We start from the raw sequence: 57671 nt of genomic DNA, 5'->3' as shown, positions 1-57671 counted from the left end.
GGGCGGCACGGGCCTGGGCCTGACCATTGCGCGCAATATCGCCGAGCAGCATGGCGCCACGGTCTTGCTGGCCAATCATGTCGACGGTGGACTGGAAGTCACCCTGATCGTGCCAGAGTATTACGCTGGAAAGTGAGCATTTCCGTGCGACAATATTGTGCTTTATGCCCCCTGGCAACTATATTCAACCTGCAGCCCTGCGCTGCAACAGCGTGACAGAACAATGAAAAAGACTAGCCTGGCAATCCTCGTGGGGGCGGCCCTGTGTATCGGTGGCGGCATCTGGTATTTCAATCATCAGTCCGGCGTGGCGGCCGGTGGCCAGGATGGCAAAGGGGGCAAGGGCGGGCAGGGGCCAACGACGGTGAGCGTGGTCGCGCCGTTGCGCCAGGATGTGCCGATGGTACTGCAAGCCAATGGCAGCGTGATGCCGATCAGCAGCGTCGACCTGCATCCGCAGACGACCAGTACGATTACCAAGGTGCACATCCGCGAAGGACAGTTCGTCAAACAGGGCGATCTGATGTTCACGCTGGACGCCCGCAGCGAGCACGCGAACGTCGACAAGGCGCAGGCGCAAGTCTTGCGCGACCGCGCCTCGGTGCTGGACCTTGAACGCCAGCTCAAGCGCAACCAGGATTTGCTGAGCAAGAACTTCATCGCCCAGGGCGCCGTGGACACCCTGCAAAGCCAGCTCGATGCGGCACGCGCCTTGCTGGCCGCCGACCAGGCCGCCTTGCGCGCCGCCCAGGTTGATTCCAGCTACACCGTCCTGCGCGCGCCACAGGGGGGCCGCGTGGGCGCCATCAGTGTGTACGCGGGCAGCCTGGTGCAGCCGACCACTTCGCTCACCAGCATCACCCAGCTCGACCCGATCGATGTGGTCTTCACCTTGCCGGAAAGCAGTCTGTCGGGCTTGCTGGCGGCGCAGAAGGCGGGCGAGGTGGCGGTCAAGGCGCTGCTGGCCGATGCCGGCGGCAAGCAGCTCGATGGCAAACTGAACTTTATCGACAATGCCGTCGATCCCGCTACGGGCGTGATCAAGATCAAGGCCCGTTTCAATAATGCTGGCACCGACCTGTGGCCTGGTCAGTATGTGAATACGCAACTGACGGTGCGCACGCTCAAGAATGCGCTGGTCATCCCGCAAAACGCCATCATCACCAATACCACGGGCATCTTCGTGTATTCGATGGAGCCCGATAACACGGCCAAGGTGCGCAAGATTGCCCGCGTGTATGCGTTCGGCCCGAATGCGGTCGTCAGCGGATTGAACGGCGATGAAAAAGTCATCGTCGATGGCAAGCAAAACCTGCGTCCGGGCGGCAAGGTGCGCCTGGCGGAAAAACACAAGGCCGCCGATGGCGCCGTCGCACCGCAAGGCAAGCCAGCATGAACCTGTCTGAACTGAGCATTCGCCGCCCCGTCATGGTGGTGCTGTTGTCCCTGAGCATCATCCTGGCCGGCGTGCTGGCGTATGGCCACATTCCCGTGGCGGCCTTGCCGAGCTATAACACGCCCGTCATCAACGTCAGCGCCGATCTGGCCGGCGCCAGCCCCGATACCATGGCCTCCTCCGTGGCCTTGCCGCTGGAAAAACAGTTTTCCACCATCGCCGGCCTGAGCCTGATTACTTCCACGAGTACCTTGGGCAATACGTCGCTGACCCTGGAGTTTGACGCCAGCATCAATGTCAACGAGGCCGCCGTCGACGTGCAGGCGGCCCTGCTGCGCGCGCAGCGCCAGTTGCCGACGGAAATGACGGACTTGCCGTCCTACCGCAAAGTCAATCCGGCCGATGCGCCCGTGCTGTTCATCCAGATGACGTCGCCATCGCTGAACTTGTCGGATCTGAATGATTATGCGGAAAACCTGATTGCGCCCAGCCTGTCGACCCTGCCTGGCGTGGCCCAGGTCAGCGTGAATGGCCAGAAACGCTTCGCCGTGCGCGTGCGTGCCCGTGCCGACCTGATGAATGCGCGCAACCTGACCATGGACGAGCTGGCCACCGCACTGCGCGCGTCGAACACGAATTCGCCGCTGGGCATCCTCGATGGCCCCAGCCAGACGCTGACCATCCAGGGCAACCCGCAGATGATGAAGGCGGCCGATTTTGCCGAACTCATTGTCGCCACGCGCAATGGCCAACCCGTGCGCCTGAAGGAAGTGGCCGAGGTGGAAGACAGTTTCCAGTCGACCAAGACGGCCGGCAGTTTCAACGGCGAGCGCTCGATCACCTTGCTGGTGCAGCGTCAACCGAACGCCAACACCGTGCAAGTGGTTGATGCCGTGCGCAAGCTCTTGCCAGGATTCAAGGCGCAGTTGCCCGCGTCGATCCAGATCAGCCTGGTCAACGACCGTTCCGTCTCAATCCGCGAAGCCATTCACGACGTCAACCTGACCCTGGCCCTGACGGTGATTCTGGTGGTGCTGGTGATCTTTTTGTTCCTGCACCGCGCGGCCGCCACCTTCATTCCTGCCGTTACCATGCCGATTTCCCTGCTCGGCGCGCTGGCCCTGCTGTACTGGCTAGGCTACAGCCTCGACAACATCTCCTTGCTGGGCATTACCTTGGCCGTGGGCCTGGTGGTCGACGATGCCATCGTGGTGTTGGAGAACATCGTGCGCCATATCGAGATGGGCAAGAAGCCGATCCAGGCGGCGCTGGTGGGCGCCAGGGAAATGGGATTTACCATCATCTCGATTTCCGTCTCGCTGGTGGCCGTGTTCATTCCCATTTTCTTCATGCCGGGCGTGATCGGCTTGCTGTTCCACGAGTTTGCCGTCGTCGTCTCGCTGTCCATCCTGGTGTCGGCCATCGTGTCGCTGACCCTGGTGCCGATGTTGGCCAGCCGCTTCCTGCCGGCCGATACCCGCGAACACAATGACAGCGACCCCACGCATGGCGAAAAGTCCTTCATCGGCCGCCACTTCGAGGCGGGTTTCACGACATTGCGCAATGGTTACGTGCATCTGCTCGATAAGGCCCTGGCGCACCGCAATGTGGTGCTCTTCGTTGCCGTATGTACCTTTGCGCTGACGGTGTTGCTGTACGCCACCATTCCGAAAGGTTTCTTCCCCGAGGAAGACCTGGGCCAGATCCAGGTGAACACGGAGGCGTCGGAAGACATTTCTTCGGCGGCACTGCAAGACTTGCAAGCCCGCGTGGCGGCCGTGCTCAAGGCGGACCCCAGCGTGCAGGATGTGACCTCGTTCGTCGGCGGTGGCAATACGGGCCGCATGTTCATGGTCTTGAAGCCGCGCAGCGAACGGCCGAAAATGCCCGTGGTACTGGAAAACCTGCGCCGCGCGACGAGCGCCGTGCCCGGCATGGCCGTGTATTTCCGGCCCGTGCAAAACTTGCAGCTGGGCGGACGCCAGAGCAAGAGCCGTTACCAGTACACCTTGCAAAGCGTCAGTCCCGACGCCTTGAATGACTGGGCGGAAAAGTTTATTGTCGGCATGCGTGCCGATCCCGCTTTCCGCGACGTCACCAGCGATTCTCAGATCAAGGGCTTGCAAGCGTCCCTCAGGATCGACCGCGACAAGGCCAATCTGCTGGGCGTGCAAATGTCCGACATCCGCACGGCCCTGTACAGCGCCTTTGGCGAGCGGCAAGTGTCGACCATTTATTCGTCGGCAGCAAGCTATTACGTGATCCTGGAAGCGGCCACGGCCGACCGCCAGTATGACGATGCGCTCACGCGCGTGTCGGTGCGCAGCAAAACAGGCGAACTGGTCAAGCTGTCGAGTATTGCCTACGTGGAGCGCACGATCGGCCCCACTTCCGTGAATCACCAGGGACAGTTGCAGGCCGTCACCATCGCCTTCAACCTGGCGCCGGACGTGCCGCTGGGCATCGCCACGGGCAAGATCGATGCGATGGCCAAGGACATGAGCTTGCCGGCTTCCATCATCACGCGCTATGGCGGCGACGCGGCCGTGTTCCAGGATTCGCAGTCCAGCCAGATTATCCTCATCATCGCCGCGCTGGCCGTGATCTATGTATTGCTCGGTGTCCTGTACGAAAGCTATATCCACCCGCTGACCATCCTGGCCGGCTTGCCGTCGGCGGCCGTGGGCGCCTTGCTGACCTTGCGCCTGTTTGGCATGGACCTGACCATGATCGCCATCATCGGTATTTTGATGCTGATCGGTATCGTCAAGAAAAACGCCATCATGATGATCGACTTTGCCCTGCATGCGCAGCGCAACGAGGGCATGAGCCCGCCTGAAGCCATCCGTCAGGCTTGCATCCTGCGTTTCCGCCCCATCATGATGACGTCGGCGGCGGCCCTGATGGGCGCCTTGCCCATCGCCCTGGGCCTGGGCGCCGGCGCCGAGCTGCGCCAGCCGCTGGGCCTGGCCGTGGTCGGTGGGTTATTGTTTTCACAAGTCATTACCCTGTTCATTACCCCCGTCATCTATTTGTTCCTGGACAAGTACAGCGGCACGGGGCCGGTGACGGACGAGCAACTGGTCGCACTCGATAACAAAGCTTGAGTGCCTGCGTGACTCGTGACCCGTAGCCGGCGTCCCTTTCCTGCGTGAATGGGGCGCCGGTTTTGTATGGGCAGCGATACATACGGTAACAACCGTTAAGGGGCGGCTCGGGTACTCTGGTGAGCGCTGCAAGGAATGCCGCTATCCTGTACGCTTCGGGTTGGAAATGCCGAGGAAGTGTTCCCAAAAGCAAGGGACTCTGGCACTATGGCTGCCCTGTAAGATTACTTTTGTCGCTACACAGAAAGCACGATTCATTTTGCATGACACGACCCATTTGATGGCTGCCGATTCCGACGTTTGTCCCACTTGCGGACAAGTGATCCAGCCACCACCGGCCTACGGGTCCAGGACCAGCACCATGCGCAAGGTGGCGCTGGGCGTGTCCGTCTTGTTGCATGTGTTGCTGGCGGCGTATGCCCTGTTGCGCAGCGACACGATCGAAAAAATCCCACCGCCGAAGAAGGAAAGTGCGATGGTCTACATCGCGCCGCTGAAGGACAAGCCGCAACCGAAGCCGCAGCCGAAACCCACGCCGAAACCGAAGGACACGAAAGTGGCCAAGGTGAAACCGCCGCCGGCGCCGAGCAAGCGCGTGGTGACCAAGGACGTGCCGCGCGACAAGCCGAAACTGGAAACGTTCACGCCGCCGCTGGTGTCGAAAGTGCCGTTGCCGCCGCCGCCGGCCGAAGATATGAGTTCGATGATCGAGCAGCGCCGCAAGCAGCGCCAGGCGCAAAATCCTGCGCCGCCGGCTGAGGAAAGTGAAAATGACCGCGCCATGCGCGTGGCCAAGGCGAATATCGCCGGCGCGCAGGGACGCAATTCAGGCAGCGACCGCGAGGATTCGGGTGGCGTGTTTTCCATCGTCAACCAGACCTCTTTCAGTGCCGAAGTCAAGTTCAAGGGCTGGAATGGCAACTTCAAGCGCAATTGGCTGAAACAGGAAAAAGTCGAACTGGGCAATGAACCTGATATCGAATCGGCCATCATCAAGAAGATGATCCAGCTGATCCGTGCCGAAAAGCCGGGCGATTTCGTCTGGGAATCGCGGCGCCTGGGGCGCAACGTCAACCTCAGCGCCCGCGTGGAAGACACGGCCGAGCTGAGCGCCTTCCTGCGCCAGGAATTCTTTTCGGAAAAGCGGCCAGGGCCGGGCCGGCGCTAAACGCTCAGCGCAATAAAAAAAGGCTGCACCGTGTGAACGGGCAGCCTTTTTGTCATGTGGCGCTGATGATGATCAGGCCGGTTTGTCCGATTCGGTTCCCGGTGCCGCTTCCACGTCGTCTTCCATCTCGATGAGTTCGACCATTTCGGCCGCGCCGTCTTCGCTGATGCCAGCCAGTTCCATGATCTTGTCATTGGCTTCGTCGATGCCGACGCGCTTGAGGGCCGAGAACAGTTGCACGGTGAACGGAAAGCCGACGCCGTCTTCATCGACATAGCTGTCGAGCTTGGCTTTCGCCTGGCGCAGCGCGTTGACCGATTCATTGCGGTTCAGCTTATCGACTTTCGTCAGGATGCAGTGGATCGGCTTGCCCGTGGGGGCGAACCATTCCAGCATCTGGACGTCCAGGTCGGTGAAAGGACGGCGCGAATCCATGATAAGAACCAGGCCCGCCAACTGCTCGCGGCGCTGCACGTAGTCGCCCAGCAAACGTTGCCAGTGCAGTTTGGCCGAGCCCGAAACTTCCGCGTAGCCGTATCCGGGCAAGTCGACCAGCAGGCATTCGATCTCTTCGACGATGGTGGCATCCTTGCGGTGCTGCGCCACATGGGCGCCGCCGATGGAGAAGTAGTTGATGTGCTGGGTACGGCCAGGTGTCTTGGAGGCGAACGCCAAGCCTTTCTGATTACACAAGATGTTGATGGCGGTCGATTTACCGGCATTGGAGCGGCCGGCAAAAGCGATTTCCGGCACCGTGGTATCGGGCAGGTCACGCAATTGGTTGACGGTCGTAAAGAAGCGGGCTTGCCAGAGTTTTGACATGGGAGTAGTAAAGCAACAAAATGGAGCGATAAGGGAGCGATAACGCCAAGAAGCTATTGTACAATAAGGGATTGTTAATTGTTGCCGGCGTAGCAGCGATGCGGCTTGCGGCCCTGAAAATAAATCAAAAATCGCAGGAGCGCGGCAATGTCCACCACTAATTTCTCACTGTCTCAGGGTGCCTGAATGAATCGTGCGTTTTCACCGTTTGTCCAATCCATGCTGCTCGCTTTGCTGGCTGTATCGGCAACTGCTTTCGCGGTCGAAGCACCGAAACCGGCCGTCAAGGCCGACGCTGCCAAGGGCGCTACCCTGTACGCCGATGGCGATGCGGCGCGCGGCTTGCCTGCCTGCGTGTCTTGCCATGGTGCGGCCGGCAATTCGACCATCACGGTCAACCCGAAGCTGGCCGGCCAGCACGAAAGCTATATTTACAAGCAATTGGTCGACTTCACCACGCCGGAGCGCAACCAGCCTGTCATGACGACGTACGCGAAGATGCTCAGCGACGCCGACAAGAAGAATATCGCAGCCTACCTGGGTGCGCAGCTGTCCAAGCCGGGTGCCGCGAAAAACAAGGATACGATTGACCTGGGCAAGAAAATCTACCGTGGTGGCATTGCTTCCAAGCAAATCGCCGCCTGCGCCAGCTGTCATGGCGCGACGGGCAATGGCATGCCCGTCCAGTATCCGCGCATCGCCGGTCAGCACCAGGATTACACGGTGGCCCAACTGGCCATGTTCCGCAGCACCAAGGCCGACGCCCGCAAGAACAGCGCGCAAATGCACACCATCGCCGCCCGCATGTCGGATGACGAAATCGCCGCCGTGGCCGACTATATCGCCGGCCTGAAGTAAGTTTTCATATTGGCAAGAAATTGCCAGGCGCACCAGCGCGCATGAACAAGGGCGGCCATCTCAAACAGGCTGCCCTTTTTTATGGCAGGGGCCAAACAGGAGTATGCTGCCGCTTTGCCCGCAGACATACTGTGTGCTCCTTGCCACTTTCCTCAAGATTGCATATCCAGTATGAGTATCAACGTATGAGCACAGGCACGACCGGAATCGAGTTAAAGACCCAACGCCGCAGCCTGGCTGAATTCGTCGAGCTGGTCTCGTCGATGCGCTTTGCCATCAGCCTGCTGACCCTGATCGCCGTCGCCTCCATTATCGGCACCGTGCTCAAGCAGAACGAGCCCATGCCCAATTATGTGAATCAGTTCGGTCCATTCTGGTTCGCCGTCTTCGACAAGCTGAGCCTGTATTCCGTGTATTCGGCCTGGTGGTTCCTGGTGATCATGGCTTTCCTGGTTGCCTCGACCTCGCTGTGCATCGTGCGCAATGCGCCGAAGATGCTCAAGGACATGCGCAGCTGGCGCGACAATGTGCGCGAGCAATCCTTGCGCAATTTCCATCACAAGATGGAATGGCAGGTGCCGCTGCCGCGCGCCGTGCTGGCACAGCAGATGGTGATGCGCCTGAAAGACAGCGGCTATGCGACCAAGGTGGTCGAGAAGGACAACGCCACCCTGGTGGCGGCCAAGCGCGGCGCGGCCAATAAATGGGGCTATATCTTTGCCCACGGCGCCATCGTCATCATTTGCGTGGGCGGCTTGCTCGACTCCGAAATGCCGATCCGCGTACAGCAATGGTTCTTTGGCAAGACACCGTTTTCCGGCAGCGGGGTGATCGCCGACATTCCAGCCCAGCACCGTTTGAGCCTGTCGAATCCTACTTTTCGCGGCAACACCATGATCCCGGAAGGCTCGTCAAGCAATACGGCCATCATTCCCCAGGCCGATGGCGTGCTGATCCAGGATCTGCCCATCACCATCCTGCTGAAAAAATTCCACATCGATTTCTACAGCACGGGCATGCCGAAGCTGTTCGCCAGCGATGTCGTCATCACCGATCATGTCACGGGCGAAAGTTTTCCTGCCACTATCAAAGTCAACCAGCCGTTGCTGTACAAGGGCCTGGCCCTGTACCAGTCCAGCTTTGAGGATGGTGGCAGCAAGCTCAAGTTGACGGGTTTTCCCATGGTGGGCAAGACGACGAAACGCTTCGATATCGGCGGCGAAGTCGGCGGCAGTACGCCGCTCGAGCGCAGCGATGGCAATTCATACACGGTGGAATGGTCGGCTTTCCGTCCGTTTAACGTGGAAAACCTCAGCGCCGGCCAGGATGTGCGCGCCGTCAGCAAGGCGGAAAGTTTCAACGATAAATTTGCCGTCGGCCTGGACAAGCGCCTCGGTTCGGCCGCGAAGAACGCGAACAACAAGGATCTGAAGAACGTCGGTCCTTCGGTGCAATACAAATTGCGCGACAAGACGGGCCAGGCGCGCGAATACCAGAACTACATGCAGCCTGTCACCGTGGACGGCACGACGGTGTTCCTGGCCGGCATGCGCATCAACCCCAGCGATGCCTTTAGCTTCCTGCGCATTCCCGCCGATGACAATTACAGCGTAAACGAGTGGATGCGTTTGCGGGCCGCGCTGCAAGATCCCGCGCTGCGCCAACAAGCTGCCGCGCGCTATGCGGCCCGCGCCATGCCGCAACCGGGCGCGGAAGCCCTGCGCGGCCAGTTGCAGGAATCGGCGGCGAAAAGCCTGGGTATCTTTGCCGGCAATGGGCAAGAGGGCGGTTTCCTGGCCATTTCGCGTTTCCTGGAGAAAATTCCTGCGGCCGAGCAAGAAAAAGCGGCCGATATCTTCATGAAGATCTTGAATGGCAGCCTGTGGGATTTGTGGCAGGCGGCGCGCGCCCAGGACGGCTTGAAAGCCATCGAGGCCGATGACAAGCACGGCCGCTTCCTGCAGCTGGCCACGAATGCGCTGTCCGACAGCTTCTTCTATGGCGCGCCCGTGTATCTGCAGCTCGACGAGTTCACGGAAATCAAGGCGTCCGTGCTGCAAGTGACGCGTTCGCCGGGCAAGAGCGTGGTGTACCTCGGTTGCCTCTTCCTCGTGATCGGCGTGTTTTCCATGTTTTACATCCGCGAGCGCCGCCTGTGGGTGTGGATCAAGGATGGCGAGGGGGCCAGTGTAGCGTTGATGGCCATGAGCACGCAACGCAAGACCCTGGATTTTGAAAAAGAATTTGAGACTTTGAAGGCAAAGCTGCCGCAATCGGCGTAAGCTGCGCTGTGTCTGGGACGCTTGCGCGTCGCCGGAAATGGAGAAAATATGGAATTGGCAAACAAGCAAATATATACGCAGGAACCAGGCTTTTTCAAGCGCCTGAGCCTGATCGATTGGCTGTATGGCGCCGGCTTGCTGGCCGCCTCCCTGTTTGGCCTGATGCGCTTTGGCGCCTTCATGGATATCTATGAAAAAGCCATCTTGCTGGCAGCGGCGCCCACGTTCGCGTGGCTGGGCTGGTACTGGAAGCCCGTGCGCTGGCTGATCCCCCTGGCGGCCGTGCTGTCGCTGTCCGCCATCGAGCTCTACGCCGGCCACCTTGAGATGGCGAACCAGAAATTCTTTCTGAAATATATTTTGTCGAGCCAATCCGCCATCCTGTGGATGGGCACCCTGTTCGTGCTGTCGACCCTGTTCTACTGGATCGGCCTGGTGGCGCGCTCGGAATTCGGCTCCTCCGTCGGCTCCCTGCTGTGCTGGGCCGGCGTGGTACTGGGCCTGACGGGCATGCTGGTGCGTTGGTACGAGTCTTACCTGATCGGTGCCGACGTGGGCCATATTCCCGTGTCGAACCTGTATGAAGTGTTTATCCTGTTTTCCTTGATCACGGCCATGTTCTACCTGTACTACGAGCAGCATTATGCGACGCGCCAGCTGGGCGCCTTTGTCATGCTGGTCATTTCGGCGGCCGTGGTGTTCCTGATGTGGTACACGGTCACGCGCGATGCGGCAGAAATCCAGCCGCTGGTGCCGGCCCTGCAAAGTTGGTGGATGAAGATCCACGTGCCGGCTAACTTCATCGGCTACGGCACCTTCGCCCTGTCGGCCATGGTGGCGGCGGCATATCTGCTCAAATCGAGCGGCTACCTGGTCGACCGCCTGCCGTCGCTGGAAGTGCTCGACGACGTCATGTACAAGGCGATTTCCGTGGGCTTCGCTTTCTTTACGGTAGCGACCATCCTGGGCGCCCTGTGGGCGGCCGAAGCGTGGGGCGGCTACTGGTCGTGGGACCCGAAAGAAACCTGGGCGCTGATCGTCTGGCTCAACTATGCAGCTTGGCTGCACATGCGCCTGATGACGGGCTTGCGCGGCCGCGTCGCTTCGTGGTGGGCGCTGGTGGGCTTGCTGGTGACGACGTTCGCGTTTTTAGGCGTGAATATGTTCCTTTCCGGTTTGCATTCTTACGGCAAACTTTAATGACAGAAGCGTCATGAACGGCCTGGGAAAACTGGTGTAAGGTACAAATAATCACCTTTTTCCCGGAGCCGCCATGTTGATCAAGCGCAGTCCCAACGGCATTGAATTGCCGTATTCTTCCGAAATCACGCCGCGCGCCGTGTTTGAATCGCGCCGCAGCTTCATCAAGCAAGTGGCGCTGGGCTCGATGTCCAGTGCGGCCTTGCTGGAAATGGCCAGCCGCGAAGCCTTCGCGCAAGGCACGAATCCCAAACTGGCCGCCAAGCTCAATCCCGCCTATTCGGCGCTGGAAAAGCAGACGGCGTACAAGGACGCCACCAGCTACAACAATTTCTACGAATTCGGCACGGACAAGAGCGATCCGGCGCAAAACGCGGGTACCTTGCGCACGCGGCCGTGGACGGTCAGCATCGAAGGTGAAGTCAAGAAGCCCATGACGCTGGACCTCGATGCGCTGTTGAAACTGGCGCCGCTGGAAGAGCGCGTCTACCGGCTGCGCTGCGTGGAAGGCTGGTCGATGGTCATCCCGTGGGTTGGTTATTCCTTCTCGGAAATCATCAAGAGGGTCGAGCCGACGGGCAATGCCAAGTATGTGGAATTCATCACCCTGGCCGACAAGAAGCAAATGCCGGGCGTGGGTAGCCGCGTGCTGCAGTGGCCCTATACGGAAGGCTTGCGCATCGATGAAGCGAACCATCCGCTGGCGCTGCTGACCCTGGGCATGTATGGCGAAGCCTTGCCGAACCAGAACGGCGCGCCCGTGCGCATGGTGTTGCCGTGGAAATATGGTTTCAAGTCCGCCAAATCCATCGTCAAGATTCGCTTCGTCAAGGAACAGCCGCGCACGTCCTGGAACCTGTCGGCGCCGTCCGAATACGGTTTTTACTCGAATGTGAACCCGAACGTCGATCATCCGCGCTGGTCGCAGGCTTCCGAGCGGCGCATCGGCGAAGACGGTTTCCTCACGCGCAAGCGCAAGACCCTGATGTTCAACGGCTACAACGATGTCGCTTCCTTGTACGCGGGCATGGATCTGAAGAAGTTCTTTTAAGGAAAGACCATGGCCCTCAACCCCACGCCGAGACAATTGTCGCTATTCAAAAGCCTGCTTTTTCTGCTGGCGCTGCTGCCGTTTGCACGCATGGTCTGGCTGACGTACACGGGGCAACTGGTGGAGCCGCTGGAATTCATCACGCGTGGCACGGGCGACTGGACCCTGTATTTTCTCTGCATCAGCCTGGCTGTGACGCCCTTGCGGCGCTTCACGCAATGGAATTGGCTGATCAAGCTGCGGCGCATGCTGGGCCTGTTCGCGTTTTTCTACGCGGCACTGCACTTCACCACCTTCCTGTGGTTCGATCACTTTTTTGATGTGCGGGAAATGTGGAAGGATGTGCTCAAGCGCCCGTTCATCACGGTGGGCTTCATCGCCTTCGTCTTGCTGATTCCGCTGGCCGTGACGAGCACGAACGGCATGGTGAAACGCCTGGGCGGCAAGCGCTGGCAGTGGCTGCACCGCTTGATCTACGTCATCGCGCCACTGGGTATCCTGCACTTCTGGTGGATGAAGGCGGGCAAGCACAATTTCGCGCAACCGATCCTGTTTGGCAGTATCGTCGCGCTACTGTTGTTAATTCGCGTATATTTCGCCTGGAGCAAGCGTGTAAAAAGCGCCAGGGCGGCGCATGCCGCCACCCCGGTGCGTTCGCTTTAGGTCGCCGGCACGATCACCGGCGGCGGTGGCACGGGCGCCGGTTCGACAGGGCCTTTGGCTGGCGCGCCCTTGGCCGCCGGCGGCTTGGGCAGGTACAGGGGACCGGGCTGGCCGCAGCCGGCCAGGATGCTAGAAACCACAATGGCGGTACCGATATAAAACGCTGAGGATGACTTCACGATTAGAATCACGGTTTGATTAAGATCTTTGGAGTGTAGCATGAGCGAATCGGAATTCCTGGCCCTGGCCGAAGCCACCCTGACCCAGATCGCGGCGGCGCTGGACCGGCTGAACGATGAAGACGTGCTCGACGTCGAATGCAGCCGTAGCGGCAATGTACTGGAAATCGAATTCATCGATAACGGCACGAAAATCATCGTCAACAGCCAGGCCCCCATGCGTGAAATGTGGGTGGCGGCCCGTTCCGGCGGTTTCCACTACAAGCGCGTGGGCGATGAGTGGGTCAACACGCGCGACGGCTCGGAACTGTTTGCCGCCCTGTCGGCCATGGCCAGCGAGCAGGCGGGCGCGCCGGTGGTCCTGAAATAACGTTTCGCCAAGGAATAAAAAAGGCAGCCTCTTCAGGCTGCCTTTTTTACATCAAGCGAACTTAAAACAGTTCATTCTTGACCGCTTCCTTGGCTTTTTCTTCCTCCGGCGTGCCGCGCGCCGCGCCTTCCAGGCTGCCCACCCCGGTGCCCGGCGGATTTTCCGCATAGTAGTATTCGTCGCCCACGCGTATCAAGCCTTCCGGTACGGCGCGTTCCTCGACGGGAATGCTTTTCAGGGCTTTCGCCATGTAGCTGATCCAGATCGGCAGGGCCAGCCCGCCGCCCGTTTCCCGGTTGCCCAGGTTGCGCGGCTGGTCGTAGCCGATCCAGGCGATGCCCACCAGCTTGGCCTGGTAGCCGGCGAACCACGCATCGATGGAATCGTTGGTGGTGCCCGTCTTCCCGGCCAGGTCAGGGCGCTTCAAGGCCATGGCCTTGTTCGCCGTGCCGAAGCGCACGACGTCGTTGAGCATGCTGTTCATCATGAAGGCATTGCGCTCGTCGATGACGCGGTTGGCTTCCTCGCCCGCCAGATCCGGCTTGGCTTGCGACAGGATATTGCCGTCGCTATCGGTCACCTTGGCGATGAGGTAAGGGTTGATCTTGTAGCCGCCGTTGGCGAAGACGGCATACGCGCCCGCCATCTGTAGCGGCGTCACGTTGCCGGCGCCCAGGGCCAGGGTCAGATATGGCGGGTTCTTGTCCGCGTCAAAGCCGAAGCGCGTCGCGTATTCCTGGCCATACTTGGCGCCGATCTTGTGCAGGATACGTATGGAAATCATGTTCTTCGATTTCATCAAGCCCTTGCGCATGGTCATCGGGCCATCGTATTTGCTGTCGTAGTTCTTCGGTTCCCACGCCTGGCCGCCCGTCTGGCCCGCGTCGAACGAGATCGGCGCATCGTTGATGATGGTGGCTGGCGACAAGCCTCGTTCCAGCGAAGCGGAATAGATGAAGGGCTTGAAGGCCGAGCCGGGCTGGCGCCACGCCTGCGTGACGTGGTTGAATTTGTTGCGGTTGTAATCGAAGCCGCCCACCATGGCGCGGATGGCACCGTCGGTGGTGCTGGCCGACACAAACGCCGATTGCACTTCCGGCATTTGCGTCAAGACCCAGCTGTTGTTTTCTTGCATGACGCGGATCACGGCGCCACGCTTGATGCGGCGGTTCGGCGCCGCTTTTTCCGACAGCCAGGCTGCGCCAAATGTCAGGCCCGGGCCGGTAATGGTGATTTCCTCGCCTGCCGACGTGACTGCCTGCAACGATTTTGGCGACGCTTGCAGCACCATGGCGGCGATGATGTCGTCGCTGTCCGGGTGGTCGGCCAGCTCCGTTTCGATCGCATCATCCGCCTCAGCCTTGGTTTTCGGAATCTCGATGTAGGCTTCCGGGCCGCGGTAGCCGTGGCGTTTCTCGTAATCCATCACGCCCTTGCGCAAGGCAATGTAGGCGGCGTCCTGGTCGGCCTTGGTGATGGTGGTGTAGACGTTCAGGCCGCGCGTGTAAGTATCTTCCTTGAATTGCTCGTAGACCAGCTGGCGCGCCATTTCCGAGACATATTCCGCGTGCACGCCAAAGGCGCTGCTGTCAGTTTTTACTTTCAGCTCTTCATTCTTGGCTTCCGTGTATTGCTCAGGCGTGATGTAGCCCAGTTGCGCCATGCGCTGCAGGATGTATTGCTGGCGCATGCGCGCGCGCTTCGGATTGACGACGGGATTGTAGGCCGACGGCGCTTTTGGCAAGCCGGCCAGCATGGCCGCTTCGGCCACGGTGAGGTCCTGTATATTCTTGCCGAAATAGATTTGCGCGGCCGAGGCGAAGCCGTAGGCGCGCTGACCCAGATAAATCTGGTTCATATACACTTCGAGGATCTGGTCCTTGCTGAGGTTTTTCTCGATCTTCCACGCCAGCAAGACTTCATACGCCTTGCGTTTTAGCGTCTGTTCGCTGGACAGGAAGAAGTTGCGCGCCACCTGCTGCGTGATGGTCGAGGCGCCTTGCTTGGCGCCGCCCGTCAGGTTGTGCAGGGCCGCGCGGGTGATGCCCAGATAGTCGACCCCGCCATGTTCATAGAAGCGGTCATCTTCGATGGCCAGCACGGCTTTCTTCATGACATCGGGAATATCCTTGATATGCACCATGTTGCGCCGTTCTTCACCGAACTCGCCGATCAACACACTGTCGGACGTGAACACGCGCAGCGGCATTTTCGGCTTGTAATCGGTCAAGGTATCGAGCGCCGGCAGGTTCGGATAGGCCATGGCCAGGCCAAAAACTACCAGCAAGATGCCGACGATGCCCAGGCCCAGCAGCGATACCAGGGCCATCAACAGAAAACGTTTGGGTTTGCTGCCCTTGGTGGGCGGCTTCGAGCCAGCGGAGCCAGCGGAGTTTGAAGATGTCATGCGTCGTATGTCTTTCGGTTAATTATGCCGGTCAATTATAAGCGAGCTTGCCGGGCGGGCAGCGCGCCGTGGCGCTTGCCGGGGGGAGTGTCGACACTTGTCGATACTCTATATAAGCGTGTATTGGCCCGCTGGCAACCAGGATTTGGTAACAATTATTCTGCGCCAGATCATAGCCTGGCCAGATAGGCGCGCCGCGCCGCAGACACCAGTGTGAAATCCATTTACAAGCCAGCGCTGCCAGGACTAGGCTTTCGGATGGCAGCAACCCCTCCCACGGTCACGTTTCTCTATGAAAAACATGTCTATCCGCAGTTTTCTTGGCATCGGCTTGCTGGGCGTCGACATGGCGGACGATGCCGTGCGCGTGGTCGAGTTGAGACGCCGGCGGGGAAAACTGTCGTGCCGGCATTGCGGCAGCGCCGCGCTGGCTGAAGGAGTGATGCTTGAAGGCAATGTTGAAGATGTGCAGGGTCTGACCACCGCCGTGCGCCTGGCATGCCGCAACAGTGGCAGCGCCTGCACCCGCGTGGCATTGGCCATGCCGGCCACGGCCTTGATCGCTCATGTGATCCGTCTGCAGGCGGGCTTGCCCGAGGAGCAACTGGAAATCCTGGTGGAACTGGAGGCGGCGCAATACATGCCGTTTGCGCTGGAAGACGCCAGCCTGGATTTTTACCAGCTCGGGCCGGCGCCACCGCTTGCCGGCCAGACGCAGCGGGAGATCGAAGTGCTGCTCGTGGCGGCGCGCCGCGCCAGCGTGCAGCGTCGCCTCGATGCGGCTACGGCGGCTGGCTTGACGCCCGTTGTCATGGATAGCGAGGCGCTGGCACGCCAGGCGGCTGTTGCACAAGGGGGATGGCAAGCCTTGCCGGACAGCGGACTGGCATTTCAGCTGGCCTGGGGGCTGGCTTTGCACCGCTACGCCCGATGAAGAGCGTGGCGCAAGTGCCATGCATCAACCTCTTGCCGCATCGCCAGGCGGCGCGGCGCAGGCGTATTCAGATGCTGCTGTGGCAACTGGCCGGTGGGGCGCTGCTGGGCTTGCTGCTGGTGCTGGCGGCGGGCGCTTGGCTGCAGCAGCAGCTCGATGCGCAGTTGCGCCGCCAGGAGGGCTGGCGCAACGCCACGCAGCAAGTAAATGCCATCCTTGACACCGGCAGGCGGGTGCAGAGCGAGACGGCGGCGCTGGTGCTGCGCCAGCAGGCCATTGCCGATTTGCAAGAACAACGCAATGCCTGGGTGCGCATGCTGGACGCGCTGGCGCGGGCGATGCCGACCGGTGTGGCCTTGCACAGTGTGCGCCAGGAATCGGCGATGCTGCGCTTGCAAGGGCATGCCATTTCGCAGGAACAGGTCGCAGCATTGCTGCAGGCGCTGGAGCAAGCGGCGCCCTGGTCCCGGCCGGAATTGGTGGAAGTGCGGCTGGAAGTGCGCGGTGCGGGCGACGGCGCGGTGGAGTGGACGATACGGCTGGCTTTGGCAAGCGCTGGACGCCTGTCCAGTAAACCTAGCCCTGGAGGTTGATCATGCTGAGCTTGAAGACCGCGTCGCTGTGGCCGCTACCGGTGCGCCTCGCTTGCGCCGCCCTGTCTGGCATGCTGGTGGCCGCTCTGCTGCACGCCGCCTGGCTGGATGGCATGATGTCTGCCGTGCAGGTGGCGCAAAGGGAAGAAGGCCGCTTGCGTGCCGCGTATCTGTCGGCGCAGGCCAGGGCGAGCCTGTTGCCGCAGTGGCGTGCGCAGCAGCGCCAGGCTGGCGCCGAGCTGGCTCTCCTGGAACAGCAGTTGCCCGACCAGCAAGCGATGGCGGTGCTGTTGACGGACATCAACGCCGCAGGCCATTCGCGCGGTTTGCAATTTTCGCTATTCAAGCCGGGGGCGCCCCGGCCGCAAGCGCCATATGTCGCCTTGCCGATCGCCATACAGTTGCGTGGCGGCTATCACGCCATGGGTGCGCTGCTGGCAGACCTGGCGCGCTTGCCGCGCATCGTCACGGTGCATGAGCTGGCCTTGACCCTCGGCAAGGATCGCCTGCTGACGCTCGATGCCGTGCTGCAGGCGTATCGCTTGCCCGACGCGGGGGAACGGGCGGCGCAAGCGGCATTGTTGCCCAAGGCCGGCACGCCTGCAGTCGCGCCCGTATGGCATCCGCTTGCCGTAGTCGCGCCGTATCCCTACGAAGCCGCCGCCTTGGTCGATCCTTTTGATGCATTGCCGCCCGCCGGCGCGCCGGCTCAACATGGCAGCGTGGCGGGGCCCGACCCGCGGCGTGTGCGCGAAGCGCTGGAAAGCGTGGCGCTGCCGGCCATCAGCATGGTCGGTAGCGTGCAACAGGCCGGGAGCCTGAGCGCGCTGCTGCTGGCGGGCCAGCGCGTGTACCGGGTGGCGGTGGGCCAGTATCTGGGGCCGGACCACGGCCTGGTCACGCGCATCAGCGAACAGGCGCTGCAGTACAAGGAGTTGCTGCCGCACGCGGGCGGCGGGTGGCGCGAACGGCACGCCAGCCTGTCCCTGCAAAAAACCGGTGACGCCAAGGCCGGCATGCCGGAGGTCACGCCATGAAGCCGTATATGTGGATGTGTTCGATGTGCTCGATATACTGGACCTTGCTGCATGGCGTCGCCATGGCCGGGGACGAGGCGGTGGTGCAGGTGACGGCGCCGCGCCTGTATGCCGGTGAGAAAATCTCCGTCGATTTCCAGAACGTGGGCGTGCGCGCGGCCCTGCATATCCTGGCCGATGCATCGGGGCAAAACATCATCGCCAGCGACAGCGTGGTGGGCAACCTGACCCTGCGCCTGCGCGACTTGCCGTGGGACCAGGCGCTCGACGTGCTGCTGCAGGCGAAGGGCCTGGACATGCGGCGCAATGGCAACGTGCTGTGGATCGCGCCGCGCGAGGAAATGCTGGCGCGCGAAAAACTCGAACTGGAGCAGCGCGCGCAGATCGCGGAACTCGAACCCTTGCAGTCGGCCATCTTCCAGCTCAACTACCAGAAGGCGGAAGCGTTCCGCAGCGTCTTCGGCCTGGACGCGGGCGAGGGCCGCAGCCGCTTGCTGTCGCGGCGTGGCAGCGTGCTGATCGAGCCGCGCACGAATCAGGTGTTCGTGACCGACGTGCCGGCGCGGCTAGAGCAGATCCGCCAGTTGATCGCCAAGACGGATATTCCAACGCGGCAAGTGATGATCGAGGCGCGCATCGTCGAAGCGAACGACAGTTTCAGCCGCAACCTGGGCGCGCGCCTGGGTTTCACGGACCAGCGGCAGGCAGCGGGCCAGGTACCCGGCTTTTCCCTGGGCGGCAGCGGACGCCGCGCGGCCATCGGCGGCAGCTACCAGGGGGTGGGCGAGGCGACGGGGCAAACGGTGGCCGGCGCCGGCGCCTTTGTGCCAAACACGCAATTCGTCAACTTGCCGGCCGCCAGCATCAATGGCTTGCCGCCGGCCAGCTTCGCCCTGAGCCTGTTTTCGGCGGCCGCCAACCGCTTCCTGAACCTGGAACTGTCCGCGCTGGAAGCGGACGGCAAGGGCAAGATCATATCCAGCCCCCGCGTGGTGACGGCCGACAAGGTGCTGGCGCTGATCGAGCAGGGCATCGAGCTGCCGTACCAGGTGGCCACCAGCAGCGGCGCCACGTCGATTACATTTCGCAAGGCGAACCTGCGCCTGGAGGTCACGCCGCAGATCACGCCGGACGGCAATGTGGTGCTGGAAGTGGACGTCAACAAGGATAGCGTGGGGCAGGAAACGCGTTCCGGGTTTGCCATCGACACCAAGCACGTGCGTACGCAAGTGATGGTGGAAGACGGCGGCACGGTGGTACTGGGCGGCATTTATCAGCAGTCCGAACGGGGCACGGATAGCAAGGTGCCGATTCTTGGCGACATCCCCTTGCTGGGGATTTTTTTCCGCAGCACGGGCCGCAGTCAAGAAAAAACCGAACTAATGGTGTTTATTACGCCGAAAATAGTGGCAGATCGGCCAGCAACACGTTAATGTCACATCTTTACGTTTAAGTAACAATGCAAACGAAAGCGAACTGATGGCGACTATGCGGAATTTTTCTTTAGGCAATACTTCTTGGAGTAGGGCATTGAATTGGCTGGCTCTGCTGGTCATGAGCACTGTACTGGCCGCTTGCGGCGGCGGTGGCGGTGATCCGACCATCGATGGCGGCAGCAGTGGCGGCACGACGGGTGGCGTGGCAGCGACGGTCACGGTGAGCCTGTTTAACGCTGGTGGCCAGCCTAGCAATGCATTGAGCAGTACAACGCCGCTGACGGCCAATGCGCTCGTCAACGATAAAAATGGCGTTCCTATCAGCAATGCAGTGGTCACGTTTTCGGCCGACGCCGCGTTGGTAACGTTGTCATCGACCAACGGCACGGCGCTGACCGACGCCAAGGGCTATGCCAGCATCACCGTCTCGGCCCTGAACGCCACCGTTGCCGGTGCGGGCAAGCTGACGGCCACTGTCGCGGCGGGCACCGCCACGATAAGCGGCGAGGCGAGCTATGAAATCAAGACTGCGCAGGCATCGGGCGCCAAAATGACGCTGTCGCTGTTCAGTGGTGCCAGCGCCAGTAACGCGCTGTCGAGCGCCACGCCGCTGACGGCCAAGGCACTGGTGACCGATTTGAACGGCAAGCCACTCACCAACGCCCTGGTCGCGTTCTCCACTGACAACACCCTGGCCGTCATGTCGTCATCGGTGGGAACGGCACTGACCGATGCGACAGGCACGGCCAGCGTCACGCTGCGGCCTTTCAGCCTGTCCGCCAGCGGCGCGGCCACTTTGCAGGCGACGACGACGGCCAATGGTGCCGTCGTCAGCAGCCAGATCAATTATGTGCTGGGAGCCACCGACCTGACGGTGAGCGACATACATTTTTCGCCCGACAGCATCCCGGCCTATGGCACCACCAACGTCACGGTCGATGTCATGGCTGGCACCAGCCTGTACACGGGATCAGGCCAGACGGTAAATTTCAGTTCGACTTGCGTGGAGGCCGGCAAGGCTAGCGTGACCAGCGGCGTGCCGGTAGTCAATGGCAAGGCCACAGCTGTTTTCCGCGACCTGGGTTGCAATGACTACGATATGGTCAATGCCACAGTGATGGGCAGCGCTTCCATGTATCACGCGACGCTGCCGATCGGTCGCGTCGCGCCGGCATCGGTACAATTTTCCAGCGTCAGTCCGGTAGGCAAGTCGATCGTGATTCAAGGGCAGGGCGGCATAGCGCGCACGGAAATGGCTACGCTCACTTTCCGCGTATTCGATACTTTCAACAAACCGCTGGTCGGCCAGGAAGTGACGTTTTCGTTGTTGAACGGTCCTGGCATGACGCTCAATAAAGTGAAAGACACCACGGATGCCAATGGTGACGTCATCACCACCGTCAATTCCGGCACCACCCCGACCACCTTCCGTGTTAAGGCCAGCCTGGCCTCTGGCATTTCCACCTTGTCCGATTCCATCTTGGTAACGACGGGTTTGCCTGTGCAAACGGCGTTTTCGCTCAGCTCCGTCAAGTCCAGCGTGGAAGGCTGGTCGTATGACAGCCCCGTAGGCACCCCTGCCACGACCGTCACTATCTTGCTGGCAGACCAAGCGGGCAACCCTGTTCCTGACGGCACGCCGGTGGTATTTCAGAGCAATCTGGGCGCCATCGGCTCATCCAGCATGGGCGGCTGCACTACCATGAACGGCGGCTGCTCGGTCGACTTCCGCAGCCAGAACCCGCGTGTGGCGACCAATCCACCTGTCACGCCCTGCAATGACGTCAGCCATGGCGGCACGCCCGACAGCCTGTGGCCAGGCCTGGCAACCGTCTGCGCCAGCACTTCGGACGGCAGCAAGACGCTGTTCGCGAAGATCGCCATCTTTTTAAGCGGTAGCCATCCCGAAAATGTCACGCTGTTCGATCAGTCGGCCCAGGTAAGTCTGGATCGCAGCACCTATGATTTGGGGAGCGTTTCGGCTTCTGCAGTGCGTCAATTCAGCCTGCGATTGAGCGATTTGCATCAAAATGCCATGCCTTCCGGGACGACTGTCGCGATCACGAATATGATCAATGGAGTCGGATCCATCACACCGGATAGCATTCAAAATATCTATCCGCACAACACGCTTGGCGTGGATGACCGTACCGGAGGCAACATTCAAGGTAACCAGGGAGGCCGGCATGCCGTTACAATTAACAGCCTGACGCCGACAAATTGTGTAGCGAATGTGGTCAGCACGTTTAATGTGACAGTGACGACGCCGCTGGGTAACGCCACCAGTTACCCGTTTAGACTGACATTCTCCTGTCCTTGACGCAAGGGGAAACGGGCGCCGTAAAGGCGGCGCCCGCTTATTTTCTGATTGATATTAAAAGTGTCCGAAATTTCCAACAGTAATATTTTCCTTGTCGGCCTCATGGGCGCAGGCAAAACCACGATCGGGCGCATCCTGGCCCGCAAACTGGGCTTGCGCTTTGTCGATTCCGACCACGAGATCGAGGCACGCACGGGGGCGACCATCCCGTGGATCTTTGAAATCGAGGGGGAAGCGAGCTTTCGCCGGCGCGAGGCCGAGGTGATCCGCGACCTGAGCGCCCAGGAAGGCATCGTCATGGCCACCGGCGGCGGGGCCATCCTCAATGCCGACAGCCGCGCCTACCTGAAGGAGCGGGGCACGGTCGTGTACCTGCGCGCCAGCGTCAGCAACATCCTGGCGCGCACCAGCCACGACAAGAACCGCCCCCTGCTGCAGACGGCCGACCCGCGTCGCAAGCTGGAAGAATTGACGTCACAGCGCGAGCCCCATTACATGGAAGTGGCCGACATTGTGATCGACACGGGCCGTCCTAACGTACAATCGATGGTTCAGACCATCCTGATGCAGCTGGCCAGCCTCGAATGCGAGGCTTCGCCCAACTGCGTCATTCATGCAGAGCCTTCGATGAACGAGCAATCCAAAATGTTGTTGAGCGTAGACCTCGACGAACGCAGTTATCCGATCGCCATCGGTCCCGGCCTGCTGGCCGACGCCGATGCGCTGCTGCGCCATATCAGCGGCCACAAGGTGGCCATCGTCACCAATACCACCGTCGCGCCGCTGTACCTTGGGCGCCTGCAGGCCGCACTGGCCAGCGATGGCCGCGAAGTGATCTGCATCGTCCTGCCGGACGGCGAAGAATATAAAAACTGGGCCAGCCTGATGCAGATCTTCGACGCGCTGCTGGCCAATAAATGCGACCGCAAGACCACCCTGGTGGCGCTGGGCGGCGGCGTGATCGGCGACCTGACCGGCTATGCGGCGGCCAGCTACATGCGCGGCATCGGCTTCGTGCAAGTGCCCACCACCCTGCTGGCGCAGGTCGATTCCTCCGTCGGCGGCAAGACGGGCATCAACCACCCGCAGGGCAAGAACATGATCGGCGCCTTCTACCAGCCGCGCGCCGTGATCGCCGACACCTCGACCCTGGAAACCCTGCCGGCGCGCGAGCTGTCGGCCGGCCTGGCCGAAGTGATCAAGCATGGCGCCATCATCGATGCGGCGTTTTTCGACTGGATCGAGGCGAATATGGCCAAGCTGATGGCGCGCGACAAGGGGGCTTTGGCGTATGCGATTGCCCGTTCGTGCGAAATCAAGGCTGACGTGGTGCGCCAGGACGAGCGCGAAGGCGGCTTGCGCGCCATCCTGAACTTCGGCCACACCTTCGGCCACGCCATTGAAGCGGGCCTGGGCTATGGCCACTGGCTGCATGGCGAAGCCGTCGGCTGCGGCATGGTGATGGCGGCCGACCTGTCCTGCCGCATGGGTTATATCGACCAGGCAGCCGTGGAGCGCGTGCGCAAGCTCGTCGACGCCGCCGGCCTGCCGGTCAAGGCGCCGGACCTCGGTGTCGAGCGCTGGCTGGAACTGATGGAAGTGGACAAGAAGAACGAGGGTGGCGCCATCAAGTTCATCCTGTTGAAACCGCTGGGCAGCCCGTGCATCACGTCCGCGCCGCATGAACTGGTGCTGGCCACCCTGGCCGCCGGAGTACAGCAAGCATGACCCCCGAAGACTTCCTCGCCCCGTATGCGGCCCATTCGGCACAGGGGCAGGGACGTCGCTTTGCCGAAGCGGCACACGCCTCGCGCAGCCAGTTCCAGCGCGACCGCGACCGCATCATCCATTCCTCGGCCTTCCGCCGTCTCGAATACAAGACCCAGGTTTTCCTCAACCACGAGGGAGACCTGTTCCGCACGCGCCTGACGCACAGCCTGGAAGTGGCGCAAGTGGGTCGCTCCATCGCGCGCAACCTGCGCCTGAACGAAGATCTGGTCGAAGCCATCGCCCTCGCGCATGACCTGGGTCACACGCCGTTCGGCCACGTGGGCCAGGACGTGCTCAATGAGTGCATGCGGGAGCACGGCGGCTTCGAGCACAACCTGCAAAGCCTGCGCGTGGTCGACACGCTGGAAGAGCATTACGGCGCCTTCGACGGCTTGAACCTGATGTTCGAGACGCGCGAAGGTATTTTGAAACACTGCTCGCTGGCGCATGCGCGCGAACTGGGCCCCGTGGCCCAGCGTTTCATCGACCGCACGCAACCGACACTGGAAGCGCAGCTGACCAACCTGGCCGATGAAATCGCCTACAACAGCCACGATATCGACGACGGCCTGCGTTCCGGTCTGATCACCATCGCCCAGCTGGAAGAAGTGGAATTTTTCGGCCGCCTGTGGCGCGACGTGCAGCAGGCGTTTCCCGGCCTGTCGGGCCGGCGCGCCATCTACGAGACCCTGCGCCGCCTGATCACGGCGCTGGCCGACGATCTGATCGTCACGTCGAATGCCTTGATCCTCGACGCGGCGCCGCGCGACGTTAGCGAAGTGCGCGCCAGTGCCCCGCTGATCCGTTTTTCCGACGCCATGCGCACGGACGCGACAGAACTGAAACGCTTCTTGCGGGTCAATCTGTACCGCCACTACCAGGTCAACCGCATGCGCGTGAAAGCGAGCCGCATCGTGCGCGAACTGTATGACAGCTTCATGGCCGAACCGGCCCTGCTGCCGCCCGACTATCAACTCAAGGATGGCGACCTCACGCAGCAGGCACGCAAGATCGCCGACTACATCGCCGGCATGACGGACCGCTATGCGATCCGCGAGCATCGCCGGCTGTATTCGCTTGACGAACTGTAGGCGCAATACCCTCATTTTCCTCCTCTGTCAATTGGCATGATCATCTAGGCCCCCACCCGATCACCCCAATATCCGTACGGCAACTTCTTTTCTATCATGGCAGCAAGTCAACAAGGGCTTGCCGCCCATAGTCAAGGAGAGTGTCATGATTGAATCGCGCCGCAGTTTCTTGCGCGCCTTGCCAGCCGTCACCATCGGGGCGGCCATCGCGCCGCTGCCCGGCAAGGCTGCCGCCAAGGGCGAGGGTGGGCAGCGCTGGGCGATGGTGGTCGATGTGCAGAAATGCATCGGCTGCCAGGCTTGCACGGTCTCCTGCATCATGGAAAACGCCGTGCCGGAAAACAGCTTCCGCACCGTCGTTTCGACCTATGAAGTGAAGGAAGAGAACCGCTGCGGCACCTACATGCTGCCGCGCCTGTGCAACCACTGCGCCAATCCCCCCTGCATTCCTGTCTGTCCCGTGGGCGCCACCTTCCAGCGCAAGGATGGCGTTGTCGTCGTCGACGGCGACCGCTGCGTGGGCTGCGCCTACTGCGTGCAGGCCTGCCCGTACGACGCGCGTTTCATCAACCACGAAACGGGCAAGGCCGACAAATGCACGTTCTGCGCGCACCGGGTCGACGAAGGCCTGCTGCCGGCCTGCGTGGAAACCTGCGTCGGCGGCGCGCGCATCTTCGGCGACCTGAATGACCCGGAAAGCATGGTGCATCAGCTGCTCACCGAGAACAAGGTGAAAGTGCTCAAGCCCGAACAGGGTACCCAACCCCATGTGTTTTACCTGGGACTGGACACGCGCTTCGCCGGCCACGTCGAGGGCGAAGCGACACTTTGGCAACCGAGCAAACACGGGAAATAAACCATGGACAGCCACATCACCGAAATTATCAACGTCACGCGCGAAGCGGCATGGCTGCCGTGGGCGGTGCAGTATTTTTTCCTCATCGGCCTCAGTTATGGCAGCTTCATGCTGACCTTGCCGTACTTTGTCTTCGGCCGCAAGGCGTATGAGCGCCTGGGGCGCATCGCGCTGCCGGCATCTCTCGTCTGCGGCATGACGGCGCCCGTGGCGCTGCTGGCCGACCTGCACGGGCCGGGCCGCTTCTACCATTTTTATATTTACTTCCAGCCGCAGTCGTGGATGTCGTGGGGCTCGTTCTTCATTCCCCTGTATCTGGGCTGTCTGATGCTGTACGCGTGGCTGGCGCTGCGCGTGGACTTCGCCACGCGGGGGCAGGGCCAGGACCGTCTGGCCTTCCTGTACCGCCTGGCCGGGCGCGGTGGTGCCGCCTCCCTGCGGGCCATCCGCCTTGCCGCCGCCTTCACCTTGCTCGCCGCCTTTGTCGTGGGCCTGTACACGGGCATGGAAGTGATGGTGGTGCGTGCCCGTCCCCTGTGGTACACGCCGTTCCTGCCGGCGCAATTTGCCGCCACGGCCTTTGTCGGGGCGATCGGCCTGGCGCTGCTGTTCAACCGCTTCCTGCCGGGCCGCGACAAGGCGCTGGAAGTGTCGCTGAACCGCGCGCTGGCCCTGTCGCTGGCGTTGGTGCTGGCCCTGGGCGGCGGCTGGCTGTTCGTGAGTCTCTCTGGCGTGAGCGCCAGCCACAGCATGGCCTTTACCCAGGTGGCCGGCATGCCGCAATGGCAGTTCACCGCTGTCTGGGCCGTGCTGTCGTCCATCGTGCCGATGGCCCTGGCCATCTGGCGCCCGGCCACGAGTGGCCTGGTCAATGGCCTGATCGCGCTGCATAGCGCCTGGATGATGCGCTGGACGATTTTCATCGGCGGCCAGACGATCCCGAAGACTGGCGCGGGCCTGTACGACTACCACCTGCCGATGGGGAGCGACGGCTTGCTGGGGATCATCGGCACGGCCGGCCTGTGGATCGCGCTGCTGTTGCTGATGCTGGAATTTTTGCCATGGGCGGGACGCGCGATCACTACACGCAGCCGTACCGCCATGGCCACGCACTGAGGAGTTAAAGATGAACGATCAAGTACATAACGACGCAAACAATGACGTCCCTGAAGACGAAAACGAAAAGCGCCGCAAGCTGCTGCGCTACGGCGCCATCGGCGGCGGTCTGGCCGCGTTTGCCGCCAGTTTTTCCACCACGGCCGGCCGCATGGTCGACCATGCGCTGGGCAAAGACAAGCCGGTGCAGAAACTGCACGGCAATTCCCTGCCGCCCGAGTTTTCCGTTGATACCGCCACGGGAAAATTGACGGTCAATCCCGACCAGCAGGTCAGCTACACCATGTGCATGGGCTGCACCACGTTTTGCGGCGTGCGCGTGCGCCTCGACAAGAAAAGCGGCAAGGTGTTGCGCGTGGCGGGCAATCCGTACAGCCCCATGTCGGCCGACCCGGCGCTGCCATACCAGACCTCGATACGCGACAGTTTCGTGTCGCTCTCGCGCTTCCAGGAAAAGGGCTTGAAAGGGCGCTCGACCGCTTGCGGCCGCGGCAATGGCGTGCTGGAGCAGATGGAGTCGCCGTTCCGCGTGCTGGCGCCGATGAAGCGCGTGGGACCGCGCGGCGGCGGCCAGTGGGAACCGATCGCCTTCGACCAGTTGGTGAAGGAAGTGACGGAAGGCGGCGACCTGTTTGGCGAAGGCCACGTGCAGGGTTTGCGCGCCTTGCGCGAGCAGGAAAAGCCCATCGATCCGGCGCAGCCGGAACTGGGCCCGCAAGTCAATCAGGTGGGCCTGATGTGCAGCACAGACGATGGTCGCCTGGCGTTTGGCACGCGCTTTTTCAAGCAGTCGTACGGCAGTTTGAACCTGGTCAACCACGGCTCGTATTGCGGTGGCGCTTACCGCAGCGGCTCGGGCGCCATGTTCGGCGACATGAAAAAAATGCCGCATGCGAAAGTGGACCTGGAAAACACGGAATTCTGCATCTTCGTCGGCACGGCGCCCGGTAATGCGGGCAATCCGTTCAAGCGCCAGGGCACGCTGATTGCGAAAGCCCGCTCGGGCAAGCGCGATTTCAGCTACGTCGTTGTCGACCCTGTGCTGACGAATGCGGACAGCCTGGCAGCGGGCGACCGCAGCCGCTGGGTACCGATCAAGCCGGGGACGGATGGCGCGCTGGCCATGGCGATGATACGCTGGATCATCGAACAGGAACGCTATGACCGTCGCTTCCTCGCGCAGCCGAACCTGAAGGTGGCGGAAGCGGCAGGCGAGGCCGCCTGGTGCAACGCCACGCATTTGATCATCAACGAAAAGGGCCATCCGCGCGACGGCCGCTACCTGCGCGCGTCGGACATCGGCGCGGTGGAGCTGGCGGAAGAAGAGCGCTACAAGGATGGCGATGCATTTTGCGTGATCGACGCCGCGACGCAAGCCATCGTGCTGCACAATGCCGCCAAGGGTGAGGCACGGCTGTTCTTCGACGGCCCGCTGGAAGTGGCCGGCGTGCCGCTGCACCTGAAGACGGCCATGACGATGTTGAACGAAGAAGCGCAGCGCCACAGCATGGATGAATATTCAAGCGCCTGCGGCATCGCGCGCGACATCATCGAGGGCCTGGCGCAGGAACTCACCAGCCATGGCAAGCGCGCCGCAGTCAATGCGCATGGCGGCATGATGTCGGGCGCGGGCTTTTATAACGCGTACGCGCTGGTCATGCTCAACACCCTGATCGGCAATTTGAACCGCAAGGGCGGCACCCTGGTCAACGGCGGCAGCTTCAAGGATGCGGGACCCGGTCCGCGCTATAACCTCGAGAGTTTCGACGGCGAGATCAAGGCGGTGGGCATGCCGATCGGGCGTAATGTGCCGTATGAAAAAACCTCGGAATTCAAGCTGAAGAAGGAAGCGGGCAAGGCGTATCCGGCTAGGGCGCCGTGGTATCCGAACGCGCCGGCGCTGGCGACCGAGTGGCTCACCAGCGCCATGAATGGCTACCCGTACACCTTGAAGGCGCTGATCCTGTGGAGCTGCAATCCTGTCTACGGCATCACGGGCTTACGCGCGCAGATCGGCAAGGAGCTGGCCGATTCGAAGAAGATTCCCCTGATCGTCGCCATCGACCCTTTCATCAATGAAAGCTCGGCGTTTGCCGATTACCTGCTGCCCGATACCTTGCTGTATGAAAGCTGGGGCTGGGCCGGTGCCTGGGGTGGCATGCCCGTCAAAATGAGCACGGCGCGCTGGCCCGTGGTCGAACCGCGCGTGCAGAAAACGCCTGACGGCCAGACCATTTGCATGGAATCGTTCTTCATCGCGCTGGCCAAAACGATGGCCTTGCCGGGCTTCGGCCCGGAGGCCTTGCAGGACATGGATGGCCAGCGCTTCCCCTTGCTGCGCGCGGAAGACTGGTATCTGCGCGGCGGCGCCAACATCGCCTGGCAAGGAAAAACGTCCGTGCCGGAAGCGAGCGACGACGATATCGAACTTTCCGGCGTGGCGCGCATTCGCCCCGAACTGGAGCGCACCTTGAAGCCGGAAGAATGGCGCAAGGTGGCTTTCATGCTGGCACGGGGAGGGCGCTACCAGAGCTATGGCGAGATGTTCGGCCTGCGCCTGCCGCCGCCTGCGAATGCCAAGGCGCCGGTGGCTCCCGCACCGGTGGCCGACGAGACGCCGTATCCGCAGGATTGGTCCACGCACCGCTATCTGAAACCGATGATGCTGTACAACGAGGGTCTGGGCGTGAGCAAGAACAGCTTGAGCGGCAAACGCTTCCCCGGTACGCCCGCCTGGAGAGTGGCGGCGTTTGCCGATGGCACGCCAGTGCGCAAAACTTACCCGGCCAGCGAATGGCCGTTTGAGTTGATCAGTTTTAAGTCGGCGCTGCAGAACTCCTACAGCATCGGCGCGCGGCGCTTGCGCGGCATCCATCCCGACAATCCCGTCGCGGTGCATCCCGACGATGCGGCGCGTTTGAAGCTGGAAAATGGCGATGCGATTTTTCTGGAAACGCCGGGTGGCAGGGCCAGGGCCACGGTGATGCTGCGCCATGGCGTGCAGCGGGGCGTGATCGCCATCGAACACGGTTTCGGCCACAAGGAGCACGGCGCGCGGGCCCACCGCATCGGCAAGTCGCGCCAGCCCGATGAACCGGCCATCGGCGCGGGCATCAATCTGAACGACCTGGGGCTGACGGACCCGAGCCGCAGCGACAAGAACGTGTTTGTCGATCCCGTCTCGGGCACGTCGGTGCGGCAAGGACTGCCGGCGCGTATCGTGCGGGCTTAAATCTGCCCGCTGGCCATCAGCAGCCGGGCCACCTCGGCTGCTGAGTGCAGGCCCAGTTTTTCCATCGTGTTATGGCGGTGCACCTGTACCGTCTTGTCGCTGATGCCCAGCTCGCGGGCGATGACTTTCGAGGCTTTGCCTTCGGCCATCAGCAGCGCCACTTCGCGCTCGCGCGCGGTGAGTCTGGCCAGCGCCGATTGCGCCGTATTCGCGCTGGCGGCGCTGCGGCTTTCTTCCACGCTGCGGGCCACGGCCCGGCTGACGGCGTCCAGCAGCACCTGGTCCTTGCACGGCTTTTCCAAAAAATCGCAGGCGCCGGCCTTCATCGTCTGCACGGCCATGGCCAGGTCGCCGTGGCCGCTGAGGAAAATCACGGGCAGTGTTATGGCGTGGCGCGACAGCTCCTGTTGCAGCTCCAGTCCGCTCATCAGGGGCATGCGCACGTCGAGCAGCAAACAGCCGGGCGCATGGCCGTCATAGCGCTGCAGGAAATCGCGCGCCGATTCAAACGTTTCCACTTGCCAGCCGGCCGAATCGAACAGATAGGCCAGCGAGCGGCGCATGGCGGCGTCGTCGTCGACGACAAAGATAATCGCATCGCTTTCGTTCATGGTGTTTCCTCTTGTATTTCCTTATGCGCTTCCATGCCGCTATCTTCGGGCAGGCGGAACCAGACCGTCAAGCCCGGCGCGTCGGCGTTGGCGTGCGCCGACAGGCTGCCGCCGAACGATTCGATGATGCTTTTGCTGAGCGACATGCCCAGACCCAGGCCTTCGGCCTTGGTGGTAAAGAAGGGCTCGAACAGGCGTGCCATCTGCGCCGCATCGAGGCCGCAGCCGGCATCGCGCACGGCCACCGTGCAGGCACCGTTTTCCCGGTGCAGCAGCACGCCGATGGCGTGCCCGGGATTATCGTTCTCCACCTGCGCATCGAGCGCATTCTTGAGTAGATTGAGCAGCACCTGCTGCACTTGCTGCGGGTCGGCCAGCACGCGCGCCTCACGACTGGCGCTGTCGTGGCGCCAATTGATACTGGCTTGCGGATGGGCCGCGCGGAACAGCGATACCGCTTGCTCCACGGCGTCGGCCAGAGCGAAGGCCGTGCTGTGCGCGGGACGCTTTTGCGCCATCGCGCGGATGTGACGGATGATGGCGCCCGCGCGTTCGCTTTGCGTGGCGATTTCCTGCGCGCCGTCTAGCAAGGGCGCCGCGTCCAGTCGGCCCGCCGCAATGCGGCGCGCCATGCCGCGCGCGAAATTGCCAATGGCCGCCAGCGGCTGGTTCAATTCGTGTGCGATGGCGCTGGCCATCTCGCCTAAAATCGCCAGGCGCGCCGTGTGATCGAGCGTGGCCTGGCGCTGGCGCGCCTGTTCTTCCAGCGCGCGCTGCTGGTGCTGGGCGGCGCGCAATTGCTCGGTGCGCCGGCTGACCAGGTATTCCACACGCACCGTATGCACGGCCCAAGCCACGAGCAAGGCCAGTACCAGCAGCATCCAGCCCCAGTAGCGGCGCAGCGCCGTCTCGAACGTCAGCTTGTTCAAATAGGCGTAGGGGCCGATGCGCAAATCGCGGAACAGCTCATCGACGATCTGGTAATCGCTGGGCACCGTCCAGCTATAGCCTTCATCGGTACGCGGCATGGCCAGCAGGGCTTGCGCCACTTTTTTCGCCAGTGCCGGCGGCGTCTGGCGCAAGGCCGCGAAGGGCCAGTCCGGATACAGCCGCGACGAGCTGGCGCAGCGAAAACCTGGAATCGGGCGCGTGGTGATTACGCGCAGTGCGTCGGCCGGCACTTCGCCGCGCGCCACCATCTGTTCCAGCAGGCAGGTGCGCACGATGCCGGCATCCACGTGCCCGGACCGCACGGCTTCGATGATCTGCTGCGAGGGAAAGCCGCTGTAGCGCAGGCTGGAAAAATCGTGCGCGGGATCGATGCCCGCTTCCAGCAGTTCGCGCGCGGTGATCTGGTAACCGCCAAACGCATCGGGCGCTACCGCCATCACGTTCTTGCCCGCCAGGTCGGCCAGGTCGTGCAGCGGAGATGCATTGCGCACGACGATGGCCGAGCCGATGGCTAGGCGCGGCGAGTCCGTCCATGGCGATTCGAGCGTGGCGATGCGGCTGGCGCCGTCGCTGTGCTCGAGCGCCACGTAATGACCGCTGCTGGTGATGGCGAAGGCGATTGCCTGCGACTGCACGGCACGCGTCAATCCCGCCTGGTCGTAGTCAGCCAGCACGAAGCGGATGCCGGGAATGCTGGCCTGCAGGTGGCGCGTCACGTATGACCAGTCCTGCTGCACGGCGTCGCCGCCCTTGTAGGCCAGCACGCCAATTCTCACCTCCGGTACCTCTGGCAGCGCTGTTTCGGCATGCGCTGGCGCGAGCAAGAGCGCCAGCGCCACCAAGGCAAGCCTGCGCACTAGAACATGCTGCGCTGCGCCGAACGCGCATCGCCGAACAGGTCCAGCAGCAGTTTCTTGATGGGCGCGGGCAGCGGCGCGTCGGCGATTTTCGCGCCGTCATACCAGACGTGGGTAGCTTCCCCGGCCAGCGCCAGGCGGCGCGCCAGGGTGATGCGACAGGGGGCGATGTGCAGCTTATAGTGGGTAAACACGTGCACGATGGGCAGCAGCCGTTCCTGCGTCTCGATCTCGCCGAACGGCGCCACGGCGCGCGCCAGCGCATCCTGGTCGATGTCGCGCGGACGGTCTTCGCCGGCCAGCACGTGGCCATCGAGTTCGGGCAGCGACAGCAAGCCGCCCCAGATACCGGAGCCCGGGCGCTGCTCCAGCAGCACCTGGCCGTTGTCGATGATGGCCAGCATGACGGCGTGCTTTTCCGGGCTGGTTTTCTTCGGTTTGCGCACAGGTAAGTCTTTGACCCGATGGGTGGCGTAAGCCACGCAGCGCGGCTGCAAGGGGCAGCGGCCGCAATCGGGGCTGCTGCGCGTGCACAGAGTGGCACCGAAGTCCATCAAGCCCTGTGTGTAGGCTTCGATTCCGGTCTCTGGCAGCAAGGCGTCGGCGCGGCGCCACATGGCGTCTTCGACCCGCTTTTCACCGGGATAGGCATCGATGCCAAAGGTGCGCGCGAAGACGCGCTTGACGTTACCGTCCATGATGGCTGCGCGCGTACCGCTGGAAAACGCGGAAATGGCGGCTGCCGTCGAGCGGCCGATGCCGGGCAGGTCGGCCAGCAGTGCCGGGTCGCTGGGGAACACGCCATCGTATTCGGCCACCACGCGCTGCGCGCACTTGTGCAGGTTGCGCGCCCGCGTGTAGTAGCCCAGGCCGCTCCATTGCGCCATCACGTCTTCCACCGGCGCTGCTGCCAGGTCGCGCAGGGTGGGGAAGCGTTCGAGGAAGCGCGCGTAATAGCCGAGCACGGCGGTGACCTGCGTTTGCTGCAGCATGATTTCGGATAGCCAGATCAGGTAGGCGTCGCGCGTGTTTTGCCACGGCAGCGCATGGCGGCCATGCTGCTTTTGCCAGGCGATGACGGTGGCGGAAAAAGTCGGGTCGACGTAGTTTTCAAAGAGTGCCGCGCCCGTGGCGGGCGAGAGCGGATGCAGCAGACGTTTCATGCAGGATTCCAGTGTGGTGTTATGTTGCGCTGGCCATGCGCAAGGCAGCGAGCAATTGCGCCAGCTGCGCCTTGTCGCGTTCGAGCGCTGCCAGGCTTGCCTCGAAGCCGGCGATTTTCTGTTCCAGGCTGCCGGTGGCGTCGTGGATGCGCTGGATCGAGGCAAAGCGCAGTTTTAGCTGCTCCTTGTACTCGACGATCTGGGCTTCGAGCGGCGCCATGATGACTTTCAGCCAGGCGCTGGCATCGTCGTTGGCGTTGGTGAAACTGCGGCGCACGCGCGAGGCAATGGTGTCGAAGAATTTTTCCATCAGCACGACACGGCTGGTGGTGAGCAGGGTCGCCGTGCCGAACTGCTTGTGATACACGGCTTCGATGTCGGCGATTTCCTGGCGATAGCGGGCCAGCGAAAACGGCATCGGCACGGCCAGCGCCAGACCATGTTCGGTGGCGAATTTGCGGTACATCACATTCATCATTTCCGTGATTTCGGCCGTCTTGCCTTCCGAGCGATCCAGGTTGCTGGCGATGCGCTCGAAATACTGGCGCACGGCTTCGCGCAGGCCGGTGAAAAAGCGGCTGCGCTGCATGGCGGCGCGCACGCCATCGATATCGTCGCGCACGATGTCCATGCCCAGGCTCGTATAGAGTTCCGTCGACAGGCGGGTAAATACGGCGCGCGTGGCTTGCAGCTTGAACAGGCTGCTGTCGAATTCCTTCTTCTCGATATCGATGCGCCGCATCATGTGCGCGATCACGCTCTGGTTCTTGCCGCGCAGGCTGTGCAGCTCGTGCAACTGCTCGGCGATGCCGCGCGCGCGGGCCGCCGCCTGCACCTGCTGCGCGGCGACGATGGCGTCCAGATCGAACGCCAGCTGGCGCCGGATGATGTCCTTGCGCGCGGGGATCAGCTCCTCGAACAGGGCCGTCTCCAGCGCCTGCAGGCGGCTTTTTTCCAGCAGCGCCGCATCGTGGTTGATTTTTCCCACCAGGGCCTTTTGCGCCGAGACGGGAAACACCTGGCTCGCGTCCAGCGTCAGGAGATGCGCCACGCTGGCCTGCTGGCGTTCGATGGCTTGCGCTACTTCCAGGTCGCCGCGCAATTCGTCCCACATGCTGTCGATTTTGTTGAGCACCACCAGGCGCCCGGCGCCGGCGCCGATATGGTTGCGCCATACCTCGATGTCGCTGCGCGTGACGCCCGTGTCGGCGGCCAGGATGAACAGCACCGCGTGCGCATTCGGAATCAGGTTCAAGGTCAGTTCCGGTTCCGTGCCGATGGCGTTCAAGCCCGGCGTGTCGAGGATGACCAGGCCCTGTTTTAGCAGCGGATGGGGGAAATTGATGATGGCGTGGCGCCACATGGAGATTTCCACCTGGCCGTCCTCGTCGAGCATGGCGGGGGCATCCGCATCGTCGGCGTCGTACAGGCCGTAGCGCGCAGCTTCTTCCACGCTGACTTTTTTCGTCAGGCTGACCTGGCGCAGGGCTTGCTGCATGTCGCCGCCCGCATCGATGTTCAGGGGCAGGACGGTCCAGGCGGCGGGCAGCTCGCGGTAGTCGCTGGTCGACAGGTTCTGCGCGCGCGTTTCGATGGGCAGCAGGCGGATCGATGGCTGCCAGGCCGCGTCGTATAGCAGTTCGGTAGGGCACATGGTGGTGCGGCCCGCGCCTGAGGGCAGGATGCGCTGGCCATAGTCGGCAAAGAAGATGGCGTTGATCAGCTCGGATTTGCCGCGCGAGAATTCCGCCACGAAGGCCACGGACAGGCGGTCATCGAGCAGGCGGGACACGCAGCGGGCCAGGCGCAGCGCGGAAGCGCCATCGACCAAGCCTGCCGTGTTGGCGGCTTGCCGGTATGCCTGCAAGGCCGCCAGCACATCCTGGCGCCACGCGCTGTATTGTTCCAAGTCTCTGACCATCTGGCTCCCTTTGCCTATGACATACTGTTGACAGCTATTTCTGGCAATTCACGCAGTAAAACGTGGAACGCTGACCCTGCACGATTTGCCGGATAGTCGCGCCGCAGACGCGGCACGGCTTGCCTGCGCGGTTGTACGTGAAATACGTCTGCTGGAAGTAGCCGGACTGGCCGTTCACGCCGATGAAGTCGCGCAGGGTGCTGCCGCCTTGCACGATGGCTTCGGCCAGCACGTCGCGGATCGATTGCGCCAGTTTCTCATAGCGGGCCAGGCCGATGCGCCGGGCCGGCGTCTTTGGGTTGATCCCCGCGCGAAACAGGCTTTCGGAACAATAGATATTGCCCACGCCGACGACGATGTCGCCCGCCATCAGCACCTGCTTGATGTTGGTGCCCTTGTTGCGCGTTTTCTCGAACAGCAACTGGCCCGTGAAGCCGCCTTCCAGCGGCTCCGTGCCCAGGCCGCGCAGCAGCGCATGGCCGTCCAGCGGGCCGTCGGCCTCGTCGTGCCACAACACGGCACCGAAGCGGCGCGGGTCCGTCATGCGCAGCACCTGGCTGCCGCCATCCGCGTCTTCCACGACGAGGTCGAAATGATCGTGCTTTTGCGCCTCCGTCCCCGTCGGCAGCACGCGCAGGTGGCCCGACATGCCCAGGTGGATGATCAGCGTGCCGTGGCGGAAGTGGATCAGCAGGTATTTGCCGCGCCGCCCCGTCAATCCGATGGTTTGCCCCGACAATTGTTCGCCCAGTGCAGGGGGGAAGGGCCAGCGCAGGCCGTCGCGGCGCAGCACGACGGCGCGCACGGCGCGGCCTTCGATGTGGGGCGCGACACCGCGCCGTGTGACTTCGACTTCTGGCAATTCTGGCATAGGGCTCGAATGGTTGAAAACCGGGTAAAAAACAGGCAGTTTGCTGACGGATGGCTGGCCCGGGCACGCTATGCCGCCACGACGTATATATTTCGTTACATACGTGAAGTACGCGATAGCCGCGTTGGGCGTAGAATCAAACTTTGCCGTTTAGCCAGGATCAGCCTTTGAAAAACGCTTTCGCCATTGTAACCTTGTCCGCCCTGATGGCCACGCATGCCATGGCACAGACGCCCGTCGCCCCCGCCGATGCCGCGGCTGGCCCCTCTGTGGCCGCGCCCGTCGCGCCACAGGAAGAGGGCGCCGAGTCCAGTGCGGATGCCAAGGCGGAGGGCTTGCCGAAGGTCGAATTGAGCAGCGACTTGCTGTACAAGCTGACCCGCGCTGAAATGGAATTCAAGAGCGGCCAGTGGCAAGGGCCGTACGTGACGATGATGGTGGCGGCGCAGCAGACGCGCGACCCGCGCCTGGCGCGCCGCGCCTCCGAAATGGCGCTGGCCGCCAAGCAGGGCGGCGAAGCGCTGGCGGCCATCCGCCTGTGGCGCGAGCTGGCACCCGATTCGGACGAGGCGACCCAGTTCTTCCTCGGCTTCGTCGTGTTGACGGACAAGATCGAAGAAGCGGAACCGATTTTTGCCGAGCGCCTTGCCAATGCGCCAGCGGGCGCGCGCGGCGTGGCCTTGTTCCAGATGCAGCAGATCCTGTCGCGCTCGAATGACAAGCTGTATGCCTACTCGATGGTGACGCGCCTGGTGCAGCCCTACCTGGACATGTTCGAAGCGCACCTGGTGCTGGCGCAGGGCGCCTTGTCGATCGGCGAGCGCGAGCGCGCCATCGGCGAAGCCAACAAAGCGCTGACGATCAAGCCGAACTCCGAGCTGGCCGCGCTGACGCTGGCGCAGGTGACGGGCGAACCCGAGGCGGCAAACAAGGTGCTGGCCACGTTCCTGCAAAAGAATCCGGACGCCGTCGAAGTGCGCGGCGCGTATGCGCGCCTGCTGGTTGAGCAAAAACAGCTGGAGCCGGCGCGCGATCAATTCCTGCTGCTGCTGAAAAGCCAACCCGATAACGTGGGCGCTCTGTATGCGCTCGGCATCGTGGCGCTGCAGCTGGAAGACACCAAGGGTGCCGAGCAGTACTTCAAGCGCTTCCTCGCCGTGCTCGACAAATCGCCTGGCGACGCGCGCGATCCGTTCAAGGCCCTGATGATTTTGTCGCAGATCGCCGAGACGCGCGGCGATACGGCCGGCGCCATCGCCTGGCTGGACAAGGTAGACAACAGCGCTTCCGCCGGTTATGTCGAGGCGCGTTTGCGCCGCGCCCAGCTGATTGCCCGTGGCGGCAATCTCGATGCGGCCCGCAAGGCGCTGACGGAAATCGAAACGGACGATCCGGCAAGCCAGGCGCAGGTGCTGCTGGTCGACGCGCAATTCCTGCGCGATGCCGGCTATGTGCAAAGCGCTTATACGGTGCTGGAAAACGCCTTGCTGCGCTTCCCCGACAATCCGGAACTACTGTACGACTACGCCTTGCTGGCCGAACGCCTGGATAAACTCGAGCTGATGGAAGCGAGCCTGCGCCGGGTCATGGCGCTGGCGCCCGACAACCAGCATGCGTATAACGCCCTGGGCTACTCGCTGGCCGAACGGGGCATCCGCCTGCAGGAAGCCCATGCGCTGATCGAGAAGGCGCTGCAGATGGCGCCGGGCGATCCTTTCATCATGGACAGCATGGGCTGGGTGCAGTTCCGCATGGGCAACCTGGCTGCGGCGGAAAACGCGCTGCGCCGCGCCTATGCCGTGCGCAGTGATCCGGAAATCGCCGTCCACCTGGGCGAAGTGTTGTGGCAGAAGGGCGACAAGGATGAAGCGCAAAAATTGTGGCGCGATGCGCAACGCAAGGACCCGAAAAACGATGCGCTGAAAAGCACCCTGGCGCGCCTGAATGTCAGTCTGTGATTGAGCCGATTAACTTCACTATAAAAACCAGCGCCATGGCGCTGGTTTTTCCTTTTGCCCATGTTCAAACCCATGCTTAAACATTGCCTGCCCCTGACTATCCTGTCCCTGTCCCTGTCCCTGTCCTTGGCCCTCTCGGCCTGCTCGACCCTGAGTTCTCCATTCTCGTCCGGCGCCGCGCCATCGGGTACGGCCGTGGCCCCGTACCGCGAACAGGTGGAGCTGACGGGCCGCTTGAACGTGGTGTACCAGAAGGATGACAAGCCCGAATCGGCCACCGTCAATTTCAACTGGCAGCAGACGGCCCAGCGCACGGACGTGACCCTGTATTCGCCCGTCGGCAGCACCTTGGCGACGATTGCCGTCACGCCGCAGCAGGCCGTATTGACGCAAAGCGGCAAGGCGCCGCGCAGCGCGCCCGATGTCGATACCCTGAGCGCGCAGATGCTGGGTTGGTCCTTGCCGGTGTCGGGCTTGCGCGACTGGCTGCAAGGCCATGCCGTGGGCGCCGACGGCAAGCGCTTCGTCGCTTCGCCGGCCAACGACAGCGTGACCACCAAAGACGGCTGGCGTTTGCGCTATGTGTCATGGCAAGAAGTAGGGCAAAATGCGGGCGAAAATACACCGGGCGCCTTGCCGCAACCGCGGCGTATCGATGCCGAACGCAATGCCAGCGCGCAGGCCGATGCCGTCTCGCTGCGCATCGTGCTCGATCCTGCCCCTTCCGCACCTGCACCATGACACTGACGACTCTGAACCATTGCCCGGCCCCGGCCAAGCTGAACTTATTTCTACACGTCAACGGCCGCCGCGCCGATGGCTACCATCTGCTGCAAACGGTGTTCCAATTGCTCGACCATGGCGACACCCTGCACTTCGCGCTGCGCAACGATACGGCGATTGTCCGCGTGACGGTGCTGGCCGGCGTGCCGGAGGAGCAGGACCTGATCATCCGCGCCGCGAAATTGCTGCAGGCCGAAGTAATGCGCCGCACGGGCGCCTTGCCGCGCGGCGTCGATATCGCCATCGACAAGGTGCTGCCCATGGGCGGTGGCCTGGGAGGCGGCTCGTCCGATGCGGCCACGGCGCTGATGGCGCTGAACCGTTTGTGGCAAGCGGGGTTGACGCGCGAAGAATTGATGGCGCTGGGCTTGCCGCTGGGCGCCGATATCCCGTTTTTCATCTTTGGCGAGAATGCCTTTGCCGAAGGCGTGGGCGAAGCCTTGCAGCCTGTCGCCACGCCAGAATGCTGGTATGTGGTGATTGAGCCGGGCGTGCAAGTGCCCACCGCTGCAATTTTTTGCGCGGAAGGCTTGACGAGAAATACCGAACCCGTCACAATAGCGGACTTTTCCAGGTACCTCGCAGAAGGAAACAATGCTGGCGGGTTTGGTAAGAATGATTTGCAGCAAGTAGCATGCAGTCTTTTCAAGCCGGTAGCAGATGCGGTAGAATGGCTGAGTGCTTACGGTGAGGCCAGGATGACTGGTTCCGGTGCTTGTGTGTTTAGTGCGTTTGGCAGTCAGGAAGAAGCGGATGCGGTGCTCAGCAATGTGCCACCAGTCTGGGTCGCCTGGAAGGCAAAAGCGCTGAATCGCCACCCGATGCTCACGGTGTTGTGAAGCAAAGTAAGCAGCAAAAAAAGATTTTGCTTAGCGTCAAATAGTCGGTATAATACTGGCCAACATGACGGCAAGCAGTCAGTAACGTAGGGGAATCGCCAAGCTGGTTAAGGCACTGGATTTTGATTCCAGCATGCGAAGGTTCGAATCCTTCTTCCCCTGCCACTCATTTCACCGTAGTCTGTCGATGCGAAGTTGGCGTCCAGTACGGGAAAAAGCAGATGTGCCGCCACGCGGCATATTCTAAACAATGACTGACCGGGCCTATGCCCGGTTAGTGCTTTTCAAGACTTCTATATCACCTCTTGGGACTCCCATGGCTTACGAAAACCTGATGGTTTTTACCGGCAACGCGAATCCAGCGTTGGCAGAGGGGGTCGCAAAAAACCTCGGCATTCCTCTCGGTAAAGCAAACGTTTCGAAATTCTCCGACGGCGAAGTAATGGTCGAGATTAACGAAAACGTGCGCGGCAAGGATGTTTTTGTTTTGCAATCCACCTGTGCTCCAACCAACGACAGCCTGATGGAAATCATGCTGATGGTTGATGCCTTGAAACGTGCTTCCGCTGGCCGCATCACCGCCGCGATTCCTTACTTCGGCTACGCCCGCCAAGACCGTCGTCCGCGCTCCGCGCGTGTAGCGATTTCGGCCAAGGTGGTAGCGAACATGCTGGAAGAAGCCGGTGTCGAGCGCGTCCTGATCATGGATTTGCACGCTGACCAGATTCAAGGTTTCTTCGATATCCCAGTCGACAATATTTACGCTTCGCCAATTTTGCTGGGTGACCTGCAAAAGAAAAACTACCAGGATTTGCTGGTGGTGTCGCCGGACGTCGGCGGTGTGGTACGTGCGCGCGCCCTGGCAAAACGCCTGGGCTGCGACCTGGCCATCATCGACAAGCGCCGTCCAAAAGCGAACGTGTCCGAAGTGATGAACATCATCGGTGAAGTCGAAGGCCGCAATTGCGTGATCATGGATGACATGGTCGACACGGCAGGCACCCTGACCAAGGCTGCCGAAGTGCTCAAAGAGCGTGGCGCGAAAAAAGTCGTGGCGTATTGCACGCACGCGGTGCTGTCCGGCCCGGCGATCGACCGTATTTCGGCATCGCCACTCGATGAACTGGTCGTGACCGACACGATCCCCCTGTCCGAAGCGGCCCTGGCCTGCGGCAAGATCCGTCAATTGACGTGCGCGCCATTGCTGGCCGAGACGTTCAAGCGCATCATCAAGGGTGATTCGGTTATTTCCCTCTTTATCGATTAATTCGGCAAGAGTAGCAACAGACGTAATGCCTGCGGCGCGACCGGCTTTTTGCCTGTTGCGCCGCAGTGTTTTAGTTTTCGGGGCGCTTATGCGCCCATTTCCGAAGATTCCTGGTCGCGGGAATCTTCATAACACAAGGTGCAAGCCTTGTTCTTCTTGGAGTTTCACATGAAAGTTATCGCATTTAAACGCGAATTGCAAGGTTCCGGAGCGAGCCGCCGCCTGCGCATTTCCGGCCAAACCCCTGGTATCGTCTACGGTGGCGCTGAAGCCCCTGTGCTGATCTCGCTGGATCATAACGCCCTGTACCACGCGTTGAAAAAAGAAGTGTTCCACTCGTCGATCCTGGACCTGGAAATCGACGGCGTTTCCCAGCAAGTTCTGTTGCGCGACTTCCAAGTCCACGCATACAAACAACTGGTTCTGCACGCTGACTTCCAGCGCGTTGACGCTAAGCAAGCTATCCACGTGAAAGTGGCGCTGCACTTCATCAACGCTGACGTTTCCCCAGCAGTCAAACTGCATGGCGCGACCATCAGCCACGTTGCCAACGAAATCGAAGTTTCGTGCCTGCCAGGCCAACTGCCAGAATTCATCAACGTTGACCTGTCGAACATCGACGTCGGTCACTCGCTGCACGTCGGCGACCTGGTCCTGCCAGCTGGCGTGACCGTTGTCACCCACGGCGCCAACCTGACCATCGCTACCGCTTCGGTACCGGCTGGCCACGTTGCTGCTGAAGCTGAAGCAGCTGCTGCTGTTGAAGCCGACAAGAAGTAATTTTGCCGCCGCAGCAATGCGGTAGTCGCAAGGAAAAACCCGCCAGGTTCGCCGCGCGGGTTTTTTTCTGCCTGTTTTCACCGATAATGTTTTCTTTTTCATTGCAGACAAAGCCATGCCCATACGCCTGATCGTCGGCCTCGGCAACCCGGGACCCGAATACGAACAAACCCGCCACAATGCCGGTTTCTGGCTGGTGGACAATCTTGCCAACAGCTTGCCCGGCACGCGCTTGCAGCGCGATTCGCGCTATAACGCCATGCTGGCGAAAACGTCGATAGCCGGCAAGGAAGTCTGGCTGCTCGAGCCGTTGACGTTTATGAACCGCTCGGGCCAGTCCGTGGGCGCGCTGGCGCGCTTCTTCAAGATCGCCGCCGATGAAGTGCTGGTGGTGCACGATGAGCTCGATCTGATGCCGGGCATTGCGCGCCTGAAGAAGGGCGGCTCGGCCGGCGGCCACAATGGCTTGAAGGACATCACGGCCGCGCTGGGCACGCAGGATTACTGGCGCTTGCGCCTGGGCATTGGTCACCCGCGCACCTTGAGCCTGCAGCAGCAAGTGGCCGATTTCGTGCTGCACCGTCCACGCCGCGAAGACCAGGAGCTGATCGAGCAAGCCATCGACAAATCCTTGCAGGAGATGCCGCAGATCGTCGAAGGCAAGTTCGAGGCAGCGACCATGAAGCTGCATACGGCTTGAGAGTAGGGCCTGATGGCGTCATGATACGGCTGTTTTGGCGTCATTTGCCCATCATCGGGCTTTTGAAGCGCGCGGGACACGGGTACAATTGACCCCTTGAAATGCAGCACACGCACTATCCCCGGAAAAGGGCGAACAATCGCTCCGTTTTCCCTAACAGCACGGCAAGCACGCCGATAGACGGCGCCATGTGCTTTGATTATTAAAGGTTTTCCATGAGTCTCCAATGCGGTATCGTCGGCTTGCCGAACGTCGGCAAGTCCACCCTGTTCAATGCACTGACGAAAGCCGGCATCCCGGCTGAAAACTATCCGTTCTGCACCATCGAGCCGAACGTCGGTGTCGTCGAAGTGCCGGATCCACGCATGGATGCGCTGGCCGCCATCGTCAAGCCGGAACGCACGGTCAACGCCATCGTGGAATTCGTCGACATCGCCGGTCTGGTGGCCGGCGCATCGAAGGGCGAGGGCCTGGGCAACCAGTTCCTGTCGCACATCCGCGAAACGGACGCCATCGTCAACGTCGTGCGCTGTTTTGAAGATGACAACGTCATCCACGTGGCCGGTAAGATCAATCCGCTCGACGATATTGAAGTCATCCAGACCGAACTGGCGCTGGCCGACATGGGCACCGTGGAAAAAGCCATCCACCGCGAAAACAAGAAAGCCCGCTCGGGCGACAAGGATGCTGCCAAGCTGCTGGCCATTATGGAACGCATGATGCCTTACCTGAACGACGCCAAGCCGGTGCGCGCGATGGGCCTGGATGCTGACGAAATGGAACTGATCAAGCCTCTGTGCCTGATCACGGCCAAGCCAGCCATGTTCGTGGCCAACGTGTCCGACACGGGCTTCACCAACAACCCGTTGCTGGACCAGCTGACGGCCTACGCGCAATCGCAAAACGCCCCTATCGTCGCTATCTGCGCGGCGCTGGAAGCGGAAATCGCCGACCTGGACGACGCCGACAAGGGTGCTTTCCTGGCCGACATGGGCATGCAAGAGCCAGGTCTGGACCGCCTGATCCGCAGCGCCTACAAGCTGCTGGGCCTGCAAACCTACTTCACGGCTGGCGTGAAGGAAGTGCGCGCCTGGACTATCCATGTGGGCGACACGGCACCGCAAGCGGCCGGCGTGATCCACACCGACTTCGAACGCGGCTTCATCCGCGCGCAAACCATCGCCTATGACGACTTCATTGCCTACAAGGGCGAAGCAGGCGCCAAGGAAGCGGGCAAGATGCGCGCCGAAGGCAAGGAATACGTGGTCAAGGATGGCGACGTGCTGAACTTCCTGTTCAACGTCTAAACGTATGGCAGATAAAAAAACCTCGCGGCTTGCGAGGTTTTTTTGCTTTAGGCGCATCGCCAGACAGGCTAGCGTGTCTCGACTCCTTTTGGCGGAGCAGCCGTCATGCTTAGCGCCGTGTCGAGCGCCTCCATGAACTCGGGTACGTTGATGGGCTTGGTCAGATAGCGCAGGAAGCCGGCATCGAGGCCCTTGCGTATGTCGCGCGGCAGGGCGTTGGCTGACAAGGCGATGACGGGAATGTGCGCCGTCAGCGGATCGAGGCGCAGCAAACCCAGCACCTCGGTGCCGCTGATGCCGGGCAGGTTGATATCCATCAGGATCAGGTCGGGCTGATGCTGGCGCGCCAGCGCGATGCCAAGGTGTCCATCAATGGCGCTGAGCATGCCCAGGTCGCTACGGCGGGCGATCAGTTGCTCAACCAGGATTAGATTGGCCGGATTGTCTTCCACATACAGTACCTTGCGGCAAGGGGTATCGCAGGACACCTCGCCCGATGGTTCCCGGCCCAGGTCTGCCGCATGCGTGCCGAGCAGCAGTTCGGGAGCGGATGAGGCCGCCAGTTCGATCCAGAACAGCGTGCCGACCCCGATTTCGCTCTCCACCCCCAGCGTACCGCCCATCAGTTCGACCAGTTGCTTGGTCACCACGAGGCCGATGCCGGTACCTTCCTCGACGCCGGCTTCCTGTCCCAGCCGGTTAAATGGCTGAAACAACTGCGCAAGTTGCTCGCTACGCAAGCCATTGCCTGTGTCGCGCACGCTCAGGCGTACCCGTTCGCCATGCAATTTGCATTCCACCAGTACGCTGCCGCCCGTGCGGTTGTATTTGATCGCGTTCGACAGCAGATTGATGACCACCTGTTTGACGCGCGTCAAGTCGGCATGCACGTAGAACGGCTGGTCGAGCGAGGGGAAAGACAGCGTGATATTGCGTTTTTGCGCTTGCGGCATGATCATGGCGCGGCAGTCGCGCAAGACATCAGTGAGCGCCATCGCCTCGCGCGACATGGCGACCCGCCCCGATTCGATCATCGACAGGTCGAGAATTTCATTGATCAGGCGTAGCAGATACCAGCCGCCATTGAGGATCTGGTCCAGCGAGCGTTGCTGCGAGGCACTGGGCGGCGGCGTGTCCGACGCCATTAGCTGGGCAAAGCCCAGTACCGCGTTGAGCGGCGTGCGCAACTCATGACTCATGCTCGACAAAAATTCCGACTTGGCGCGGTTTGCCTTGTCCGCTTGCGCACGCGCGTTTTCCAGTTCGACGCTATTGTCGCTCAGCACGCGATTGAGTAGCTCGCGCTCCTGCTCCGCATGCTTGCGCACGGTATTGTCGGTGCCGATCAGCAGATAGCCGATGATGGCCTCGTCCGCATCGCGCAGCGCCGTCACCGAGACGATCGCCGGGAAGCGGCTGCCATCCTTGCGCACATACGTCAGCTCATAACTGTCTTCGATCCCGCGCGACGCCTTGTAGACCAGTGCCTCAAAACCGGGAGCGATCAGCGTACCGAGTTCTTGCGAGAGGGCGGCGGCGCGGGCGATGACCTCGGCCGGATCGGATATGCTGGCCGGTGTAATCTGGTCGATCACCTCGTCTGCCAGATAGCCCAGCATACGCTCGGCACCGACATTGAATAATTGGATCACACCCTGTGCATCGGTGGCGATACAGGAAAAATAGGGGCTGCTGAAGATGGCTTCCTGCAGTACTCCTGCTTTCAGGAGCGCAGGCTGGGCTGCGCGTGCGGCGGCACCGGCACGGTGAATGTCGTTCATGCTTACTGCCCTTGGTTCGCAACGGCCGCTTCCGGTCGGATAGGGCTGGCTGCATATTGTTGAGCGACAGGCGCTATGGTCTTGTGAAAGACGCTGCTGTCTGTGTTGCTAAACCACATGACAAAGGATATTTTAGCAAATTTCCTCCCCGTCGCCGCGTGCATCACGCGCACAAGACGAACAGCTTGACGCTGCTCGTGCTGCTCCACAGCCGCCGAGCCGCTAGTTGCCAACATGCCGTCTTCGGCCGCTAGTATCGAGGTCAGGCGCTTGCACGTGACGAGCGTACCGTCTATCCGTAGGCGGTGCTGTTGGTCCAGACGGGCTTCCAGCCGGGCAGCCGGCTGACGTAGGCCGAGTTTAGTGCCATGGCCTTGATGATCGAACAGCACTATCGCAGCAACGGCTATGTCGTCGCTCAGGCGTATTGCCCGCGCAGGATATTCAGGATGGAATGGTCACGATCACGTTGCTGGAAGGCCAGTATGGCCAGATCGGCTTGAAATATGCGCGCGCCGCGTATGGCTGGCTCGATTACAAGCTGGGCAAGGAATTCGACAGCCCCGGGCGCCCCGGCCACGGCGAAAATCGCCAGCATCTGTGGCAGTTTTCCGCTGATACGCTCGCGCCACAGCACTGTATATGCGCAGCTTGTCGGCACCGGCAAGGTCGTTGCCGACAACTGCTACAGCCTCGGCGGCGGCGACATGGCGCGCTTCGCGCTGTTCGGCAACGGTACGGGCAGCAGCTCGGCCAATATCAGCGCGCTGCGATCATCGGGCCAGCAAGGTCTACGACGGCAACCAAGGCGCCAATATCACCAGCCGCAGCCTGATTGGTGTGCCGGCGTCCGATACGGCGACAGTCAGCTGTACCGGCGGTTCGGCCACCGTTGAGAATCAGAATTTTGGCAACAACAAGGCGGTGCTGGACACCGGCATGGGCCTGACCGGGGCGGACGCCAGCAACTATAGGGTCAATAGCAGCGCATGGCCAGCGCCGCGCCGCTCGACAATCGCTTTTCTTATGGCTGCTTCAATGTGCCCGCCAAGTTTTACCATGGCGTTGTCATTCCGGCCTTCATGCCATTTGACGGCATCGTGTATATCCTTCCAGAAACCCGACCGGGCAGCGCCGTGTTCCCGCACTAGCCGGCGCAATAATCATTCGACGGCCATGCGGCCCGAGCGTTGCCACGTCCACATCAGACCGATGCCGGTCGAGGTGCCGCTGTTCTGGCGCAGCAGGGGGCTGGCGCGGTTGGCGGCGTTTGCGTAGTTGTCGTAGCGTAAAAAGGCAAAGGCGCGCCAGTCCTGGTGCAAGCGGTACGAACCGCCCAGGCCCAGGCGCGTGAGCATCAGCCCGCTCTTGGCCGCATACGAAGGGCGCTGACCGGTGGCAAACGCGGCGCTCACGCCATAAAAATAATCGTTGATGGCGGTATTGCCCAGTACGGCGCCGACGCTGGCGTCCAGTTGCCATGCCTGCCGATCGCCTTGCAGCGCGTACACGAGGCGCGGCTCGAACGTGGCGCCCTGGCGGCGCAGGCCGCCGCGCGCTTCGATGACGGCGCGCAAGGGCAGTTCCAGACCCAGGCGGCTGTTGCGGGTCGGTTCGGCCAGCTTGATTTTCAGGCGCGGGCCAAACTCCACCAGGGTGCCCAAGTCCGGCATGCCGCGCCTGGCCGGCACGTCGCTGGATCTGGCCGGCAAGGACAGGGCGAAGCCCACGTCGAATTCCACTCGGTCCGTATCGAGCAGGCGCGCGCCCACGCCGGAGCGGTCGGCGCGCAAGATTTTCCCGCGATAAATCAAATAGGGCAGGGCCAGGCTGCGCGTCGAGCGCTCGCTGGCGCCGGGATAGGCGGGCGTGACGGCCGTGCCGCCAAACACGCCCGCTTCCCATAAGGGCAACGCTGGCTCTGCGGCGCACACGGGCGCCATGGCGGCGAAGAGGACGGAGGCGGCCAGCAAGGTAGGCGCGACGTTCATCGAGGGACTCCGCAAGGCTTGCCGACAGGCAGCGATTCCAGGTCGGCAAAGGCGCCCAGTGCCTGCGCTTGATGCCAGCCCAGTTCATTGCGCACGGCCAAGGCTTGCGTCGCCTTGCCTTGGCGGTCATACAGGTCGATCAGCGCCTTGTAGCTGAGGGCGCTCGATTGTGTGCTGTGCTTCGCCAGCGCGATGGCTTCCCGGAAATGAAACTCGGCCGCATCGTAGCGGCAGGCCCCGCTGGCGGTGCGTCCCGCCTGGTGATGCAGCCGCGCCCGCCAAGCGAGGTCGCCTTGGCCCAGTTCGACATTGTCGGCCGCGGTTGCGTAGCTGCGCATGGCTTGTGCCCAGTCGCCCCGGCTGGCCGCTTCCCGCGCGAACTGCTCTTGCTCCGCCGCCGTGCGCAGTTCGATTTGCGTGGAGCAGGCAATGAGCGCCATCAAGATAAACGGCAGGACGAGACAGGATCGGATGGGCGGCAGTGTGGACATGGCGCCACTGTAGCGCATGGGCGGGCGCGCACGTTTGCACGCTACGCATGAATTGGAAATTTACCCGCGCACGGATGACATATAATTTGCATACGACTTTGTTATTTTTGACAGTACACCTCACGGGAGCACCATGTTTTCACGCAAATTTCATTCTTGTGCACAGCTGATGCTGGCTACCTTGCTGATGGGCTTTATCGCCGCTTCCCCGGCGCGCGCGCAGCAAGCGGCCGTCAAATTGCCGAATGTGGTGATTTTGGCCACGGGTGGCACCATCGCCGGCAGCGGCGCCGATAGCACCACCACCGTCGGCTACACCTCGGCCACCGTGGGCGTCGAGCGCTTGATCGCGGCCGTGCCGGAATTGAAAAAAGTGGCGAATGTGAAAGGCGAGCAAGTGTTCCAGATCGCCAGCGAAAGCATGGGCAATAGCCACTGGCTGGCGCTGGCCAAGCGCATCAACGTGTTGCTGGCCTCGAACGACGTCGATGGCGTGGTCGTCACGCACGGCACCGACACCATCGAGGAAACGGCGTATTTCCTGAACCTGACCGTGAAAAGCCATAAACCGGTCGTGGTGGTGGGCGCCATGCGTCCGTCGACCGCCATCTCGGCTGACGGCCCCATCAACTTGTACAACGCTGTGATGCTGGCAGGCAGCAAGGAAGCCGTGGGCAAGGGCGTGCTGGTGGCATTGAACGACCAGATCAACGCCGCGCGCGAAGTGACCAAAACGAACACCTCGACGACCGACACCTTCAAGTCGCCGGAACTGGGCATGCTCGGCTATATCCAGGGCAGCAAGGCCTTTTTCTACCGCCAGTCGACGCGCAAGCACACGCTGGAATCGGAATTTGACATCAGCAAGCTCGATGCTCTGCCGCAAGTGGACATCGTGTATGGCTACGCCAACATGAATCGGATCGGCATGGACGCCTTCATTGCCGCCGGCGCCAAGGGCATCATCCACGCGGGCGTGGGCGATGGCAGCGTGGCCGCGCAAATGAAGCCGGCCCTGGTGGAAGCGCGCCAGAAGGGCGTGCTGATCGTGCGCTCGAGCCGCGTCGGCCAGGGCATCGTGGCGCGTAATGGCGAAGCCAACGACGATGAACTCGACAGTGTCGTGTCCGACACCCTGAACCCGCAAAAGGCCCGCATCTTGCTGATGCTGGCCTTGACCAAAACGAATAGTACGCAAGAAATCCAGCGTATTTTCTACACGTATTGATCCTTGTCGCGCCAGGCCAGCCTCATTGGTTGAGCCTGGCTGATTTACGCTTGCCCGCTTTGCTGCCATACTTCGGTTCTGAATAACTTCCTGGCAGAAGCAGCAATACTGTTCCTTGTCCCCCTGTCCATGGCTATCCTGTCCGACATCATCCTGTATCCGATCAAATCGTGCGCCGGCATCCACTTGCAGGAGGCAGTGCTTACGCATTCCGGGCTGATGAGCGAGCATGTGTTCGACCGCGAATGGATGGTGGTGGACCTGCAGGGCCGCTTCCTGACCCAGCGCGAACATCCGCGCATGGCGCTGATCGTGCCGTCCATCAAGGCCACCACGCTCGAATTGCGCGCGCCGGGCATGCTGCGCCTGGAAATCGCGCTGGGCTTGCCGCATCCGCAACTGGCGCCCATGCTGGAGGTGCAGGTGTGGGACGATACCGTGCGCGCCTACGATTGCGACGAGGTCACGGCCACCTGGTTTTCCAACGCCATCGGCGTGCCGTGCCGCCTGGTGCGCTTTCACCCGGACGTGGTGCGCGCCACCAGCACAGAATGGGCGAATGGGACGGATGGCGTGGCCGCCTCGACTATGTTTGCCGATGGCTACCCGGTGCTGATAGCGGGTACCGCCTCGCTCGACGATGTCAATGATAAACTTCGTGCCGCCGGCCGCGAAGCGCTGCCGATGAACCGTTTTCGTCCCAACCTGGTGATCGGCGATATCGGCGCCTTCGAGGAAGACTACGCCGAGTTCCTGCAATTCGGCGCGACTACCTTGAAACCCGTCAAGCCGTGCTCGCGCTGTCCGATTCCGTCGGTGGACCAGGCCACAGGCGTGCCCGGACCGGACCCGCTCGACGTCATGCATGGCTATCGCGCCAAGCCCGAGCTCGATGGCGCCATCTGCTTCGGCATGAACGCCATCGTCACCGACGGCGGCGACGAGCGTATCGTGGTAGGGCAGGACATCGGTTTCGAACTGGCATTTTAAGCATGGCGCCCGTACAGAAGGGTTTAAGGTTTCTATGAATCAAGCAATACCGCCGGACCCGCGCATTGCCAGCCTCGAAGCCGAAAACCAGGCCTTGCGCGCGCGCATGGCTTTCCTGCTGGAACAGGTCGAGCGCAACCATGACATCATGTGCCGCCACCAGGCGTTTGACCTGGAAATCGTCAGCGCGTCCACGTTTCCCGAATTGATAGGCACCATTTTTCGCACCTTGCCCGTGATTTCCGACCTCGACGGCGTCACCCTGAGCCTGCTCGACGAGGATGACGATATTGTGCTGGTGATGGAAAAGCTGGGCGTCGATTTCAGCGCCTTTCCGCAGTTGCTGTTCGTGCATGCCGTGGCGGAGCTGGGTTTTGCTGCGCCGGCGTCCGTGGCCGAGGGGCAAGCGGCCTTGCCGCCGTTGCCGCTGCTGGGACAGTTCGATGCACCCGTGCATGGCCCGCGCTTTCCGCAGATCGACGCTCCCCTGCGCAGCGTGGCCCTGGTGCCCTTGCTGCGCAACAAGCGCCTGATTGGCAGCCTGAACCTGGCCAGCGGCGACGTGATGCGCTTTACGCCCTCGCTGGGCACGGATTTCATCAAGCACATGGCCTCCATCATCGCCATTTGCCTGGAAAACGTGATCAGCAATGAAATGCTGAAATACATCGGCTTGACCGATTCCTTGACGGGCGTCTATAACCGGCGCTATATCGACCGCCGCCTGCTGGAAGAAATCGCCCGCGCGCGGCGCCAGAATTATTGCATCTCATGCATGTATATCGACATCGACCATTTCAAGCTGGTCAATGACACCTATGGCCACCAGGGTGGCGATGAAGTGCTGCGCGAAGTGGCTACGCGCATCCGCACGGAGTTGCGCCGCTCCGATGCGCTGGGCCGCTTCGGCGGCGAGGAATTCGTTGTGCTGCTGATCGACGCCGCCCTCGATAGCGCGACGTTTGTCGCCGAACGCATCCGCGCCAGTATCGCCGGCACCATGTTTGACTTGCCGGGCAGCGCGCAAGCGTGGGTCAGCGTGTCGATCGGCGTGGCCAGCCTGGAAGCGAACGCGGCGCTGCTACCCATCGAAACGGTGGCGCAGCAACTGGTGGCGCACGCCGACCAGGCCCTGTACCAGGCCAAGGCGGGCGGACGCAACAAAGTCGTCAATTGGCAGGCGCAGGTGGGCTGACCAAGATCGGTTGATTATTTCAATAGCAATGTTTCCGCTTTGGCCACGGCATCGGCCGTGCCGCGCAGCACCACCACGTCACCGCTGGCCAGCCGCGTCTCGGGGGTAACATCAAGGCTGCCGCGGCCGCGGCGGATGGCCGTAACAAACGCGCCGCAGCCAGCCACGTCGATCGTGCTCAACGGCAAACCCACGCAGTGCGCGCCCTCGTTGATGGTGACCGTATGCAGGCGTTCCAACTCGGCATCGTCGCCCGCGTCGCTGGAACCGTGGAAATAGCCGCGCAAGGAGGCGTAGCGCTCTTCGCGCGCCGCCTGCACCCGGTGCACCACGCGGCGCAGCGGCACGCCCATCATGATCAGCGCGTGCGAAGCGAGCATCAGGCTGCCTTCCATCAATTCCGGCACCACTTCGGCCGCGCCCGCGGTTTTCAGCAGGTCGAGGTCGGTGTCGTCGTGGCTGCGCACGATAACGGGCAAAGTCGGCGCCATTTCTTTAAGTAGATGCAATAACTTCAGTGCCGAGGGTGTGTTGGCGTAGGTAATCACCACGGCGCTGGCCCGGTAGATGCCGGCCGCCACCAGGCTTTCGCGCCGGCCCGCGTCGCCATACGAGACGTGGGCACCGGCCAGTTGCGCTTCCTGCACCCGTTCCGGGTCCAGGTCCAGCGCGTGGTATTCGATCTTTTCCTCTGCCAGCAGGGTGGCCAGGCTTTGCCCGCTGCGCCCGAAGCCGGCGATCAGCACGTGTTTCTGCGACGCCATGGTGCGCGTGGCGATCTTGGTGAGCGCCAAGGATTGCATCATCCAATCGTTGGCCGCCAGTTTCATGACGATGGCGTCGGACTTGGCGATGAGGAAGGGCGCCGCCAGCATCGACAGCACCATCGAGGCCAGCACCACCTGCACGACGAACGGGTCCATCAGCTTGATGCCGCCAGCCAGGTTCAGCAGCACAAAGCCGAACTCGCCCGCCTGCGCCAGTCCCAGCCCCGTGCGCAAGGCCACGCCGTTGCTGGAACCGAACAGCCGGGCCAGGCCCGCGATCAGGGCGAATTTCAGCAGCACGGGGCCGCACAGCAGCAGCAAGACGAGCCACCAGTTGTCGAGCACGACGCGGATATTGAGCAGCATGCCGACGGTGATGAAGAATAGGCCCAGCAGCACGTCGCGGAACGGCTTGATATCCTCTTCCACCTGGTGCTTGAATTCCGTCTCGGAAATGAGCATGCCGGCAACAAACGCCCCCAGGGCCAGCGATAGCCCGGCCCGTTCCGTGATCCAGGCCGCGCCCAGCGTAATCAAGAGCAGGTTGAGCATGAACAATTCTTGCGAGCGGCGCTTGGCGACGATGGTCAGCCAGCCCCGCACCAGCTTCTGGCCGATGAACAAGAGCAAAATGAGTACGACCAAGGCCTTGCCGCCCGCCCAGGCCAGGGTTTCGGCCAGGTTGTCCGAATCGCGCGTGAGGGCGGGAATCAGGATCAGCAGGGGCACCACGGCCAAGTCCTGGAACAGCAGGATGCCGATGATCTTGCGGCCGTGTTCGCTTTCCAGCTCCAGCCGTTCCGTGAGCATTTTCGAGACGATGGCCGTCGACGACATGGCCAGCGCGCCACCCAGGGCGAAGGCGGCTTGCCAGCTCAGGTGGACGTAGGCGGACAGGTAGCGCCCGACGAACCAGCCGAAGACGACGGTGGCGACGATGGTGGTGACCACCTGCGCCATGCCAAGGCCGAAGACGATGCGCCGCATGGCGAGGAACCTGGGCAGAGAGAATTCGAGCCCGATGGAAAACATCAGGAAGACGACGCCGAACTCGGCCAGGGTGTGGCTGGCCTCGTTTTCCGCTGCCAGGCCCAGCGCGTGGGGGCCGATGACGATGCCGACGGCCAGGTAGCCCAGCATGGGCGGCAAATGCAACATTCTGAAAGCGACCACGCCCAGCACGGCGCTGCCGAGTAACATCAGGGTCAGTTCAAGCGAGGAAAACATGGGTTGCCCGGTACGGTCAATGGAAATCGTTGTTTGTTGTGACTGGCAAGTTTTTTGCTTTCCTAATTCGTTTATACTTTGGGCATGAGTGTAACCCATGAAAAAACAATGCTGAAAGCTTTTGATCGAATTGACATGCAAGCGACGATCGAGCGCGCCGTCGCGCTGGCCCGTACCACCTTGCAGATCGAGTCCGACGCCATCGTTGCGCTGCACACGCGCCTGGCCACGGACGACAGCGTGGGCCGCGCCGTGGCGATGTTGTTGCAATGCAAGGGACGCGTCGTCGTCTCCGGCATCGGCAAGTCCGGCCATATCGCGCGCAAGATTGCCGCCACCCTCGCTTCCACCGGCACCCCGGCCCTGTTCGTGCATCCGGCCGAAGCGGCCCATGGCGACCTGGGCATGGTCACCTCGGAAGATGCTTTTATTGCCATATCGTACTCCGGCGAATCGTCGGAACTGATGGCCATCATGCCCGTCGTCAAGCGTATGGGCGGCGTGCTCATTTCCATGACGGGTAAACCGAACTCCAGCCTGGCCCAGTTGGCCGACGTACACCTGGATATTTCTGTTGAGAAAGAAGCCTGTCCGCTGAACCTGGCGCCGACGGCCAGCACCACCGTGACCCTGGCCCTGGGCGATGCGATCGCCGTGGCCTTGCTCGACTTGCGCGGCTTCAAGGAAGAAGATTTCGCCCGCTCGCATCCTGGCGGCGCCCTGGGCCGTCGCCTGCTGACGCATGTGCATGACGTCATGCGCAGCGGCGAACGGGTGCCCAAGGTACCCGTGGACGCGTCCTTGCTGCAGGCGCTGGAAGAAATGACGAAGAAGGGCATGGGCATGACGGCCGTCGTCGATGCGAATGACCGCCCTGTGGGCGTGTTCACCGATGGCGACTTGCGCCGCATGTTCGAGCGCGTGCAGGATTTCACGCAAGTGGCGATCCGCGACGTCATGCATGCGCAGCCGCGCAGCATCGCGCCCGAGCGCCTGGCCGTCGACGCCGTGGCCGTGATGGAGCAGTTCCGCATCAACCAGATGTTGGTCGTCGATGCCGACGGCAAGCTGGTGGGCGCCCTGCATATTCATGATCTGACGCAAGCGAAGGTGATCTGATGGACAGCGTAGCGGACAACTTGGCGCGCGCGGCCAAGGTCAAACTGATGATCTTTGACGTCGATGGCGTGCTCACCGACGGCAGCCTGCATTTCGGCCCGGATGGCGAGATGATGAAAACGTTTAATGTGTATGATGGCCTGGGCATCAAGCTGCTGCAGGAATCGGGCGTGCAGACGGCCATCATCAGCGCGCGCCGCTCGGCCATCACGGCGCGCCGCGCGCAAGACCTGGGCATTACCCATGTGCACCAGGGCGGCCACGACAAGCTGACGCCGTTTCGCGAACTGCTGGCGCTGACGGGCTTGACGGAAGAGCAATGCGGTTATATCGGCGACGATGTCATCGATGCGCCCATCCTGCGCCGCGTGGGCTTTGCCGTCAGCGTGCCGGGCGGGCGTCCGGAAGTGCAGGGCCTGGCGCACCATGTGACGCAGGCCGGCGGCGGCCGCGGCGCGGTGCGCGAGATCTGTGAATTCCTGCTGCGCGCCCAGGACAACTATGCGCGCGTCATGGCGCCGTTCCTGGAGTGAGGCGCATTGCCATGCCGCCAGTGACATTTGAAAGAGTGAAATCCTATGCGTAAGCCAGGAGGCGCCCATCGCTGGCGCATGATTTTTACCGTGCTGGGGGCCGTCGTCTTTGCGCTGGGCAGTTTTTGGCTGTTGGAAGTGATGAACAAGAATGCCCAGGACATCACGGCCAGCAAGCATCTGGATGAGCCAGACTATTTCATCACCAATTTCAGCCTGGTGCGCATGGACTTGACGGGCAAGCCCAGCTATATCGTATCGGGCACCAAGCTCACGCATTATCCGCTGGACGATTCATCCGATATCGACCAGCCCTTCGTACGCAAGCTCACGCCAGGCATGCCGCCGATGAACATGAATGCGGAATTGGCGCATATCGACCAGGACAATACCCGGCTGCAACTGCACCGTAATGTCGTGATCGACCGCGTGGCCAGTCCGAAGGCGCAGAAACTGACAGTCAAGACGGAAGCGCTGACGGTGTTTCCGGACGAGGAAAGAATGGAAACGGACGTGCCTGTCGATATCCTGACGGGCGCCTCGCGCATCAATGGCATCGGCATGAAAGCCAATAACGCTACCGGCGTGGTGGAAGTGCAGAATGCGCTGCGCATGGTCCTCCCGCCGAAACCGCGCCCGGCCGCGGCGGCAAAATGACAGAATGAAACAAGGAAACCATACTATGAAGAACATCTTGCTGTTGACCGTATTTTCTCTGGCCATGATGGGCGTGGCGCATGCCGAGAAGGCCGATTCCGAGAAGGAAGCCGTCATCACGGCACGTAGCGGCCATGTCGATGACGTCAAGCAGGTGCGTACCCTGACGGGCGACGTCGTGCTGGTCAAGGGTACTTTGACCATGAAGGCGGGCCGGGCCCTGATCACGGAAGATCCGCAAGGCTACCAGTTCATTACCTTCTGGGCCGATCCCGGCAAGCTGGCCACCTTCCGCCAGAAGCGCGATGGCGCAGGCGATCTGTGGGTCGAAGGCGAAGCGGAGCGCGTGGAATACGACAACAAGACGGAAGTGGTGAAACTGTTTTCCAAAGCCAAGCTGACGCGCCTGGAAGGCACAAAAGTCACTGACGTGGCCAATGGCGCCTTCATCTCGTATGACAGCCGCAAGGAAGTGTTTGCGATGGAAAATTCCGACAGCGGCACCAGTACCGCGGATGGCGGCAGCGTGCGCATGGTGATCCAGCCGAAGACCAAGGCACCGGCGGCGGAGAAAGCGCCGGCCACGCCTGCGCCAGGAAAGAAATAATGGACAATACTCGTTGCGGCAGCACCCTGATCGTTCGCGGGCTGCAAAAAACCTATGGCAAGCGGCAAGTCGTGCATGATGTTTCGCTGCAAGTCGAATGCGGCGAAGTGGTCGGGCTATTGGGTCCGAACGGCGCCGGCAAGACCACCTCGTTCTACATGATCGTCGGCCTGGTGCCGTCGGACGGCGGCAGCATCGATATCAGCGGCGTGGACATTTCCCGCCTGCCGATCCACCGCCGCGCGCAGATGGGCCTGTCGTATCTGCCGCAGGAAGCATCCGTGTTTCGCAAGCTGACGGTGGAAGACAATATCCGCGCCGTGCTGGAAATCCAGACCGTCGAAGGCCGTCCCCTGAAGAAGGCCGAGATCGAGGAGCGCCTGGATAAATTGCTGGCCGACTTGCAGATTGAAAAGTTGCGCGAGAACCAGGCGCTGTCCCTGTCGGGCGGCGAGCGGCGCCGCGTGGAAATCGCCCGCGCGCTGGCCACCGACCCGCGTTTCGTGCTGCTCGACGAGCCGTTCGCCGGTGTCGACCCCATCGCCGTGATCGAGATCCAGCGTATCGTGCGCTTCTTGAAGGAGCGCAATATCGGCGTCCTCATCACCGATCATAATGTGCGCGAGACGCTGGGTATCTGCGACCGTGCCTACATTATTAACCAGGGCTCGGTGCTGGCGTCAGGACGCCCCGACGACATCATCGCGAACGAGTCGGTACGCCGGGTCTATCTGGGCGAACACTTCCGCATGTGAGCCAATGAAACAATCATTGCAGCTGCGCACTTCGCAGCACCTGGCACTGACGCCGCAGTTGCAGCAATCGATACGCCTGTTGCAATTGTCTACCCTGGAATTGCACCAGGAACTAGAGCAATTACTGACGGACAATCCCTTGCTCGAGCGCCTCGACGATCCGCTCGACCGTTCGCTGCGCCTGCTGTCCGATGGCGCCTTGAGTTCCACGGCCGCGCCGGCCGATGCACCGCCCCAGCCGCCAAGCCAGGAGGCGCCTGCAGCGCCGGCCGAAGCGGAGACCTTTGATGGCGAGGCTGGCGACAGCCCGGCCGCAGCGGATGGCGGCGACAGCGATTGGAGCGAGGCGAGCCGGGGCAAGGCGCCCGACGACGAAGATTCGCGCCCGCAACTTGAAGCCCATCACTGCACCCTGCGCGAACATTTGATGGAGC

Annotated in this window: 49 protein-coding genes, 1 tRNA gene and 2 pseudogenes (2 of these 52 only partly in view); 39 read left to right on the top strand and 13 right to left on the bottom strand. The window is 61.8% G+C overall.

Going from position 1 to position 57671, the window contains the following annotated elements:
- From ACP7DE_RS17960 to ACP7DE_RS17945, 4 genes are all read left to right on the top strand, one after another.
- Positions 1 to 136, top strand: partial view of an ATP-binding protein gene (locus ACP7DE_RS17960; RefSeq protein ID WP_426073377.1) — the final stretch only. It extends 1223 nt beyond the left edge of the window; only the last 136 of its 1359 coding nucleotides appear in the window; its start codon lies beyond the left edge, outside the window; its stop codon occupies positions 134 to 136.
- Positions 137 to 223: 87 nt separating this feature from the next.
- Positions 224 to 1396, top strand: a complete 1173-nt coding sequence (locus tag ACP7DE_RS17955; protein WP_426073376.1) for an efflux RND transporter periplasmic adaptor subunit — start codon at positions 224 to 226, stop codon at positions 1394 to 1396.
- A complete protein-coding gene (locus ACP7DE_RS17950; protein WP_426073375.1) occupies positions 1393 to 4503 on the top strand; it encodes an efflux RND transporter permease subunit in 3111 nt (1036 codons plus the stop codon). Before ACP7DE_RS17955 ends, ACP7DE_RS17950 begins: the two co-directional genes overlap by 4 nt.
- A gap of 259 nt (positions 4504 to 4762) precedes the next feature.
- The gene (locus ACP7DE_RS17945) at positions 4763 to 5671 is read left to right on the top strand and encodes a hypothetical protein (RefSeq protein WP_426073374.1); all 909 of its coding nucleotides are present in this window, start codon (positions 4763 to 4765) and stop codon (positions 5669 to 5671) included.
- A gap of 72 nt (positions 5672 to 5743) precedes the next feature.
- On the opposite strand, the gene yihA is transcribed toward ACP7DE_RS17945, so the two are convergent.
- Entirely contained in the window at positions 5744 to 6493 is a 750-nt protein-coding gene (gene yihA, locus ACP7DE_RS17940; RefSeq protein WP_298410125.1) for a ribosome biogenesis GTP-binding protein YihA/YsxC, read from the bottom strand.
- A 186-nt stretch (positions 6494 to 6679) separates the two neighbouring features.
- Between yihA and ACP7DE_RS17935 the strand changes: the two genes are divergently transcribed.
- The 5 genes from ACP7DE_RS17935 to ACP7DE_RS17915 all read left to right on the top strand — a co-directional run bounded on the left by ACP7DE_RS17935 (position 6680) and on the right by ACP7DE_RS17915 (position 12547).
- Positions 6680 to 7351 (top strand): c-type cytochrome, encoded by a 672-nt coding sequence (locus ACP7DE_RS17935; protein WP_426073373.1) that lies wholly within the window; start codon positions 6680 to 6682, stop codon positions 7349 to 7351.
- Between the two features lie 185 nt (positions 7352 to 7536).
- Positions 7537 to 9633, top strand: coding sequence for a cytochrome c biogenesis protein ResB (locus ACP7DE_RS17930; RefSeq protein ID WP_426073372.1), 2097 nt, complete (start codon positions 7537 to 7539; stop codon positions 9631 to 9633).
- Positions 9634 to 9681: 48 nt separating this feature from the next.
- Entirely contained in the window at positions 9682 to 10833 is a 1152-nt protein-coding gene (gene ccsB, locus ACP7DE_RS17925) for a c-type cytochrome biogenesis protein CcsB (RefSeq protein WP_426073371.1), read from the top strand.
- Between the two features lie 73 nt (positions 10834 to 10906).
- The gene (gene msrP / locus ACP7DE_RS17920; RefSeq protein WP_426073370.1) at positions 10907 to 11884 is read left to right on the top strand and encodes a protein-methionine-sulfoxide reductase catalytic subunit MsrP; all 978 of its coding nucleotides are present in this window, start codon (positions 10907 to 10909) and stop codon (positions 11882 to 11884) included.
- Positions 11885 to 11893: 9 nt separating this feature from the next.
- Entirely contained in the window at positions 11894 to 12547 is a 654-nt protein-coding gene (locus tag ACP7DE_RS17915; RefSeq protein ID WP_426073369.1) for a sulfite oxidase heme-binding subunit YedZ, read from the top strand.
- Here the strand turns inward: ACP7DE_RS17915 and lptM are convergent.
- Positions 12544 to 12726, bottom strand: coding sequence for an LPS translocon maturation chaperone LptM (gene lptM / locus ACP7DE_RS17910; RefSeq protein WP_092718293.1), 183 nt, complete (start codon positions 12724 to 12726; stop codon positions 12544 to 12546). The two genes, ACP7DE_RS17915 and lptM, sit on opposite strands and share 4 nt — an antisense overlap.
- A gap of 40 nt (positions 12727 to 12766) precedes the next feature.
- Between lptM and cyaY the strand changes: the two genes are divergently transcribed.
- Positions 12767 to 13096 (top strand): iron donor protein CyaY, encoded by a 330-nt coding sequence (gene cyaY / locus ACP7DE_RS17905; RefSeq protein ID WP_426073368.1) that lies wholly within the window; start codon positions 12767 to 12769, stop codon positions 13094 to 13096.
- 61 nt (positions 13097 to 13157) lie between these two features.
- On the opposite strand, the gene ACP7DE_RS17900 is transcribed toward cyaY, so the two are convergent.
- Positions 13158 to 15503, bottom strand: a complete 2346-nt coding sequence (locus ACP7DE_RS17900; RefSeq protein WP_426073367.1) for a penicillin-binding protein 1A — start codon at positions 15501 to 15503, stop codon at positions 13158 to 13160.
- 301 nt (positions 15504 to 15804) lie between these two features.
- Between ACP7DE_RS17900 and pilM the strand changes: the two genes are divergently transcribed.
- The 10 genes and pseudogenes from pilM to ACP7DE_RS17850 all read left to right on the top strand — a co-directional run bounded on the left by pilM (position 15805) and on the right by ACP7DE_RS17850 (position 29888).
- A complete protein-coding gene (pilM, locus tag ACP7DE_RS17895) occupies positions 15805 to 16437 on the top strand; it encodes a pilus assembly protein PilM (protein WP_426073366.1) in 633 nt (210 codons plus the stop codon).
- A 71-nt stretch (positions 16438 to 16508) separates the two neighbouring features.
- Positions 16509 to 17030 carry a PilN domain-containing protein gene (locus tag ACP7DE_RS17890; RefSeq protein WP_426073365.1) on the top strand — a complete coding sequence of 174 codons (522 nt, stop codon included), beginning with the start codon at positions 16509 to 16511 and terminating at the stop codon, positions 17028 to 17030.
- A 2-nt stretch (positions 17031 to 17032) separates the two neighbouring features.
- Entirely contained in the window at positions 17033 to 18067 is a 1035-nt protein-coding gene (locus ACP7DE_RS17885; protein WP_426073364.1) for a pilus assembly protein PilP, read from the top strand.
- Between the two features lie 107 nt (positions 18068 to 18174).
- Positions 18175 to 19500 (top strand): annotated as a pseudogene (locus ACP7DE_RS17880) (type IV pilus secretin PilQ); the annotation flags it as partial.
- Positions 19501 to 19621: 121 nt separating this feature from the next.
- Positions 19622 to 21823: an Ig-like domain-containing protein gene (locus tag ACP7DE_RS17875; protein ID WP_426073363.1), complete on the top strand. Its 2202-nt coding sequence runs from the start codon at positions 19622 to 19624 to the stop codon at positions 21821 to 21823.
- 102 nt (positions 21824 to 21925) lie between these two features.
- A complete protein-coding gene (gene aroKB, locus ACP7DE_RS17870) occupies positions 21926 to 23551 on the top strand; it encodes a bifunctional shikimate kinase/3-dehydroquinate synthase AroKB (RefSeq protein ID WP_426073394.1) in 1626 nt (541 codons plus the stop codon).
- A complete protein-coding gene (locus ACP7DE_RS17865) occupies positions 23548 to 24684 on the top strand; it encodes a deoxyguanosinetriphosphate triphosphohydrolase (protein ID WP_426073362.1) in 1137 nt (378 codons plus the stop codon). Before aroKB ends, ACP7DE_RS17865 begins: the two co-directional genes overlap by 4 nt.
- Before the next feature lie 145 nt (positions 24685 to 24829).
- Entirely contained in the window at positions 24830 to 25540 is a 711-nt protein-coding gene (gene dsrO / locus ACP7DE_RS17860) for a sulfate reduction electron transfer complex DsrMKJOP subunit DsrO (protein ID WP_426073361.1), read from the top strand.
- A 3-nt stretch (positions 25541 to 25543) separates the two neighbouring features.
- Positions 25544 to 26656 carry an NrfD/PsrC family molybdoenzyme membrane anchor subunit gene (gene nrfD, locus ACP7DE_RS17855; RefSeq protein WP_426073360.1) on the top strand — a complete coding sequence of 371 codons (1113 nt, stop codon included), beginning with the start codon at positions 25544 to 25546 and terminating at the stop codon, positions 26654 to 26656.
- Positions 26657 to 26666: 10 nt separating this feature from the next.
- On the top strand, positions 26667 to 29888 hold the full coding sequence (locus tag ACP7DE_RS17850) for a molybdopterin dinucleotide binding domain-containing protein (protein WP_426073359.1): 3222 nt from the start codon (positions 26667 to 26669) through the stop codon (positions 29886 to 29888).
- On the opposite strand, the gene ACP7DE_RS17845 is transcribed toward ACP7DE_RS17850, so the two are convergent.
- The 5 genes from ACP7DE_RS17845 to mutM all read right to left on the bottom strand — a co-directional run bounded on the left by ACP7DE_RS17845 (position 29885) and on the right by mutM (position 36262).
- Positions 29885 to 30499, bottom strand: a complete 615-nt coding sequence (locus tag ACP7DE_RS17845; RefSeq protein WP_426073358.1) for a response regulator transcription factor — start codon at positions 30497 to 30499, stop codon at positions 29885 to 29887. The two genes, ACP7DE_RS17850 and ACP7DE_RS17845, sit on opposite strands and share 4 nt — an antisense overlap.
- Positions 30496 to 32226 carry a sensor histidine kinase gene (locus tag ACP7DE_RS17840; protein ID WP_426073357.1) on the bottom strand — a complete coding sequence of 577 codons (1731 nt, stop codon included), beginning with the start codon at positions 32224 to 32226 and terminating at the stop codon, positions 30496 to 30498. Before ACP7DE_RS17840 ends, ACP7DE_RS17845 begins: the two co-directional genes overlap by 4 nt.
- An 80-nt stretch (positions 32227 to 32306) precedes the next feature.
- On the bottom strand, positions 32307 to 33470 hold the full coding sequence (gene mutY / locus ACP7DE_RS17835; RefSeq protein WP_426073356.1) for an A/G-specific adenine glycosylase: 1164 nt from the start codon (positions 33468 to 33470) through the stop codon (positions 32307 to 32309).
- Positions 33471 to 33489: 19 nt separating this feature from the next.
- Positions 33490 to 35391, bottom strand: a complete 1902-nt coding sequence (locus ACP7DE_RS17830; RefSeq protein WP_426073355.1) for a dynamin family protein — start codon at positions 35389 to 35391, stop codon at positions 33490 to 33492.
- Between the two features lie 34 nt (positions 35392 to 35425).
- The gene (gene mutM / locus ACP7DE_RS17825) at positions 35426 to 36262 is read right to left on the bottom strand and encodes a bifunctional DNA-formamidopyrimidine glycosylase/DNA-(apurinic or apyrimidinic site) lyase (RefSeq protein ID WP_096233481.1); all 837 of its coding nucleotides are present in this window, start codon (positions 36260 to 36262) and stop codon (positions 35426 to 35428) included.
- Between the two features lie 167 nt (positions 36263 to 36429).
- On the opposite strand from mutM, the gene ACP7DE_RS17820 reads away from it, so the two are divergent.
- From ACP7DE_RS17820 to ychF, 8 genes are all read left to right on the top strand, one after another.
- Positions 36430 to 38220: a tetratricopeptide repeat protein gene (locus ACP7DE_RS17820; protein WP_426073354.1), complete on the top strand. Its 1791-nt coding sequence runs from the start codon at positions 36430 to 36432 to the stop codon at positions 38218 to 38220.
- Between the two features lie 72 nt (positions 38221 to 38292).
- Complete coding sequence (locus ACP7DE_RS17815) at positions 38293 to 38961, top strand: outer membrane lipoprotein LolB (protein ID WP_426073353.1); 669 nt, start codon at positions 38293 to 38295, stop codon at positions 38959 to 38961.
- Entirely contained in the window at positions 38958 to 39842 is an 885-nt protein-coding gene (gene ispE, locus ACP7DE_RS17810) for a 4-(cytidine 5'-diphospho)-2-C-methyl-D-erythritol kinase (RefSeq protein ID WP_426073352.1), read from the top strand. Before ACP7DE_RS17815 ends, ispE begins: the two co-directional genes overlap by 4 nt.
- Before the next feature lie 88 nt (positions 39843 to 39930).
- A tRNA-Gln gene (locus ACP7DE_RS17805) sits at positions 39931 to 40007 on the top strand.
- 151 nt (positions 40008 to 40158) lie between these two features.
- On the top strand, positions 40159 to 41109 hold the full coding sequence (locus tag ACP7DE_RS17800; RefSeq protein ID WP_034753270.1) for a ribose-phosphate pyrophosphokinase: 951 nt from the start codon (positions 40159 to 40161) through the stop codon (positions 41107 to 41109).
- A gap of 168 nt (positions 41110 to 41277) precedes the next feature.
- On the top strand, positions 41278 to 41889 hold the full coding sequence (locus tag ACP7DE_RS17795) for a 50S ribosomal protein L25/general stress protein Ctc (RefSeq protein ID WP_426073351.1): 612 nt from the start codon (positions 41278 to 41280) through the stop codon (positions 41887 to 41889).
- Positions 41890 to 42004: 115 nt separating this feature from the next.
- Positions 42005 to 42589 (top strand): aminoacyl-tRNA hydrolase, encoded by a 585-nt coding sequence (gene pth / locus ACP7DE_RS17790; RefSeq protein ID WP_426073350.1) that lies wholly within the window; start codon positions 42005 to 42007, stop codon positions 42587 to 42589.
- Positions 42590 to 42804: 215 nt separating this feature from the next.
- Positions 42805 to 43896: a redox-regulated ATPase YchF gene (ychF, locus tag ACP7DE_RS17785; protein WP_102121118.1), complete on the top strand. Its 1092-nt coding sequence runs from the start codon at positions 42805 to 42807 to the stop codon at positions 43894 to 43896.
- Between the two features lie 68 nt (positions 43897 to 43964).
- On the opposite strand, the gene ACP7DE_RS17780 is transcribed toward ychF, so the two are convergent.
- On the bottom strand, positions 43965 to 45677 hold the full coding sequence (locus tag ACP7DE_RS17780) for an ATP-binding protein (RefSeq protein WP_426073349.1): 1713 nt from the start codon (positions 45675 to 45677) through the stop codon (positions 43965 to 43967).
- A gap of 418 nt (positions 45678 to 46095) precedes the next feature.
- Complete coding sequence (locus ACP7DE_RS17775; RefSeq protein ID WP_426073396.1) at positions 46096 to 46359, bottom strand: hypothetical protein; 264 nt, start codon at positions 46357 to 46359, stop codon at positions 46096 to 46098.
- Between ACP7DE_RS17775 and ACP7DE_RS17770 the strand changes: the two are divergent.
- Together ACP7DE_RS17770 and ACP7DE_RS17765 are read left to right on the top strand one after the other, a co-directional pair.
- Positions 46320 to 46649: pseudogene (locus tag ACP7DE_RS17770) on the top strand (YDG domain-containing protein); the annotation flags it as partial. The gene ACP7DE_RS17775 and the pseudogene ACP7DE_RS17770 overlap by 40 nt on opposite strands.
- Before the next feature lie 17 nt (positions 46650 to 46666).
- Entirely contained in the window at positions 46667 to 46828 is a 162-nt protein-coding gene (locus tag ACP7DE_RS17765; protein ID WP_426073395.1) for a hypothetical protein, read from the top strand.
- Between the two features lie 12 nt (positions 46829 to 46840).
- Here ACP7DE_RS17765 and ACP7DE_RS17760 read toward each other — a convergent pair whose 3' ends face one another.
- Together ACP7DE_RS17760 and ACP7DE_RS17755 are read right to left on the bottom strand one after the other, a co-directional pair.
- Entirely contained in the window at positions 46841 to 47668 is an 828-nt protein-coding gene (locus ACP7DE_RS17760) for a MipA/OmpV family protein (RefSeq protein ID WP_426073348.1), read from the bottom strand.
- Complete coding sequence (locus ACP7DE_RS17755; protein WP_426073347.1) at positions 47665 to 48159, bottom strand: hypothetical protein; 495 nt, start codon at positions 48157 to 48159, stop codon at positions 47665 to 47667. The genes ACP7DE_RS17760 and ACP7DE_RS17755 overlap by 4 nt, the downstream gene beginning before the upstream one ends.
- A gap of 133 nt (positions 48160 to 48292) precedes the next feature.
- On the opposite strand from ACP7DE_RS17755, the gene ACP7DE_RS17750 reads away from it, so the two are divergent.
- The 3 genes from ACP7DE_RS17750 to ACP7DE_RS17740 all read left to right on the top strand — a co-directional run bounded on the left by ACP7DE_RS17750 (position 48293) and on the right by ACP7DE_RS17740 (position 51572).
- On the top strand, positions 48293 to 49387 hold the full coding sequence (locus ACP7DE_RS17750) for a type II asparaginase (protein ID WP_426073346.1): 1095 nt from the start codon (positions 48293 to 48295) through the stop codon (positions 49385 to 49387).
- A gap of 129 nt (positions 49388 to 49516) precedes the next feature.
- Positions 49517 to 50377, top strand: a complete 861-nt coding sequence (locus tag ACP7DE_RS17745; protein WP_426073345.1) for an MOSC domain-containing protein — start codon at positions 49517 to 49519, stop codon at positions 50375 to 50377.
- A gap of 34 nt (positions 50378 to 50411) precedes the next feature.
- On the top strand, positions 50412 to 51572 hold the full coding sequence (locus ACP7DE_RS17740; RefSeq protein ID WP_426073344.1) for a DUF484 family protein: 1161 nt from the start codon (positions 50412 to 50414) through the stop codon (positions 51570 to 51572).
- A gap of 14 nt (positions 51573 to 51586) precedes the next feature.
- Here ACP7DE_RS17740 and ACP7DE_RS17735 read toward each other — a convergent pair whose 3' ends face one another.
- A complete protein-coding gene (locus ACP7DE_RS17735; protein WP_426073343.1) occupies positions 51587 to 53566 on the bottom strand; it encodes a cation:proton antiporter in 1980 nt (659 codons plus the stop codon).
- Between the two features lie 84 nt (positions 53567 to 53650).
- Between ACP7DE_RS17735 and ACP7DE_RS17730 the strand changes: the two genes are divergently transcribed.
- The 6 genes in view from ACP7DE_RS17730 to ACP7DE_RS17705 are tightly spaced (at most 45 nt apart) and all read left to right on the top strand, a layout consistent with a single transcriptional unit that may run on beyond the window.
- Entirely contained in the window at positions 53651 to 54685 is a 1035-nt protein-coding gene (locus ACP7DE_RS17730; RefSeq protein WP_426073342.1) for a KpsF/GutQ family sugar-phosphate isomerase, read from the top strand.
- Positions 54685 to 55218, top strand: coding sequence for a KdsC family phosphatase (locus ACP7DE_RS17725; protein WP_096233521.1), 534 nt, complete (start codon positions 54685 to 54687; stop codon positions 55216 to 55218). The genes ACP7DE_RS17730 and ACP7DE_RS17725 overlap by 1 nt, the downstream gene beginning before the upstream one ends.
- A 45-nt stretch (positions 55219 to 55263) precedes the next feature.
- On the top strand, positions 55264 to 55875 hold the full coding sequence (gene lptC, locus ACP7DE_RS17720; RefSeq protein ID WP_426073341.1) for an LPS export ABC transporter periplasmic protein LptC: 612 nt from the start codon (positions 55264 to 55266) through the stop codon (positions 55873 to 55875).
- Between the two features lie 25 nt (positions 55876 to 55900).
- Positions 55901 to 56482 carry a lipopolysaccharide transport periplasmic protein LptA gene (gene lptA, locus ACP7DE_RS17715; protein WP_426073340.1) on the top strand — a complete coding sequence of 194 codons (582 nt, stop codon included), beginning with the start codon at positions 55901 to 55903 and terminating at the stop codon, positions 56480 to 56482.
- Positions 56482 to 57237: an LPS export ABC transporter ATP-binding protein gene (gene lptB / locus ACP7DE_RS17710; RefSeq protein ID WP_099760888.1), complete on the top strand. Its 756-nt coding sequence runs from the start codon at positions 56482 to 56484 to the stop codon at positions 57235 to 57237. Before lptA ends, lptB begins: the two co-directional genes overlap by 1 nt.
- A 4-nt stretch (positions 57238 to 57241) precedes the next feature.
- Positions 57242 to 57671, top strand: the start of a protein-coding gene (locus ACP7DE_RS17705) for an RNA polymerase factor sigma-54 (RefSeq protein WP_426073339.1). The gene runs 1049 nt beyond the window's last position; the window shows 430 of its 1479 coding nt (coding positions 1-430); the start codon lies at positions 57242 to 57244; its stop codon lies beyond the right edge, outside the window.

Source organism: Janthinobacterium sp. DSP2-3-3 (assembly GCF_049897325.1).
Lineage (GTDB): Bacteria > Pseudomonadota > Gammaproteobacteria > Burkholderiales > Burkholderiaceae_D > Janthinobacterium.
Note: the sequence above shows the minus strand (reverse complement) of the source record. Positions and strands in the feature narration are given on the sequence as shown.

Coding starts and splice junctions, on each gene's coding strand:
- ACP7DE_RS17760 (WP_426073348.1), bottom strand. CDS start 47,668: ATGAACGTCGCGCCTACCTTGCTGGCCGCCTCCGTCCTCTTCGCCGCC.
- msrP (WP_426073370.1), top strand. CDS start 10,907: ATGTTGATCAAGCGCAGTCCCAACGGCATTGAATTGCCGTATTCTTCC.
- ACP7DE_RS17850 (WP_426073359.1), top strand. CDS start 26,667: ATGAACGATCAAGTACATAACGACGCAAACAATGACGTCCCTGAAGAC.
- ACP7DE_RS17765 (WP_426073395.1), top strand. CDS start 46,667: ATGGCCAGCGCCGCGCCGCTCGACAATCGCTTTTCTTATGGCTGCTTC.
- ACP7DE_RS17915 (WP_426073369.1), top strand. CDS start 11,894: ATGGCCCTCAACCCCACGCCGAGACAATTGTCGCTATTCAAAAGCCTG.
- yihA (WP_298410125.1), bottom strand. CDS start 6,493: ATGTCAAAACTCTGGCAAGCCCGCTTCTTTACGACCGTCAACCAATTG.
- ACP7DE_RS17815 (WP_426073353.1), top strand. CDS start 38,293: ATGCTTAAACATTGCCTGCCCCTGACTATCCTGTCCCTGTCCCTGTCC.
- ychF (WP_102121118.1), top strand. CDS start 42,805: ATGAGTCTCCAATGCGGTATCGTCGGCTTGCCGAACGTCGGCAAGTCC.
- dsrO (WP_426073361.1), top strand. CDS start 24,830: ATGATTGAATCGCGCCGCAGTTTCTTGCGCGCCTTGCCAGCCGTCACC.
- cyaY (WP_426073368.1), top strand. CDS start 12,767: ATGAGCGAATCGGAATTCCTGGCCCTGGCCGAAGCCACCCTGACCCAG.
- ACP7DE_RS17795 (WP_426073351.1), top strand. CDS start 41,278: ATGAAAGTTATCGCATTTAAACGCGAATTGCAAGGTTCCGGAGCGAGC.
- ACP7DE_RS17780 (WP_426073349.1), bottom strand. CDS start 45,677: ATGAACGACATTCACCGTGCCGGTGCCGCCGCACGCGCAGCCCAGCCT.
- lptC (WP_426073341.1), top strand. CDS start 55,264: ATGCGTAAGCCAGGAGGCGCCCATCGCTGGCGCATGATTTTTACCGTG.
- ACP7DE_RS17740 (WP_426073344.1), top strand. CDS start 50,412: ATGAATCAAGCAATACCGCCGGACCCGCGCATTGCCAGCCTCGAAGCC.
- ACP7DE_RS17730 (WP_426073342.1), top strand. CDS start 53,651: ATGAGTGTAACCCATGAAAAAACAATGCTGAAAGCTTTTGATCGAATT.
- ACP7DE_RS17830 (WP_426073355.1), bottom strand. CDS start 35,391: ATGGTCAGAGACTTGGAACAATACAGCGCGTGGCGCCAGGATGTGCTG.
- ACP7DE_RS17800 (WP_034753270.1), top strand. CDS start 40,159: ATGGCTTACGAAAACCTGATGGTTTTTACCGGCAACGCGAATCCAGCG.
- ACP7DE_RS17755 (WP_426073347.1), bottom strand. CDS start 48,159: ATGTCCACACTGCCGCCCATCCGATCCTGTCTCGTCCTGCCGTTTATC.
- ACP7DE_RS17890 (WP_426073365.1), top strand. CDS start 16,509: ATGCTGCTGTGGCAACTGGCCGGTGGGGCGCTGCTGGGCTTGCTGCTG.
- mutY (WP_426073356.1), bottom strand. CDS start 33,470: ATGAAACGTCTGCTGCATCCGCTCTCGCCCGCCACGGGCGCGGCACTC.
- ACP7DE_RS17955 (WP_426073376.1), top strand. CDS start 224: ATGAAAAAGACTAGCCTGGCAATCCTCGTGGGGGCGGCCCTGTGTATC.
- ACP7DE_RS17745 (WP_426073345.1), top strand. CDS start 49,517: ATGGCTATCCTGTCCGACATCATCCTGTATCCGATCAAATCGTGCGCC.
- ACP7DE_RS17875 (WP_426073363.1), top strand. CDS start 19,622: ATGAGCACTGTACTGGCCGCTTGCGGCGGCGGTGGCGGTGATCCGACC.
- ACP7DE_RS17885 (WP_426073364.1), top strand. CDS start 17,033: ATGCTGAGCTTGAAGACCGCGTCGCTGTGGCCGCTACCGGTGCGCCTC.
- lptA (WP_426073340.1), top strand. CDS start 55,901: ATGAAGAACATCTTGCTGTTGACCGTATTTTCTCTGGCCATGATGGGC.
- ACP7DE_RS17900 (WP_426073367.1), bottom strand. CDS start 15,503: ATGACATCTTCAAACTCCGCTGGCTCCGCTGGCTCGAAGCCGCCCACC.
- pth (WP_426073350.1), top strand. CDS start 42,005: ATGCCCATACGCCTGATCGTCGGCCTCGGCAACCCGGGACCCGAATAC.
- ACP7DE_RS17845 (WP_426073358.1), bottom strand. CDS start 30,499: ATGAACGAAAGCGATGCGATTATCTTTGTCGTCGACGACGACGCCGCC.
- pilM (WP_426073366.1), top strand. CDS start 15,805: ATGTCTATCCGCAGTTTTCTTGGCATCGGCTTGCTGGGCGTCGACATG.
- aroKB (WP_426073394.1), top strand. CDS start 21,926: ATGGGCGCAGGCAAAACCACGATCGGGCGCATCCTGGCCCGCAAACTG.
- ACP7DE_RS17950 (WP_426073375.1), top strand. CDS start 1,393: ATGAACCTGTCTGAACTGAGCATTCGCCGCCCCGTCATGGTGGTGCTG.
- mutM (WP_096233481.1), bottom strand. CDS start 36,262: ATGCCAGAATTGCCAGAAGTCGAAGTCACACGGCGCGGTGTCGCGCCC.
- ACP7DE_RS17935 (WP_426073373.1), top strand. CDS start 6,680: ATGAATCGTGCGTTTTCACCGTTTGTCCAATCCATGCTGCTCGCTTTG.
- lptB (WP_099760888.1), top strand. CDS start 56,482: ATGGACAATACTCGTTGCGGCAGCACCCTGATCGTTCGCGGGCTGCAA.
- ACP7DE_RS17750 (WP_426073346.1), top strand. CDS start 48,293: ATGTTTTCACGCAAATTTCATTCTTGTGCACAGCTGATGCTGGCTACC.
- ACP7DE_RS17725 (WP_096233521.1), top strand. CDS start 54,685: ATGGACAGCGTAGCGGACAACTTGGCGCGCGCGGCCAAGGTCAAACTG.
- ACP7DE_RS17930 (WP_426073372.1), top strand. CDS start 7,537: ATGAGCACAGGCACGACCGGAATCGAGTTAAAGACCCAACGCCGCAGC.
- ispE (WP_426073352.1), top strand. CDS start 38,958: ATGACACTGACGACTCTGAACCATTGCCCGGCCCCGGCCAAGCTGAAC.
- ACP7DE_RS17865 (WP_426073362.1), top strand. CDS start 23,548: ATGACCCCCGAAGACTTCCTCGCCCCGTATGCGGCCCATTCGGCACAG.
- ccsB (WP_426073371.1), top strand. CDS start 9,682: ATGGAATTGGCAAACAAGCAAATATATACGCAGGAACCAGGCTTTTTC.
- nrfD (WP_426073360.1), top strand. CDS start 25,544: ATGGACAGCCACATCACCGAAATTATCAACGTCACGCGCGAAGCGGCA.
- ACP7DE_RS17735 (WP_426073343.1), bottom strand. CDS start 53,566: ATGTTTTCCTCGCTTGAACTGACCCTGATGTTACTCGGCAGCGCCGTG.